The organism is Pseudoalteromonas sp. BZA4, assembly GCF_040104395.1.
GTDB lineage: Bacteria > Pseudomonadota > Gammaproteobacteria > Enterobacterales > Alteromonadaceae > Pseudoalteromonas.
Window position 1 is genome coordinate 1 of the sequence record NZ_JBECOT010000030.1, and the last position, 52,598, is coordinate 52,598.

The 52,598-nt window shown below is 40.6% G+C and carries 36 protein-coding genes, 17 tRNA genes and 2 pseudogenes; 22 read left to right on the forward strand and 33 right to left on the reverse strand.

Features of this window, described 5'->3' with window-relative positions:
• Positions 1 to 172: 172 nt before the first annotated feature.
• Positions 173 to 673 (reverse strand): RDD family protein, encoded by a 501-nt coding sequence (locus ABMY41_RS13040; RefSeq protein WP_349274959.1) that lies wholly within the window; start codon positions 671 to 673, stop codon positions 173 to 175.
• 140 nt (positions 674 to 813) lie between these two features.
• Between ABMY41_RS13040 and ABMY41_RS13045 the strand changes: the two genes are divergently transcribed.
• Entirely contained in the window at positions 814 to 2,466 is a 1,653-nt protein-coding gene (locus tag ABMY41_RS13045; protein WP_349274961.1) for an acyl-CoA dehydrogenase family protein, read from the forward strand.
• A 176-nt stretch (positions 2,467 to 2,642) separates the two neighbouring features.
• A tRNA-Leu gene (locus ABMY41_RS13050) sits at positions 2,643 to 2,727 on the forward strand.
• A gap of 234 nt (positions 2,728 to 2,961) precedes the next feature.
• Here the strand turns inward: ABMY41_RS13050 and ABMY41_RS13055 are convergent.
• The 8 genes from ABMY41_RS13055 to ABMY41_RS13090 form a co-directional block, all read right to left on the reverse strand.
• Positions 2,962 to 4,133 (reverse strand): IS3 family transposase gene (locus ABMY41_RS13055; protein ID WP_349274963.1). Its coding sequence is split into 2 segments (ribosomal slippage): positions 2,962 to 3,860 and positions 3,860 to 4,133, totalling 1,173 coding nucleotides; the frame shifts between segments, so codons are not numbered across the junction.
• Between the two features lie 187 nt (positions 4,134 to 4,320).
• A tRNA-Val gene (locus tag ABMY41_RS13060) sits at positions 4,321 to 4,396 on the reverse strand.
• A gap of 102 nt (positions 4,397 to 4,498) precedes the next feature.
• A tRNA-Val gene (locus tag ABMY41_RS13065) sits at positions 4,499 to 4,574 on the reverse strand.
• Positions 4,575 to 4,626: 52 nt separating this feature from the next.
• Positions 4,627 to 4,702, reverse strand: a tRNA-Val gene (locus ABMY41_RS13070).
• Between the two features lie 43 nt (positions 4,703 to 4,745).
• Positions 4,746 to 4,821 (reverse strand) — tRNA-Val (locus ABMY41_RS13075).
• A 36-nt stretch (positions 4,822 to 4,857) separates the two neighbouring features.
• Positions 4,858 to 4,933 (reverse strand) — tRNA-Val (locus ABMY41_RS13080).
• Positions 4,934 to 5,000: 67 nt separating this feature from the next.
• Positions 5,001 to 5,076 (reverse strand) — tRNA-Val (locus ABMY41_RS13085).
• Between the two features lie 36 nt (positions 5,077 to 5,112).
• Positions 5,113 to 5,188 (reverse strand) — tRNA-Val (locus tag ABMY41_RS13090).
• Between the two features lie 642 nt (positions 5,189 to 5,830).
• Here ABMY41_RS13090 and ABMY41_RS13095 point away from each other — a divergent pair.
• From ABMY41_RS13095 to ABMY41_RS13145, 11 genes and pseudogenes are all read left to right on the forward strand, one after another.
• A tRNA-Ala gene (locus ABMY41_RS13095) sits at positions 5,831 to 5,906 on the forward strand.
• Between the two features lie 39 nt (positions 5,907 to 5,945).
• Positions 5,946 to 6,021: transfer RNA gene (locus tag ABMY41_RS13100), tRNA-Glu, on the forward strand.
• Between the two features lie 130 nt (positions 6,022 to 6,151).
• Positions 6,152 to 6,227 (forward strand) — tRNA-Glu (locus tag ABMY41_RS13105).
• Positions 6,228 to 6,396: 169 nt separating this feature from the next.
• A tRNA-Glu gene (locus ABMY41_RS13110) sits at positions 6,397 to 6,472 on the forward strand.
• Positions 6,473 to 6,639: 167 nt separating this feature from the next.
• Positions 6,640 to 6,715, forward strand: a tRNA-Glu gene (locus tag ABMY41_RS13115).
• Between the two features lie 307 nt (positions 6,716 to 7,022).
• Positions 7,023 to 7,970 carry an HlyD family efflux transporter periplasmic adaptor subunit gene (locus ABMY41_RS13120; protein WP_175083178.1) on the forward strand — a complete coding sequence of 316 codons (948 nt, stop codon included), beginning with the start codon at positions 7,023 to 7,025 and terminating at the stop codon, positions 7,968 to 7,970.
• Positions 7,967 to 8,893: an ABC transporter ATP-binding protein gene (locus ABMY41_RS13125; protein ID WP_175083179.1), complete on the forward strand. Its 927-nt coding sequence runs from the start codon at positions 7,967 to 7,969 to the stop codon at positions 8,891 to 8,893. The genes ABMY41_RS13120 and ABMY41_RS13125 overlap by 4 nt, the downstream gene beginning before the upstream one ends.
• A 5-nt stretch (positions 8,894 to 8,898) precedes the next feature.
• A complete protein-coding gene (locus ABMY41_RS13130) occupies positions 8,899 to 10,044 on the forward strand; it encodes an ABC transporter permease (protein ID WP_349274966.1) in 1,146 nt (381 codons plus the stop codon).
• A 146-nt stretch (positions 10,045 to 10,190) separates the two neighbouring features.
• Complete coding sequence (locus ABMY41_RS13135; protein WP_252948911.1) at positions 10,191 to 11,276, forward strand: extracellular solute-binding protein; 1,086 nt, start codon at positions 10,191 to 10,193, stop codon at positions 11,274 to 11,276.
• The gene (locus ABMY41_RS13140) at positions 11,273 to 13,252 is read left to right on the forward strand and encodes an ATP-binding protein (RefSeq protein ID WP_349274968.1); all 1,980 of its coding nucleotides are present in this window, start codon (positions 11,273 to 11,275) and stop codon (positions 13,250 to 13,252) included. The genes ABMY41_RS13135 and ABMY41_RS13140 overlap by 4 nt, the downstream gene beginning before the upstream one ends.
• A 21-nt stretch (positions 13,253 to 13,273) precedes the next feature.
• Positions 13,274 to 13,510: pseudogene (locus tag ABMY41_RS13145) on the forward strand (response regulator); the annotation flags it as partial.
• Positions 13,511 to 13,520: 10 nt separating this feature from the next.
• Here the strand turns inward: ABMY41_RS13145 and gloA are convergent.
• On the reverse strand, positions 13,521 to 13,919 hold the full coding sequence (gene gloA / locus ABMY41_RS13150; protein ID WP_054553771.1) for a lactoylglutathione lyase: 399 nt from the start codon (positions 13,917 to 13,919) through the stop codon (positions 13,521 to 13,523).
• Positions 13,920 to 14,138: 219 nt separating this feature from the next.
• A complete protein-coding gene (locus ABMY41_RS13155) occupies positions 14,139 to 16,046 on the reverse strand; it encodes an aminotransferase class V-fold PLP-dependent enzyme (protein WP_349274970.1) in 1,908 nt (635 codons plus the stop codon).
• 254 nt (positions 16,047 to 16,300) lie between these two features.
• On the opposite strand from ABMY41_RS13155, the gene ABMY41_RS13160 reads away from it, so the two are divergent.
• Positions 16,301 to 17,839, forward strand: a complete 1,539-nt coding sequence (locus tag ABMY41_RS13160) for a serine carboxypeptidase (RefSeq protein ID WP_349274972.1) — start codon at positions 16,301 to 16,303, stop codon at positions 17,837 to 17,839.
• 117 nt (positions 17,840 to 17,956) lie between these two features.
• Here ABMY41_RS13160 and nth read toward each other — a convergent pair whose 3' ends face one another.
• The 12 genes from nth to ABMY41_RS13220 all read right to left on the reverse strand — a co-directional run bounded on the left by nth (position 17,957) and on the right by ABMY41_RS13220 (position 27,323).
• The gene (nth, locus tag ABMY41_RS13165; RefSeq protein ID WP_054553695.1) at positions 17,957 to 18,589 is read right to left on the reverse strand and encodes an endonuclease III; all 633 of its coding nucleotides are present in this window, start codon (positions 18,587 to 18,589) and stop codon (positions 17,957 to 17,959) included.
• A gap of 38 nt (positions 18,590 to 18,627) precedes the next feature.
• Entirely contained in the window at positions 18,628 to 19,326 is a 699-nt protein-coding gene (locus ABMY41_RS13170; RefSeq protein ID WP_054553694.1) for an electron transport complex subunit E, read from the reverse strand.
• Positions 19,326 to 19,961: an electron transport complex subunit RsxG gene (gene rsxG / locus ABMY41_RS13175; protein ID WP_054563640.1), complete on the reverse strand. Its 636-nt coding sequence runs from the start codon at positions 19,959 to 19,961 to the stop codon at positions 19,326 to 19,328. The genes ABMY41_RS13170 and rsxG overlap by 1 nt, the downstream gene beginning before the upstream one ends.
• Positions 19,961 to 21,016 carry an electron transport complex subunit RsxD gene (rsxD, locus tag ABMY41_RS13180; protein WP_175083183.1) on the reverse strand — a complete coding sequence of 352 codons (1,056 nt, stop codon included), beginning with the start codon at positions 21,014 to 21,016 and terminating at the stop codon, positions 19,961 to 19,963. The genes rsxG and rsxD overlap by 1 nt, the downstream gene beginning before the upstream one ends.
• Positions 21,013 to 23,484 (reverse strand): electron transport complex subunit RsxC, encoded by a 2,472-nt coding sequence (rsxC, locus tag ABMY41_RS13185; protein ID WP_349274974.1) that lies wholly within the window; start codon positions 23,482 to 23,484, stop codon positions 21,013 to 21,015. Before rsxC ends, rsxD begins: the two co-directional genes overlap by 4 nt.
• Positions 23,485 to 23,492: 8 nt before the next feature.
• The gene (gene rsxB / locus ABMY41_RS13190) at positions 23,493 to 24,047 is read right to left on the reverse strand and encodes an electron transport complex subunit RsxB (protein ID WP_054563643.1); all 555 of its coding nucleotides are present in this window, start codon (positions 24,045 to 24,047) and stop codon (positions 23,493 to 23,495) included.
• 1 nt (position 24,048) lies between these two features.
• Positions 24,049 to 24,630 (reverse strand): electron transport complex subunit RsxA, encoded by a 582-nt coding sequence (rsxA, locus tag ABMY41_RS13195; protein WP_054553689.1) that lies wholly within the window; start codon positions 24,628 to 24,630, stop codon positions 24,049 to 24,051.
• 176 nt (positions 24,631 to 24,806) lie between these two features.
• Entirely contained in the window at positions 24,807 to 26,750 is a 1,944-nt protein-coding gene (locus ABMY41_RS13200; protein WP_289098793.1) for a GGDEF domain-containing protein, read from the reverse strand.
• A gap of 195 nt (positions 26,751 to 26,945) precedes the next feature.
• Positions 26,946 to 27,022 (reverse strand) — tRNA-Asn (locus ABMY41_RS13205).
• A gap of 30 nt (positions 27,023 to 27,052) precedes the next feature.
• A tRNA-Asn gene (locus tag ABMY41_RS13210) sits at positions 27,053 to 27,129 on the reverse strand.
• Positions 27,130 to 27,148: 19 nt separating this feature from the next.
• Positions 27,149 to 27,225: transfer RNA gene (locus tag ABMY41_RS13215), tRNA-Asn, on the reverse strand.
• Positions 27,226 to 27,246: 21 nt separating this feature from the next.
• A tRNA-Asn gene (locus tag ABMY41_RS13220) sits at positions 27,247 to 27,323 on the reverse strand.
• 1,062 nt (positions 27,324 to 28,385) lie between these two features.
• Here ABMY41_RS13220 and ABMY41_RS13225 point away from each other — a divergent pair.
• The 4 genes from ABMY41_RS13225 to ABMY41_RS13240 are packed head-to-tail and all read left to right on the forward strand — an operon-like array spanning position 28,386 to position 33,347.
• Positions 28,386 to 29,765: an MATE family efflux transporter gene (locus ABMY41_RS13225; RefSeq protein ID WP_058583763.1), complete on the forward strand. Its 1,380-nt coding sequence runs from the start codon at positions 28,386 to 28,388 to the stop codon at positions 29,763 to 29,765.
• Complete coding sequence (uvrB, locus tag ABMY41_RS13230) at positions 29,762 to 31,756, forward strand: excinuclease ABC subunit UvrB (protein WP_054563646.1); 1,995 nt, start codon at positions 29,762 to 29,764, stop codon at positions 31,754 to 31,756. Before ABMY41_RS13225 ends, uvrB begins: the two co-directional genes overlap by 4 nt.
• A gap of 5 nt (positions 31,757 to 31,761) precedes the next feature.
• Positions 31,762 to 32,691, forward strand: coding sequence for a class I SAM-dependent methyltransferase (locus tag ABMY41_RS13235; RefSeq protein ID WP_349274987.1), 930 nt, complete (start codon positions 31,762 to 31,764; stop codon positions 32,689 to 32,691).
• The gene (locus tag ABMY41_RS13240; RefSeq protein WP_349274977.1) at positions 32,691 to 33,347 is read left to right on the forward strand and encodes a tRNA (adenine(22)-N(1))-methyltransferase TrmK; all 657 of its coding nucleotides are present in this window, start codon (positions 32,691 to 32,693) and stop codon (positions 33,345 to 33,347) included. Before ABMY41_RS13235 ends, ABMY41_RS13240 begins: the two co-directional genes overlap by 1 nt.
• A gap of 15 nt (positions 33,348 to 33,362) precedes the next feature.
• On the opposite strand, the gene ABMY41_RS13245 is transcribed toward ABMY41_RS13240, so the two are convergent.
• The 8 genes from ABMY41_RS13245 to dinG form a co-directional block, all read right to left on the reverse strand.
• Positions 33,363 to 33,605, reverse strand: a complete 243-nt coding sequence (locus ABMY41_RS13245) for a hypothetical protein (RefSeq protein ID WP_058583760.1) — start codon at positions 33,603 to 33,605, stop codon at positions 33,363 to 33,365.
• Positions 33,606 to 33,674: 69 nt separating this feature from the next.
• Positions 33,675 to 34,562: a DMT family transporter gene (locus tag ABMY41_RS13250; RefSeq protein ID WP_349274979.1), complete on the reverse strand. Its 888-nt coding sequence runs from the start codon at positions 34,560 to 34,562 to the stop codon at positions 33,675 to 33,677.
• 72 nt (positions 34,563 to 34,634) lie between these two features.
• On the reverse strand, positions 34,635 to 34,793 hold the full coding sequence (locus ABMY41_RS13255; RefSeq protein ID WP_082874113.1) for a YbaM family protein: 159 nt from the start codon (positions 34,791 to 34,793) through the stop codon (positions 34,635 to 34,637).
• Positions 34,790 to 35,062: a late competence development ComFB family protein gene (locus ABMY41_RS13260; RefSeq protein WP_105175122.1), complete on the reverse strand. Its 273-nt coding sequence runs from the start codon at positions 35,060 to 35,062 to the stop codon at positions 34,790 to 34,792. The genes ABMY41_RS13255 and ABMY41_RS13260 overlap by 4 nt, the downstream gene beginning before the upstream one ends.
• Before the next feature lie 46 nt (positions 35,063 to 35,108).
• A complete protein-coding gene (locus ABMY41_RS13265) occupies positions 35,109 to 36,002 on the reverse strand; it encodes a histone deacetylase (RefSeq protein ID WP_289098351.1) in 894 nt (297 codons plus the stop codon).
• The gene (locus tag ABMY41_RS13270; protein WP_054563653.1) at positions 35,999 to 36,607 is read right to left on the reverse strand and encodes a primosomal replication protein; all 609 of its coding nucleotides are present in this window, start codon (positions 36,605 to 36,607) and stop codon (positions 35,999 to 36,001) included. The genes ABMY41_RS13265 and ABMY41_RS13270 overlap by 4 nt, the downstream gene beginning before the upstream one ends.
• Entirely contained in the window at positions 36,608 to 37,384 is a 777-nt protein-coding gene (locus ABMY41_RS13275) for a TSUP family transporter (RefSeq protein WP_289098346.1), read from the reverse strand.
• Positions 37,384 to 39,459, reverse strand: a complete 2,076-nt coding sequence (gene dinG / locus ABMY41_RS13280) for an ATP-dependent DNA helicase DinG (RefSeq protein ID WP_194442822.1) — start codon at positions 39,457 to 39,459, stop codon at positions 37,384 to 37,386. The genes ABMY41_RS13275 and dinG overlap by 1 nt, the downstream gene beginning before the upstream one ends.
• A 150-nt stretch (positions 39,460 to 39,609) precedes the next feature.
• Here dinG and ABMY41_RS13285 point away from each other — a divergent pair, with 150 nt between their 5' ends.
• The 3 genes from ABMY41_RS13285 to ABMY41_RS13295 all read left to right on the forward strand — a co-directional run bounded on the left by ABMY41_RS13285 (position 39,610) and on the right by ABMY41_RS13295 (position 45,878).
• On the forward strand, positions 39,610 to 41,958 hold the full coding sequence (locus ABMY41_RS13285; protein WP_349274982.1) for a DNA polymerase II: 2,349 nt from the start codon (positions 39,610 to 39,612) through the stop codon (positions 41,956 to 41,958).
• Between the two features lie 258 nt (positions 41,959 to 42,216).
• A complete protein-coding gene (locus ABMY41_RS13290) occupies positions 42,217 to 44,814 on the forward strand; it encodes a TonB-dependent receptor (RefSeq protein WP_289098341.1) in 2,598 nt (865 codons plus the stop codon).
• 140 nt (positions 44,815 to 44,954) lie between these two features.
• Positions 44,955 to 45,878 carry a class I SAM-dependent methyltransferase gene (locus ABMY41_RS13295; RefSeq protein ID WP_289098340.1) on the forward strand — a complete coding sequence of 308 codons (924 nt, stop codon included), beginning with the start codon at positions 44,955 to 44,957 and terminating at the stop codon, positions 45,876 to 45,878.
• Positions 45,879 to 46,388: 510 nt separating this feature from the next.
• Here ABMY41_RS13295 and ABMY41_RS13300 read toward each other — a convergent pair.
• On the reverse strand, positions 46,389 to 48,305 hold the full coding sequence (locus ABMY41_RS13300; protein ID WP_289098338.1) for a S9 family peptidase: 1,917 nt from the start codon (positions 48,303 to 48,305) through the stop codon (positions 46,389 to 46,391).
• Between the two features lie 1,149 nt (positions 48,306 to 49,454).
• Between ABMY41_RS13300 and ABMY41_RS13305 the strand changes: the two genes are divergently transcribed.
• The gene (locus ABMY41_RS13305) at positions 49,455 to 52,274 is read left to right on the forward strand and encodes a TonB-dependent receptor (RefSeq protein ID WP_349274985.1); all 2,820 of its coding nucleotides are present in this window, start codon (positions 49,455 to 49,457) and stop codon (positions 52,272 to 52,274) included.
• Positions 52,275 to 52,436: 162 nt separating this feature from the next.
• Here ABMY41_RS13305 and ABMY41_RS13310 read toward each other — a convergent pair.
• A pseudogene (locus ABMY41_RS13310) lies at positions 52,437 to 52,598 on the reverse strand (IS30 family transposase); the annotation flags it as partial.

Sequence of the window (52,598 nt, forward strand, 5' to 3'; positions counted from 1 at the left end):
GCTGAAACCTTTGTACTGCCAGAGCGGAGAGAAAGACATTATCCAAGGTGTGTGAAAAAGAGACCTAGTCGATACCCAGAGCGGAAACCAAAAAAAATGCTTGCCAGTTCTTAACTGACAAGCATTATGGTTTGAGCCACGCTTTTTTGTGCTTGCTGTATTGCTTAATCACTTAATCAAGTGAGCGATAAATACGTTTATTTTCTTCTTTGGTGAGGGTGATTATTTCTGTTTTTGCGATGTAATCTTGTAAGGCACGCTTATTTTTAAAATCGACCAACACCACTAAGTTACCTAAACCTAATAGTGCAGTAATGGCTCTAAGTGCGCCTTGATGCCAGCTAATTAAATGACCATCGAGAGTTTGCACCTTTAAACGCCATGCGCGCATACCAATTGTTTGGCCGCTCTTAGCCCAAAAATAGCTAAAGAAACTAACACTCACTATCACTAATAACACACTGCGAATGCCATACAGTAATGGCGAGTTTTGAATGAAAGCAGATACATCTTCAGCGTCACCAATACTTAGTAAGTCTAAAGAAATTAGCCCTTGAACAGCTAATAAATACAGTACGGTTGTCAGCATCGCAAAGGCAATGATAACCAAGGTATCGTAGATTAAAGAGGCAAAGCGGCGCCAGAAACCGGCACGTGGAAACTCAGCTGACATAAACAATCTCGTCCAATTAAATTGCGCAGTAGTTTAGCAAAGTCCTTCGCAAACAAGAAATACTTAACGGCCGTTTAGCAAGTCGACAAACAGGTCTGACCTGCTATAGTTGAGAAAATAATAAAAATGAGCACACAGTTATGGCCGTTTCTCAAAGCGAAACTCACCAAGTATTTAATCAACCCAAACCACTTGAAAACTACAACGCCTATGAGGCCGACAGGGTACTTCAATACTGGCAAAATCGTTTTGCTGGGGAATGGGGAACTGCGCATTTAACGGCGTTTGGGGAGCAAGTGGGAGGTGTATTACTGCAAGCTGGGTTCTTAGCAAACAAACACTTACCCGAATTAACAACTCACAGCCGCTTTGGCGAACGCATAGACCAAGTTGATTATCATCCAAGTTACCATCAGCTAATGCAGCATGCTATAGAGCAAGGGCACTGCGCTTTGCCTTGGCAGCAAAAGAAAGCCGGTAGCCATGTTGTAAGAGCGGTAATGGCGGTGCTACACAATCATGCTGATTCGGGCTCTGGTTGCCCATTAACCATGACGTTTGCTAGTGTGCCTGCCATTGCGAGTCAAGAAAATGTAGCGGCTATGTGGCTACCTAAAATACTGGCAAATCATTACGATTCTGACAATAAGCCTTGGACAGAGAAAAAAGGTGTCACCATAGGTATGGCGATGACCGAAAAACAGGGCGGCTCTGATGTTCGGGCTAATACCACTAAAGCAGACGCCATCAATGAAAGTGGTGCAGGGCAATTATATGCTTTAACCGGCCACAAATGGTTTTGCTCAGCGCCTATGAGCGACGCCTTTTTGGTACTCGCTAATACCGATGACAAGCAGTTATCTTGCTTTTTAGTGCCGCGCTGGCTCGAAACTGGCGAGAAAAATGCCATGTATATTCAGCGCTTAAAAAGTAAATTAGGTAATCAATCAAATGCGAGTTCTGAAATTGAATTCAGAGGCGCGCATGGCTGGTTACTCGGCGAGCCGGGACGAGGCATTGCCACTATTATTCAAATGGTTGCTCTAACTCGTTATGACTGCATGTTGGGTTCAAGCTCGCTGATGTTACAAGCAGTAAAAGAGGCAATTTGGCATACCGCTGGGCGTAGTGTGTTTGGTAGAAACTTGCATCAACAGCCACTCATGCTCAATGTATTGGCAGATTTAGCTATCGAAGCAGAGGCTGCACTAGCCATTTCAATGCGTATTGCCAATGCCCTTGATAACCAAAATGATAGCAATGAAGTGGCATTAATACGTAGCTCCACAGCAATCGGTAAATATTGGATCTGTAAGCGTGCAGTGCAGCACACTTATGAGGCTATGGAATGTATTGGTGGCGTGGGTTATGTTCAAGACAACATTACCAGCCGACTTTATAAAGAAGCACCGGTTAACTCTATCTGGGAAGGCTCTGGTAATGTGCAATGCCTTGATCTTTTACGCGTGTTCAGTCGTGAGCCTGAGTCACTTGAGGTGCTTATCAATGAACTTGAAAAAGCGCGCAGTTTGCACCCCGATTTTGCGATAAAGCTCGATGAGCTTAAAGGTATGCTTACAGATACTGCAAACCTTGAAATGCATGCTCGGCGTATAATTGAAAAGCTCGCGCTACTTTGGCAAGCAGCAACACTACTACAATTTGGCGAGCCACTTATTGCCGATGCGTTTGTAAAAAGTCGTTTAAGTAGTGCAGGGTTTAGTCAGTACGGCTGCCTGAGTCATGATATCGATTGTCAGGCGATTGTTTCGCGAATGATGCCAAAACTCTAAAGTTAACAACTTGTTTAATTATTGTGCGGTTGATCAGTGACGCCGCACAAAACGCTTGCTGCCTTACCCATTCTTTGTATAATGCTTGGCATAGAGACAAAAGCAGTTAAAAAAGCTCTTGCTCTAAAGTGGTTTTTCTTTATCTTCTCGTGTTTAGAAGGTTAAAGAAAAATGAAGCCAGTATGATGGAATTGGTAGACATGACGGATTCAAAATCCGTTGCCTTCGGGCGTGGCGGTTCAAGTCCGCCTACTGGTACCACTTTTATGACCCCAGCAGTTTTGCTGGGGTTTTTTTATGCCTGAAAAGTAGTTAGCGGACTTGAGCGCCACGCAGGGCGTGGCACTGGAATAAGTAAAAGTCCGCCTACTGGTACCACTTTTTAACCCTAGCCAATTGGTTAGGGTTTTTTATGCCTGAAAAGCTTTCAGCCATCAGCTGTCAGCTATCAGCTATCAGTTTTTTGATCTGACCCCGATAAAGTAGACACGGGGTTTAATTAACTTGTTCGTATTGCATGGGACTTTTATAGCCTAGGGTGCCATGCCTTCTTACTGAGTTGTAGTATTTTTCAATATAAAAATACGTTTGTGTTGTCATTTCACTACGACTCAGTTCATTTAAATTCTTTATCCACTCCTTTTTATACTGCGCGAAGAAGCTTTCTGAGCATGCGTTATCCCAGCAGTTGCCTTTTCTAGACATACTCACTGTGACACCTCTATTAGTTAACCACTTCACTGTTTCCTTTGCGACATACTGGGCTCCTTGGTCTGAATGAAAGAGCAAATTCGAACCATCAGGTTGGCGTGCTGACCATGCTTTTCTCAGTGTTTTAATAACTAACTCGGCGTTGTTTATCCGGCTTGTTACCCAGCCAACAACCTTACGAGAGTACAAGTCAAGGATGACGCATAAATACTGCCAACCATCTTTACAGCGTACTTGAGTGATATCTGAAACCCACACGGTATTTGCTGTATCAACTTTAAACTGGCGTCGTAGTAAGTTACTCGCTTTGATTGTACCTTCTTTCTTCGCGCGGCTTGTATAGCGCCTCTTACCTGACTTTGAACGATAGCCAACGCTTTGTAATAGCCTCTGCACACGTCCTTTACTACAATCAAAGCCATGCGCTACCGCTGCTTCCCAAAGCTTTCTATAGCCCGGGATACAGTGCTCCTGGTCGCTAATATGCTTTAGAAACTTAAGTAACGAACTGTTCTCTTTCTGGCGTGTGCTAGGTAATTGCTTTAACCATTTATAATACCCAGCTGGCGACACAGATAACCAACTGCACAACTTCTTCACTGTGCGTTTGGCATCTGTGACCTTGTGGATATATTCGAACCTTATTCTTTTAGGCTGTCGAAGTAGACCTTCGCCTTTTTTAAAACGTCATTCTCCAACTGAGCATCTTCGAGTTGCTTCTCAAGTTTGCGAATTTGGCGCTCTAAATCTGTGTATGACTTTTCTGGGCCTTGGTTCTTTAATGGCTTTGCTGTTTTCTTCTTCGAGGTCATGTGACTTCTCCAACTTGATAGCATGTCAGGATGAATACCGTATTTATTAGCGACCATCTTAACTGTATCTGTGGTGTCTAACGACTCTTGAACGACTTTTATTTTAAATTCGAGTGAATGTTTACGATATGGTTTTACTTTCATGATTACTGACTCCAAAAAGGTGTCTACTTTTATGGAGTCAGATCAAGTAGAAGCGGTTGTTATATGTGGTGGGTCGTACTGGACCTGAATCATCGAGCCTATGTTTTGTAAAGGGTGGCGATGCTTTTGAAAACTAGAGATAAAACAAGGAAGCTTTAAAGAAAGTATTTAATGAAGTATTTATATGTGGTGGGTCGTACTGGACTTGAACCAGTGACCCTCGCCTTGTAAGGGCGATGCTCTCCCAACTGAGCTAACGACCCACATATAAATTTTGTTTTAGATTAAATGGTTGGTTTTACTGAACTTAACCACCGAGCCTTTTCGTTGTAAAGAGTTGCGATGCTCTCTGCTTCAAAAAGTAATGGTGGGTCGTACTGGACTTGAACCAGTGACCCTCGCCTTGTAAGGGCGATGCTCTCCCAACTGAGCTAACGACCCATATAATCTTTTTCTTCGCTACCATTTTTAACTTTTTGCTTTAAAAAGTAAATGGTGGGTCGTACTGGACTTGAACCAGTGACCCTCGCCTTGTAAGGGCGATGCTCTCCCAACTGAGCTAACGACCCGCGAAGAATAATCTAAATGAAAACACCATCAAAGTTTGTTTAATGGTGGGTCGTACTGGACTTGAACCAGTGACCCTCGCCTTGTAAGGGCGATGCTCTCCCAACTGAGCTAACGACCCATTTAGATTTTTGTAATATGAAACACCATTTTAAAATGGTGGGTCGTACTGGACTTGAACCAGTGACCCTCGCCTTGTAAGGGCGATGCTCTCCCAACTGAGCTAACGACCCATATTACATACAGCATATCTTCTTAATGGAAGGACCACCAAAACTTTCTTTATAAAGAGAAAGTAAATGGTGGGTCGTACTGGACTTGAACCAGTGACCCTCGCCTTGTAAGGGCGATGCTCTCCCAACTGAGCTAACGACCCATTAAGAATTTAGATATGAACACCATTAGGGAATAATGGTGGGTCGTACTGGACTTGAACCAGTGACCCTCGCCTTGTAAGGGCGATGCTCTCCCAACTGAGCTAACGACCCATATCTAAAACAACTCATTGCTGCGTTGTTGTGGGGCGCTATTATAGATAGAGTTGTAAATGTGTCAACACTTGAATGAGTAAAAATGTGTTAGATGCAGCTTTTATAAACAATGGCATGGCATTTAAGCATTTTTTGGCGAACAAATATGCAATTTATATTCATAAGCTTATATTTAGACTTGGATCTATAGCTTTATGACCTAGGTAAATCATTCCAAATGATATGAATACAGTAAATTTTTAAAACAGTTTTTTCATACCGATAAATTTGTATCAGTTAATTGCATTCTAGTTAGCACTATTAAAACAAAGCAGGGAAGGGGAAAGTCGTTTTATTTAAAGCTTTAAATAACGAATTTTATTTTGCATATAAATGTATACCTTTTTTTAGAGAGTAAACTCAAAAGCAGAGAGTCATTGATAACAAACCAGCGATGCAATTAGCCCAAAATAGCTAATTTGATAGCACTTTGTATAAAATACCTCCGCAACGGATTGATATTTAGTCAGCTTGTTGAAATTTAAATCATTTAAATAAACTTAGATAAAAAACTGTTGACTTTATTTGGGGGGCTGCATAGAATGCGCCCCGCACTCAGCGATACACAACCAACATTAATTGGTGGTGTGTATGCAAGTCGGGGCTATAGCTCAGCTGGGAGAGCGCTTCGCTGGCAGCGAAGAGGTCTGCGGTTCGATCCCGCATAGCTCCACCAGATTTGCATAGTGTTTGTCCTAGGGTTGCAGTTTTCTGCGTCCCCATCGTCTAGAGGCCTAGGACACCGCCCTTTCACGGCGGTAACAGGGGTTCGAATCCCCTTGGGGACGCCACTTACTCTTAGTAAGTGAGCAATTGCCAAGAGAATAAATATGTTGGTCTCGAGTACTTACATGTTATTTTAGTAACCTTAACTCCGATATGAGTCAAACTATCATTTAATGTCCTAGTGACACATTATGTGTCCCCATCGTCTAGAGGCCTAGGACACCGCCCTTTCACGGCGGTAACAGGGGTTCGAATCCCCTTGGGGACGCCACTTATCTAAGTAGGTTATGTGTAGTAGGGCGGTGAACACCGCGCAATCTATGCACGACGTTATCAAGAGTACGAATCTCTTGGGGACGCCACTTACTTTAAGTGTTGTGTTATTAAGAGCTCGTCTGAATCGAGTCTAACTATTCAGTTGTCCTAGTGACACATTATGTGTCCCCATCGTCTAGAGGCCTAGGACACCGCCCTTTCACGGCGGTAACAGGGGTTCGAATCCCCTTGGGGACGCCACTTACTTTAAGTGTTGTGTTGTTAAGAGCTCGTCTGAATCGAGTTTAACTATTCAGTTGTCCTAGTGACACAGAAACTTTCTGTTTAAGCTAAGGCCATTCGCCTCGCAGGCTCGGTCTCATCTTACGCAGAAATAGCATATCAGTGATTTGCAAACCAATTTCTGCGTCCCCATCGTCTAGAGGCCTAGGACACCGCCCTTTCACGGCGGTAACAGGGGTTCGAATCCCCTTGGGGACGCCACTTATTCAAGTTGCTTATGTGTAGTGGGGCGATGAACACCGCGCAATCTATGCACGACGTTATCAAGAGTACAAATCTCTTGGGGACGCCACTTACTTTAAGTAAGTTGATGTGTTGGAAAGACTATCTATATATCATTTCAAATAGAACTAAGATTTTTCAACTTAATATTTCTTATTCTCCATATATCTTTACGATATAGACTCCATAAATTTCTAAAACTTTAATTCCAATTGAACACTTTTACTGATCATTTTATTACTTTATAGTATTTAGCAACTCATCAGCTAACCATAAGGAAATTAAAATGTTAGCTAAACGTGTTGTATTCATTCTAATTTCTTTAGTCATTACTGCTTGCTCAGACTCAAATGAGGGAGTAGCGCTAGGAACGCTTGAGCGTGAGCGTGTGATCCATCCTGCAACGACTAACGAAATACTGATCGATTTACCCGTCTCAGCAGGCCAGTTGGTCGAAAAAGGGCAGGTGATTGCAAAGTTCGATGCTGAACTACAACAAGCGATTGTTGCTAAAGCACAAGCTCAATTAGCTCAAGCCACTGCATTTCTTGAAAAAACCTTGAATGGTGCTCGCCCCGAAGAAGTTGCTGCCGCATCAGCCAAAGTAGCAGCAGCTAATGCTGCATATACGCAAAGCGAAGCTAATTTTCGCCGTGCAAAAACCTTAGTTAAGGATAAACTCGCAAGCCAAGAAACCTTAGATAGTGCTACCGCTGCACGAGATGAGACTTTTGCTAATTTAGAATCAGCAAAGCAGAACTTAAATGAGTTAACAAATGGTTCTCGCGTTGAAGATATTAATAGTGCGAAAGCGCAAGTTCAGGCGGCAGAAGCAGAACTAAAAGTACAGCAAAAATACCTCTCAGATCTGACAATTAAAGCGATGCGTGCTGGCAGGGTCGATAATTTACCTTGGCACGTAGGTGAGCGAGTTACTAAAGGCAGCCCTGTCGTTATTATTCAAGCAAACAGCGCACCTTACGCTCGCGTATATATCCCTGAACCATATCGTGCCAAGCTCAATCAGGGCATGACACTTACGGTTCGTGTCGATGGCATAGATAAAGATATACAGGGTGAACTGACCTGGATTGCCTCAGAGCCTGCGTTCACGCCTTTTTATGCCCTTAATCAGGAAGAGCGTGCGAGATTAATGTATCTTGCTGAGGTAACACTACCGGTAAGTGAAAATAATTTACCGACAGGCGTACCTGCTCAAGTGATTATGCCATGACTGAATCGGTGATCCATGCCAAAGGTTTGGTAAAACAATTTGGCGATTTAAAAGCGATTGATAACCTTGATCTAGACGTGGAGCAAGGGCAAATTTATGGCTTTTTGGGCCCTAATGGCTGTGGTAAAACGACAGCAATCCGTATGCTTACGGGGTTATTGAAGCCAACCTCAGGTGATATCAACGTGCTTGGCTTAAGTCTGCCAAAAGATGCTGAAAAGCTCAGAACGCAACTTGGTTATATGACGCAAAAGTTTTCACTTTATAGTGACTTGACTGTACTTGAAAACCTAAAGTTCATGGCGGCGCTTTACCCTTTTAAAAAGCAGCAAAAACAACAAAGAATTGACGAATTGCTCCATACCTATGGTCTTGATCAAAGAGTTGATCAAATGGCCGGAAGTATGAGTGGAGGCCAACGGCAGCGCTTAGCATTGGCTGCTGCAGTGATTAATAAACCGAAAATTTTATTTCTTGATGAACCAACATCGGCTGTAGATCCACAAAATCGCCGTGACTTTTGGGAAACACTGTTTGATTTAAGTAATGCCGGTACCACGATATTAGTCACCACCCATTACATGGATGAAGCTGAGCGTTGTCATCGTTTAGCCATTTTAGAATCTGGTATTAAACGCGCGGATGGCTCTCCAAAGCAATTAATGACAGACATGCACGCTCATGTTGTTGAAATCGCAGGGGCGCAAACCAGAGAATTAAAAAAACAGCTAGCAACAATCGACCATGTTATCTCAGCCACTCAATTAGGTGCACAGCTGCGAGTATTAGTAAAAAAAGATGTTCAAGACCCCGTTGAGTTCATAAAACAGCAATCATTCTGCCAGGATACATGGCAAGTAAATAGTGTGCGTCCAAGCCTTGAGGACGTGTTTGTCACCTGTACAGGGCTGGGCAGACAATGAGTATTATGACTTCATTAAGCCGCATAAAAGCAATTGTAAGCAAAGAATTATTACAATTACGCCGCGATAGAATGACCTTTGCGATGGTGGTGATGATCCCCCTTATCCAACTGATTCTATTTGGTTACGCTATTAACACCAACGTTAAAGATATTCCTGTTGCAGTGGTCGATCATAGTCAAACTGCGCTCAGTCGCATTTTAGTACAAACAGTATCGGCGACAAATGTGGTTAAAGTGACGGATTATTACGGCAGTATTGAACAGGCAAAAACAGCAATCGCCAGTGCGAAAGTGCGTGCTGTGCTGTTTATACCCCACGATGTGGCAAACCGACTTGCTCAGCACCCAACAGTTGGTTTTGGTTTGCCTGATGGCAGTAATGAGTCGTTAGTTAGGCCAATTGCGCATTGGTTAGTTGACGGCTCAGATACAATGGTAGCGTCGAGCATAAAATCGCTGCGCAATATGCCGCTTGCAGAGCTTCTCGATAAGCCTGCGAATAGAACTTACCCAACCTTTGAGACGACCTTATTTTATAACCCAGAGCAACGCTCTGCAGTGAATATTGTGCCAGGTTTAGCTGCTGTTATTTTAACCATGACGATGATTATGTTTACCTCTGCTGCCATTGTTAAAGAGCAAGAGCGAGGTAATATGGAGCTCTTAATCACCTTACCGTTAAGCTCGCTTGAATTAATGATCGGTAAAGTGGTGCCTTATATCTTCATTGGTTTTATTCAGTTATTTATTATATTAGGTATGGGTAAGCTCTTGTTTCACATTCCTTTTGGTGGCGGTTTAGTCGCATTAGTTATCGCAACTTTTGCTTTTATATGTGCCAGTTTAGTGCTTGGCTTAGTACTTTCGACCATCGCTAAAAACCAGCTTCAAGCAATGCAAATGACAATCTTTATTCTGTTACCCTCTATTTTATTGTCAGGTTTTGTATTTCCCTATGAAGGTATGCCAAAGGCAGCGCAATGGCTTGCTGAGTGCCTGCCCGCAACGCATTACCTAAGGTTAATACGCGCAGTAGTGCTAAAAGATGTCAATTTAATAAGTATGAGCAGTGACTTACTTTGGCTTTTAGCTTTTACTATTTTGGGCTTGGCTGTGGCTGCATTTAGATTTAAGAAAACCCTTGATTAGGCTGGGCAATTTAAGGCATATGTGCTTAACTAAAAAGTAATTTTAATTCATTTTGAGTAGACATTAGCGTGTGGCGAGTATTTTGGCTGGCGGTGATACTAGCGACGTTTGATTGCTATTCAGCAACTATAAACCTAGCCCATACCATGAAGCATGAACATTTTAACCAATTGCTTAGTGAGTTTGCAGAGCAAAGCGGTTTAACTGTTAACTCTGTATTGGTTGACCAAAAGGCGCTAAAGGTAAGGTTGGTACAAAATACTAGTACCAGCACCTCAACAGACGTTGTTATTGTACCCGCTGATCACTTAGGCCTTGATAAATATGCCAACTACAGCACCATTCCAGACTCACTCATAGCTGATACCACAGACAAGCGAACCTTAGAAACTGCAAAGCTCAACAATAAGCTCTTAGGTATACCTATCATTCAAGGGAATCACTTGTTACTTTTTTATAATAAACAGTTTGTTAAACAACCAATAGAAAATTGGCAGGATATATACCAAATTCAACCAACATTACCTGAAAAAGTGAAACTCGTTACGTGGAGTTTTATGGAAATGTATTGGTTTATCCCGTTCTTATCGGCTTTTAATGGCGACCTAATTGTAGATAATCATGTTCAGCTAAATACACCAGCAATGCAATCGGCTCTCAAATTTGTTTGGGGTTTAAATAAACAAAATCTGGTTGATAGGCAGTGCGATTACACTTGCTCAAATAATGCATTTAAAGCACAGCAAGCCGCTTTCACCATTGATGGTGCATGGGCATTAAAAACGTATGAAGAGGCATTGGGTAATAATTTAGGAATACAACAATTACCGAAACTCAATGGTGAGTATATGCAGCCTTACTACTCAACCTTTGTGCTGGCATTTCCAAATGATGGCTTAAATGGCGCAAATAAAGAGAGCTTGATCAAATTTGCTAAATTGGTTCAAGCGGAAAAATTCCAAACACTGGTTTGGCAAAAACTTCAAGATATCCCCGTTAATACTAATGTGTTAAATAATCTAAAAGCACAACAAGGCACTGAGTTATCAACCTTAATTGATGCTATACAATTCACAAAACCTATGCCTTCAACCGCATCTATGATCATCGTGTGGGAAGTATTAAATAAAGGCTTTATTCGTTATGGCAGTGGTGCCTTAACTGCTGAGCAAGCGGGGCTTTTTATGCAAGGGTTGGCAGAGCGTTCGATTGCCAATGAAGGGGATGAATGAGTAGTCCACGCTTTAGTCGAGCCTTATTTATCAGTGTATTACTACTGGTCATTATTCCCCTACTTATCCTTGCAGGTTTGATGATAGGGCGATTCTATTTAAGTTCAATTGACCAAGCAAATACGAGTTTGCAATGGCAAGCTAGAAATAATGCGGCCAGCCTTGAACAACTCTTATTTAAGCTTGAGAAAAATAGCCAATTGCTTAGTAGCACTAAAGCGATTACAGAACTGCCCAATAAAGTGGTGTACTCACAGTTCGCGCTTGTACAACTGCAGGAGTTTGTTGCCCAGAATCCACAGATAAAAGCATCGATTGTAATTGATAATCAAGGCTTTATAGTTGAAGGTTATCCTATTACCTCTTTAAATTTGAATTATAAACTTACTAAAAGCATTCTCGACAGTGCTCAAACATCAATAGAGCAAAACACAATTCAAATTATCGATAACCCCCAAGTCACTGAGTTACTTGCACCTCTACAGGCAAAACAAAATGCTTTACTGGCAATTACATCTAAGTTGTTACATGAGCAAGATTCTCTTAGTGAGCCAATAATCAAAACGGGCGTGTTAGTGTCTTTTGTGCCTTTATCAGAGGCGTTAAAGTGGCTTGCAATACATAATGAACAACCGGTTTATCAAGCAGGTAAGCAGGTACAAATTACTGCACAAGATAACATTTTATATAGCGTGGGCGATGCTGGCGATAACGGCAAATTAATGGGGCAGGCCTCAATCAGTAATGTTTTTTATGCAGGTAAGCCAACCAGTTTACAGTTCCAAATTAATGAAGCAAAAACCACCTACACCAGCGCTGTAAAGCAAACGGCTATATTGGCAGGGTTGTTAATTGTAGGACTCTCTATTATTTCATTTATTTCAGTGCGTTGGTTGACGGCACGTCTCCATAACCCACTAAATCGTATTACTGCTCTTAGCCGAGAATATGCATTAGGTAATTACAAACAAGATACCGACGATTTTCATTATCAAGAGTTTAAAGATATTGCAGATTCCCTCAGCAGCATGGCTGATACCATTGATATACAAATTACTTCATTGCAATTAGAAAAACTTCGCGCTGAGCGCTCTGAGCAAGTTAAAAGCCAATTCTTAGCCAATATGAGCCATGAAATACGTACTCCGATGAATGGTATTGTGGGCTTTTTGCAGCTACTCAATAAAAGCACGCTAACACAAGAGCAAGCAGAGTTTGTAAGGCAAATTAATAACTGTAGTGATGTGTTATTAACCGTGATTAACGATATTCTCGACTTTTCAAAAATAGAGGCCAATAAAATAGAGCTCGAGTCGCGACAATGTGATTTAGTCGCGCTTTGCCATGACCTAATCTTACTATTTAAACCGAGTTGTGATGCCAAAGGGGTTGGCTGCCGACTTGAGGTCTCCTCATTACATTCGCTGAATGTAGAATGTGATGAAATACGTGTTAAACAAGTGCTGATAAACTTGCTCTCTAACGCCGTTAAGTTTACCAATCAAGGAGAGATAATTCTTTCGCTTACTCTGCAAAGCCGAGATGAACACCAGACAGCCGTCGTGATATCGGTAAAAGATACAGGCATTGGTATCGCTGAAGATAAAATAACGGCCCTGTTTAATCCCTTTGTTCAAGCGCAAAGTAGTACTACTCGTGAATATGGAGGGACCGGTCTTGGGCTTGCCATCAGTAAGGGGATGATTGATTTGATGGGAGGTACTATTGGTATCGACAGTGAGCTTGGCAAAGGTACCGAGTTTACCATTAATGTTAATTTTAAATCACTAAACCCACAGGACGCTAGTGCAAAAGAACACCAATCAGATGAAGATACTCAGTTCGATTTTAAAGCCGTCGACAAGCCAATATTAATTGCTGAAGATAACCCGATTAACCAAATTGTAATCACTAAGTATTTAACTCAATTAGGTCTAAATTATGAATTGGCAGAAAACGGACAAATTGCCTGTTAGAAAACCCTAACACAAGATTACGCACTGATTTTAATGGATATCCAAATGCCGGTGATGGATGGATTAACTGCCAGCGAAAACTTACTTGCAAGGCCAGATTTTGATACGCCGATTATTGCGGTTAGTGCTAATGCTATGAAAGACGACATCGAAAATAGCGCAAAAATTGGTATCAGTGACCATATCGCAAAGCCAATTAATTTTGCTGAACTTGAAAAAGCACTCGCAAACTGGCTATCTCAGCAACCGCTGAAATAGCCAGTATGAATCAAAAAGTGTTGTTATCTTTTTTCTGGATTAACTCAATTGCATAACCATCAGGGTCTTTAACAAATGCGATCTCAGTTGTGCCACCTTTTACAGGACCCGGCTCACGACTCACATTACCGCCAGCAGCTTTAATGTCTTCGCAGGCTTTATAAATATCATCAAACTCGATAGCAATATGACCGTATGCATTACCTAAATCATAGCTGTCTGTATCCCAGTTATAAGTAAGCTCAAGCACGGTCGAATCTTTTTCGTCACCATAACCGACAAAAGCAAGGGTGTAGCGGTACTCTTCGTTGTCTGCACGGCGCAGCTCTTTCATACCTAATACCTGCGTATAAAATTCAATTGATTTATCTAAATCAGCAACGCGAAGCATTGTGTGTAATAAGCGCATTATAAGCATCCTCTTTTTTGTCTTTAAATTCGCACAATTTCGATAACGCAGCATGGTACAACGCTGCGCATTAAAATTATTAAAAATGGATTATAAATTATTTCGATTGCATGCACAGTAGCATTGAGACAAAGCGTTTGATATGAAAAGGGTGATGTTATGCAGCAATAAATAGGGATTGCTGCATAACAATGAGGTTTTTGCGGTATAAGTGAAACCTTAGCTTTTCACTTTACCTTTAAGTACATAAATTTCGCCATCAAAGCTCCCTTGAATTGTCAGGCCCTGACCCGCCAACTCTTTAAGATATTCGATATGCTCATTAGTGATATGTTGCCCCGGCACTAAAAGCGGGATTCCAGGAGGATAAGGCGTCACTAACCCGGCACAAATTCGGTTGTTACTTTTGCTAATTGGCACAGATTCACGTTCGCCATAAAATGCATCACTAGGAATACAGGCTAAGTCAATAGCGGGTAGATTCTCTGGTAGGCGTGTGCGTCTCATTGAAGTGGCAAGTTTTACTTTACCGCTATCGAGTTTCTTCAATGCATTGTAAAGACGTATGATTTTTGAGCGTGTGCCACCAAGAGTCAATAAAACTAAAATGGTGCTGTGTGTATATTTTTCTATTTCAAGGCCAATTTCATCTAATAGGAATTTATGAATATCCTTTAATGAATACGGTAACTCACTAATATCGATAAGGGTCTTCAGCGGATCGTGACCCATGTTATCGCCACTAAAATGTGGGAATATGTCCATGAAATCTTGCTTATCGAGCACTTTAATATGTTTCAGTGAAGCCATTTGCTGCTTAAACTCTGCAACATGATTCAGCAGGGCATTCAGTAATTTATAACCTTCCATTTCTAATTGCTTCTGGCATACATCCAGCGAAGCAATGAGCTGATATTTTGGCGAGGTACTGGCGTAAATACTGTAGATCTCACGGAAGAAATCGGCATCGAAATCAGGATCGTTAACATGAATGTAAGACGCCTGAGAGAACGCTGAAACCACTTTATGTGCCGAATGGGTAACATAGTCTGCGCCAGCATTAATAGCTGAGTAGTGGCGTAAACTCGGGTGGAAAAGCGAGTAAGCAAACCACGCTTCGTCGATAAACACTTTAATACCGTGCTGATGTGCAAATTCAACCACTTGTTTTAAATCGCTAAGCAGGCCATCGTAGGTACAGCCAGTTAAAACCAGTAATTTAGCATCGCTATTTTGTTCAATCGCTTGCTTAATGTCAGCCAATGAAGGGGGCGCGAAGATACCATATTTAGGATTTAAAATACTCGATAAGTAAATAGGTAAACTAGCCGATTGCAAAATGCCGTAATGTACTGATTTATGGCAGTTTCGATCAATGATCACCTTATCGCCTTTACGCAGCAAAGTTTGCAAAATAATCTTATTTGAAGTGGATGACCCATTGGTAACAAAGTAGGTATGTTTTACTTCAAATGTCGCCGCAGCTGATTCTTGAGAGCGGCCTATGGTGTTGGTGCTGTCAGACAGTGAGCCAAGCGAGTCGACAGAAACCGACAGGTCGCCAACAAATACGTTACGGCCATAAAACTGATAAAAGTCTTTAATATACGGAGAATTTCTAAAGCTAGCACCGCCACTGTGACCAGGTGTGTGCCATGAATCGTTCGATTCACCCACATAACGACGGTAGGCGGTCCAAAATGGCGTTTCTGAACGATCATCAAAGTCATTGATCATATAGCCCAAGATTGCTTCAGGGTCTGAAATGACCTCATCTTTGAAAAAGAAAGATTCAATTTCTTCTGACTCGTTAACTATCTCCAAGCCTTTCGTATCGTCACCAATAACATAAACAGGCAGCTCAAGGCGTATGCCTTTTAATTGCTCGATAAAACGGCTATAGGTGCGCTCGCCATTATTCAGTACATCCCAACTAAGTACCACAGCTTGAATATCGCCATCTTCCTCTACATATTTCAACGCCTGCTTGAGCTCAATGCACTCAATAATGTCGATATCAACATCACTGCGCTCAAAATTGGGGATTGTTTTTGCTAGGTTCGTTGAAAGCTCTTTTAAGGTGGCAGGATCTTGCTCAATTAATAAGATACGAAGTAAAGGCAACATAGCAACTCATATAAAAAAATTTCACATTACTCAACAGCATAACGAAAGGACGGAAGCTTGTGAAATTAATACTTTGATATTTTTGTACCGAGACAGGATAAGCTTTTTACATGTTAATCGCAGATAGTTGAAATTACATGTGCTTGCTGTAAAAGTAATCGTTTAAGTACACGGTTAATTGGGCAATAAGTGATAAAGCCACTGAAGCCAGATACAGATAAAAATAAAGATAAACATGCGAGGGAGAATAAAACATGGCGTATGTTGCCAATTTCAAAACTGTAGCCATCTCTACATTGTTTGCGTTTTGTACAAACGCGGTTAATGCAGATGAAGTCTCAAATTCAAACAACAGTAAACAGTCGATACCCGAAGCCGCTAAATTTGTGACCCAGCATAAAGGTACTTTTAATGACAAAAGGCTGAAATACAAAGCTGTAGCCGGTGAAACTTATTTATTAAACAAAAACGAAGAGCCAACTGCTGCTATCTTTTCGTTTGATTATATAGCTGCAAGCGATAACAAAAACAGACCAGTCACATTTATCTGGAATGGTGGCCCAGGCTCATCGTCTAATTGGTTACATATGGGTGCCTATGGTCCTAAACGAGTTGTTGTACCAAGCGATGCTTCACATCCAGGGATGGCTCCTTACGAATTAAAAGATGCGCCTGAGACGATACTTGATGTGACTGATATGGTGTTTGTGGACCCTGTTGGCACAGGTTACTCGCGCGCTTTAGGTGACACTGATAGCAAAGCCTTTTGGGGCTTAAATCAAGATGCAGCCTCTATCGCTGATTTTATTGCCCAGTGGCTAACAAAAGAAAATCGCTGGAATGCGCCAATATTTTTATTGGGGGAGAGCTATGGGACAACACGAGCTGCTGCGGTTTCTAAAGTGCTTATGGATAAACACCTGATTAATGTAAATGGCATTATTTTTGTGTCACAAGCTTTAGACTATCAAGGTTCAAGCCCTTATGTTGATGACAACATTATTTCTTATATCACTTACATACCCACACTTGCTGCAACCGCTTGGTATCATAAAAAAGTAGACACATCTGGAGATTTTGGAGCGTTTATTGATGCGAGCCGACAATTTGCAGTTGATGAATTACTACCAGCCTTATTTAAGGGGAATGCCCTTAGTAAAGCTGACCGAAAGCAAATTGTTGACGGCCTGCACCGTTATACAGGGCTAAGCAAACAATATATTGAGCAGGTTGATTTACGCATTAATGCCTTTAGATTCGCTAAAGAGTTATTGCGTGATGAGGGCGTCGCAGTAGGCTTTCTTGATGGACGTTATAAGCTTGATGAACGAGACGATTTAACAGCAGCTCCTAAGCAAGATGCGTCAAAAGTGATAGGGCCAGCATATAAAGCGGCACTGATGAAATACATGCGCACAGATTTAAACGTACAGTGGAAAAGAAAATATCTAAACCCAGGCGATCCTGAGTTATCAGATAACTGGCGCTGGCGCACAGCGCCTGATGGACAAGGCTGGGAGCCAAGATACGTCAATACAGCGCCAGATTTATCTTATGTGCTTCGCAGCAATCCACAAATGAAAGTAATGGTCGCCTCTGGTTATTACGATATTGTCACGCCATTTTTTGATGCTGAATACACCTTAAATAGACACGGTATATACGCTGATAAAATTGACTATCACTATTATCACGGCGGTCACATGATGTATGTTCACGAACCAGCAAGAGTGGCGCTGTTAAGAGATACGCGAGAATTTATTAAAAAGCAGGTGAGCCAAAACCAGCGATAATGGCTAGACTATATGTGCCAAACTCTGTGTTTGGCACATTTAGAAAATGAGATTATGGTGTGATAGAGGAAGGTGAAGAGCATCACCTTTAGATTGTTTGCTTAGAGAGGACTTTAACTATTCCGTTTTTTCTTTAAACTCACATAAGTCTTCGATAATACAACTGCCGCACTTAGGTTTACGAGCAGTACATACATAGCGACCGTGCAGGATTAACCAGTGGTGTACATCGACCTTAAATTCTTTAGGTACCACTTTTTCTAATTTTTGTTCTACAGCAACTACATCTTTACCCATAGCAAACTTAGTGCGGTTAGATACGCGGAAAATATGCGTATCAACAGCAATAGTCGGCCAGCCAAAGGCACAGTTTAAAACAACATTTGCAGTCTTTCTGCCAACCCCCGGTAATGCTTCGAGCGCTTCACGATTCTCTGGTACTTCTGAGTTATGTTTATTGACCAGAATCTCACACATTTTATAGACATTATTGGCTTTAGAATTAAACAAACCAATGGTCTTGATGTAATCGCGAAGGCCTTCAAGGCCTAAATCAAGAATCGCTTGAGGCGTGTTAGCAACAGGGAATAGCTTACGGGTTGCTTTATTAACACCCACATCTGTAGCTTGTGCTGATAAGGTAACCGCAACTAATAATTCAAACGGGCTTGAGTATTCAAGCTCTGTTTCTGGGTGCGGGTTTTGCTCACGTAAACGAGATAAGATCTCATAGCGCTTTTCTTTATTCATGGTGGCGTAAAGCACGCAGTGACGGTGCGTGCTCTCCTTTAAGTTAAACTTGTCACTCGGGCTCTAGGGCCTTTTTCTGCTTCTGGAGTAACAACTTGCTTAGATTTTATTTGTGTATCAATGACATTTTTTGCAGCAATCAATAAACCAAGCCCTAAAAAGGCACCCGGTGGTAAAATTGCCAATAAAAATTGGTTATCAAAACTAAATACTTCAATTCGAAGTGCAGCAGCCCATGGCCCTAATAATAAATCGGCGCCATCAAATAGCGTACCTTGACCAATAAGCTCTCGCATTGCCCCTAGCACCACTAAAACTAACATAAAGCCAAGCCCCATCATCAGGCCGTCAAAGGCTGAAAGTGGCACGGTATTTTTAGAAGCGAATGCTTCTGCGCGACCGATAATGGCACAGTTGGTAACAATCAGTGGAATAAAAATCCCCAGTGATTGATAAAGGCCAAATGTATAGGCATTCATCATTAGCTGCACGATGGTTACAAAGCCTGCGATGATCATCACAAAAACAGGAATACGAATATCTTTAGGTACCCAGTTACGCACAATCGATACGGTGACGTTAGAACCAACCAGAACCAATAAAGTTGCTAAACCTAGGCCTAATGCATTGGTAATCGTAGAGGTAACGGCAAGTAGCGGGCACAAGCCTAATAACTGCACAAGGGCAGGGTTATTGGCCCACATGCCATCTTTAAATAAAGTTTTAACTTGGCTCATTACTTGGCTCCTTGACAGATGTTTGGCGCAGCAAACAAGTTATCAAATTCAGCTTGGGCAAACAGCACAGCTTGTTTTACTGAGCCGACAACGGCACGCGGTGTAATGGTTGCGCCAGTAAACTGATCAAATTGGCCACCATCTTTTTTAACAGCCCAGCGGCTATCATCTTCACCCAGTACATTTTGGCCTTTGAAAAGGGTGATCCAGTCTGATTTTTTGACCTCAACTTTATCGCCAAGGCCCGGTGTTTCTTCGTGTTTAGTGACACGAACACCCGCTATTTCACCATTGGCAAAAACCGCAGTTAATAAGTTGATATCGCCACTATAACCACTTGGTGTTACATGGCGCATCACTAGAGCATACGGCTTATTATCTTTGTAAGCGCGATAAATAACTTGCTCTGGGCGTGGGCCAAGGCGCTCATCGGTGATTACAACACAATCTTTGTATAGTTGATTGTCATAATGATGGGCATCAAGTACTTGTTGAAGTTGCTCTGCAAGTTGTTGCTTTTCTTGCTCTTCAATACGCTCAGCAGTTAGGCTATGAGTCAGGGCCACAGTGCCTGTGGTAATGAGCGCAAATGCTGTAAGAATAGCGCCGTTTTTAGTCATTGAGGAAAGGATCATTATTTCACCCCATGGCCGTAAGTACGTGGTTTCGTGTAGTAATCAATTAAAGGTACCGCCATATTTAACAGCAATACACTAAATGCCACAGCATCAGGGTAACCACCGAAAGTACGAATTAAGTAAACAAGTAGACCAATTAACGCACCGTAAATTAAACGGCCTCTATTCGTTGTTGATGCAGAAACTGGATCGGTAGCAATAAAGAATGCCCCTAACATGGTTGCACCACTGAATAAATGAAATACCACGCCTGGCTCTGTGCCAGGAGCTGCAATATAACCAATACCACTGCATACGGCCAATGAGGCTAAAAAGCTAACAGGGATATGCCAATTAATGATTTTAGCTTTTAATAAATAAAGCCCCCCGATTAAAAAACCGAGGTTAACCCAGCCCCAACCAAGACCAAACCAGTCATTAAAAAGAGGCTTACTCATGCTCTCAGCCACCGTTAGGTGATGGGCGACATCTGTTTTAACGGTATCAAGTGGCGTTGCCATGGTTGTGCCATCAATCGCGACACGTAATTGATCAACACTAAAACCAGCGCTGGTAAAGCCATTGAAAATAACAGACAGCTGCTGTGAGAAGCTTATCGGAGATGCAAGTAAATCACTAACAGGTAACCAGCTTGTCATTTGCACCGGAAACGATACAAGTAGTAATACATAAGCTGCCATAGCAGGGTTAAATAAATTAAAGCCAAGGCCGCCATAAAGCTGCTTTACAATAACAATTGCAAACAAACAGCCAATTACGATAATCCACCAAGGCGCTAAAGGCGGAATACTCAACGCCAGTAATACGCCTGTTAACCACGCACTACCATCACTGAGTGTTGGCCAAACTTTGCGTTTACGAAGCATCAATACAGCGGCTTCACAGGCGCTAACTGTAATTAGCGCGAGAACAAGCTGAATTAAAACAGCGCTACCAAAAAAGAAAACTTGCGCGATTAAGCCTGGAATACACGCAGCAATCACTGTCATCATTAATCGGCTTAATGATTTATGGCTATGATTATGCGGCGAACTCGCCATGGTTAGTTTCATGACTTATCGTTTCCTTCTTGTTGTAACTTTTTCGCTTTAGCTCTTGCAATGGCACGAGCGACCGCTGCTTTTTTCTTATCTTCGCTAGACTCAGGTTCATCAACCTGCGGTTTTGAATCATCCGTATCGCTTGAATCATCAAGTTGTTCTGATGGTTCGTCACTCTGTGCTTGCTCTTTAGCGGCTTTTTTCGCTTTGGCTCGAGCTATGGCAGCTGCAACAGCGGCTTTTTTCTTATCTTCGCTAGATTCAGGAGCATCAGACTGCGGCTTGGCATCAGCCTCATCATTTGAATCATTTATTTGCTCTGAAGAATCGTCACTCTGTGCTTGCTCTTTAGCGGCTTTTTTCGCTTTGGCGCGAGCGATAGCGGCAGCAACGGCGGCTTTTTTCTTATCTTCGTTAGATTCAGGAGCGTCAGCTTGTGGCTGGGCATCTGCCTCAGCACTTGAATCATTAGTTTGCTGTGAAGAGTCATCACTCTGCGCTTGCTCTTTAGCTGCTTTTTTGGCTTTAGCACGGGCGATAGCAGCTGCAACAGCAGCTTTTTTGTCATCAACTGGCGCGCTATCTTCTTCAGCTTCAGTTTGATTCTCAGCAGCTTGCGCTGCTTTTTTCGCTTTAGCACGAGCGATAGCAGCTGCAACTGCAGCTTTTTTGTCATCTTTTGGCGCAGCGTCAGTTTCAGCAGAAGCGTTTTCTTCTGTAGCTTGTGCGGCTTTTTTCGCTTTAGCGCGGGCAATAGCGGCAGCAACAGCAGACTTTTTATCGTCTTTATCGACGCCTTCTTCACCTTGCTCTAGTGCTTTTTGCTCTTTGTATTTACGTGCTTGTTCTTTACGCGCTGCACGCTCTTTAGCTACTTCAGAGTTATCAGGCTCAAGCTCAGCACCTTGCTTTTTCGCTTTCGCACGGGCAATAGCTGCAGCGACAGCCGACTTACTGTCTTTATCATCAGATTTAGATTTAACACGCGCGAGTGCATCGGCCACTTTTTGTTTTTCGCCATCTGACTTAGCAGCCGGCTTACGTTTATGGCGGTTTTGACGCTCTTCTTGTTCGCGCTCTAAGCGCTCTTTACGTGCTTCAAAACGCTCTTTTGCTCGCTCTGCTTTGATTTGCTCTGCTTGCTGCTCTTTGATTTCAGCTTTAGCAACACGATAGTACTGCACCAAGGGGATTTCGCTTGGGCAAACATAAGCACAGGCGCCACATTCAATACAATCGAATAAATTGTGCTCGTTGAGTTTGTCGTATTCTTTAGACTTAGCAAACCATTGTAATTGCTGAGGTAACAAAGAAGCAGGGCAGGCGTCAGCACAGGCACTACAACGAATACAGGCTTTTTCATCACCCGGCTCAGCAAGCTCTTGGTGATCTGGCGCTAAAATACAGTTAGTCGTTTTAACCACACCAATACGCACGGTTGGTAAAGTAAAGCCCATCATTGGACCGCCCATAACCACACGTTGCTGTGGAACCGGAGAAAAGCCTTGGCAGTCTAATAAATGTTTAATTTCAGTGCCTAGTAAAGCCCACACATTACCTTGTTTATGAATGGTGTTACCGGTTACCGTTACTACACGCTCTATAAGAGGTTTACCTTCATGTACGGCTTGATTTACCGCAAACAAAGTACCGACATTTTGCACCAACATACCAATATCGGCAGGAATACTACCACTTGGGACTTCTTTGCCCGTTAGCAGTTTAATTAGCTGTTTTTCACCGCCAGAGGGGTAAACCGTTGGTACAGTTTGTACTATTATTCTGTCGTTATGTTGTGCTGCTTGTTCCATGGCAGCAATAGCATCGGGCTTATTATCTTCAATACCAATAATTGTCAGCTGTGGACTTAACAGCTGCTGCATTAATTCAATACCGGCAATTATGCCATCGGCATGTTCGCGCATTAGCATGTCATCAGCAGTGATATAAGGTTCACACTCGACGGCATTAACAATTAAAAACTCAATGGCTTTACGGGTATCAGCTTTTACATAGGTTGGGAAACCTGCGCCGCCCATACCTGCAATACCACTTTGATGAATAATATCGACAAGCTCATCATGGGAAAGTGCTTTGGCATCAGTTACAGGGTTAAGCTCGCACCAGTTATCTTCACCATCAGGTTCAATAATAACGCTAAGTTCAGGCAACGCCGACGGGTGAGCAGAGGGTATTGGGCAAATATCGCTGATCAAGCCTGATGTTGGCGCGTGCACAGGCACTGACCAATTACCGCTTGGTTTAGTTAATGCTTGGCCTTTTAGAACCTGCTGGCCTTTTTCAACAATAAGTTTACCGTTAGCACCAATATGTTGTTTTAGAGAAACAACGAGCTTGTCTGGTAGTGGCAGTCTTGCAATGGCTTGTGTTGTTGATTGCAGTTTTTGACCCGGTGGGTGAATGCCCCCAGGTATAGACCACACTTTGCCTTGTTTAATTTGATCTATTAACTTTTCCATCTGTGCTCCTAATCTACCTGAGTCACAGGGATTGCGTTTAATTGCCATTTCCAGGTTTGTTTAGTTTCTTTTACAGGCAGCATATCAATACAGTCTACAGGGCATGGTTCAACACATAAGTCACAACCGGTACATTCATCAATTAATACAGTGTGCATTTGGCGGGTTGCGCCAACGATGGCATCAACAGGGCAGGCTTGAATACATTTGGTACAGCCAATACATTCATCTTCACGAATATAGGCAACAGTTTTAACAGGATCTGCTTGCTCACCGCCAGCCAGCGGTTTTGCTTCTACACCCATTAAATCAGCGAGTTTTTTTACCGTGGCTTCGCCGCCTGGCGGGCACTTATTTATTTCGTCACCATTGGCAATTGCTTCTGCATAGGGACGACAGCCAGGGTAGCCACATTGGCCACACTGTGTTTGCGGTAAAATGGTATCAATTTGGTCAACAATAGGGTTGCTCTCAACGCGAAAACGAACGGCGGCAAAACCTAAAATTAAACCAAATATTAGCGCTAATGAACCTAACGCTATCAAAGCATAAAACAAGGTCATATTAAAACTTCACTAATCCTGTAAAACCCATAAAGGCCATCGACATAAGGCCTGCGGTGATCATCGCAATTGAAGCACCCTTAAAAGGAGCAGGGACATCAGCCGCAGCTAAACGCTCACGTAATGCGGCAAACAGTATTAACACCATAGAGAAGCCCACTGCGGCACCAAAGCCGTACACAGCCGATTGTAAGAATGAATGGTCTTCTTTGATATTAAGTAGGGCAACACCTAATACAGCACAGTTAGTGGTGATAAGTGGTAAGAAAATCCCTAATAAGCGATAAAGTGTCGGGCTGGTTTTTCTCACCACCATTTCGGTAAATTGCACGACAACAGCGATAACCAAAATAAAACTCATGGTACGCAAAAATTCGATATCCAGCGGGATCAAAATATAATGATTCACCAGATAACTGGTCACGGAGGCAAGTGTAAGTACAAAGGTTGTGGCTAAAGACATACCAATCGCGGTATCTAACTTACCCGATACACCCATAAACGGGCATAAACCTAAAAATTGAACTAAAACGAAGTTGTTGACTAGCACAGTGCCAATCAATAACAAGACATACTCTGTCATGCGTGCCTCACGAGAATAAAAACGGCTCTATTATCCTTTTTTATGGGGGCCGACACAACACATGAGGGACGAATAGCTAAAATTAACAAAGCTGTTTGCGATTAAAGTGTTAAAGCAAAGTTAATAGCTGGAATAGGCCCAAAAACAGTAAGGTTTTTTGGGCCTAAAAGAGGGGCTTATATATCTTTTGGCTTTTCGATGTAATAGCCTTGCACACCATCTAAACAAAGTGTTTCGATGATATGTTTTTCTTCTTGGCTTTCTACGCCTTCAGCAAATACACTCACACCAATGCGGTGAGCTAAATCCACCATTAAGCGCATGAAGTATTGATTGTTTTTATCTTCTTCGAGGCCGCGAGTATAGCTTGCATCCATTTTGATAAAGTCAGGTTTTAAGTCTCTAAAGAATTTAAATGAGGTTAACCCCACACCAAAGCGTTCTACAGTAATACGTGCACCTACTCGGTGTACCATATCGATAAAGCGTTTACTTGCTTTTATGTTTTGTTGTAAACCAAATTCACTGACTTCAAACACTAACTTCGATGCGATGTTACTGTCTTTCAGTAGGCGGCGCTCAAGCCAGATCACAAACTGATCATTGTGAGCACTTGATGCCGTAACATTAATACCAAAGAATTTTTCTGAGAAATTACGGGTTTTAATTTTTTCTAAAGTGGTGTCGATAATTAAGCGATCAATCTCCATTGCCATATCAAGCTTCTCTGCCATAGCAAGGAAAGAGGCGGTAGGCAGCATTTGGTTTTCTGCTGTTTTAAAACGAACTTGGATCTCTGCATAGGCCTTAACACTTTTACCTATTGGCATGATGTTTTGCATAACCAAATGCACACGTTTTGTTTCGATCACTTCATTAATTACTTTGCGCCAGTTTTGATTACCAAAACCTGCGCTAGCATTATTAACTAAGTCAGTTTCGCGCTGCACATGCCATGCATTTGCTTGTTTTGATTGCGCCATACTCATAGCATTATCAACAATTGATAATAACTCACCAAGCGGCTTACCTTTTTCGTAACCGACAATACCTGTGTTGGCAACTGAGCTTAATTCTTGATTTTGTTGATACTGTGTAAAACGAGACTGTAAATTATCACCAAAGCGTTCTGCTTCTTTAAGAGGAGTATTAGGCAGTACCACCGCAAAGTCAGAGCTGTTTAATCGAAAAACCTGGCTACCTGTATATGTGCCACTGATATGCTTAATAATATCAGCTACACCTTTAACGTATTCATCACCTTTTTGGTAGCCTCTAGTTTGGTTAATGGCTTGCAGTTCACTACAACGAACCATCGCAAGCGAGCCAAAGGTGCTCTTTTCTGCGTTTTCAATGTGCTTTTCGTAGTACTCAACAAACATATTTCGATTGCCAAGGTTTGTGACTACATCTTTATACGCTTCTTTTTTAATGCTTAGGGCATTATTTTGAATATCATCATGCTTAGTTTGTAAGAAATGTGATAGGCGATTGAATGATGGAATTAAATCTTTGCTCAGCCTTTTTAAGCGGGAAGCATCCATCGCTTGCTCTAGACCATCATCAATTTGGTTTTGATTAATATAAATATCTACGATATCTGCAACGGTAGTACTAATTTTACGATTAAGGCGGCTGAACATACTCTTCATATAAATAATAGGAAGTAGGGCGATGAGGCCTGAGATCAAAATAACGACGAATAAAGATTGTTGTAAAAGTTCGGCTAAGTCATAAGCATTGATCGTAAATTCAACTTTTATATCGGATGCTTGATTAACAGCAAATTGAGGACGGATTGAATTTAAACTGTTATTTACAATTTCAGCAAACAAGGGCAGGGGACGGTTTGATTCAACCATGGTAACCACCTCACCAGACTTATTGCGTAAAACAAACTTTGAAAAAGTATTGCCATCGGCAAGGGTTTGTTTAATTTTATCAGGTGAAAGCTCTTCTATTGTTTGTAAATTAATGTATGTGTTAACGACGCGTTGAGCTTTATGCTGAGCATCACTGACGGCACTATCAAAACTAAGTGCAATAAAATAACCACCTAATAAAGCAAACAGCAGCCAAGATATCAGTTGTATAAATATAAGTTTTTTAAAGCCAGCCATGTTTATTTTCTTTTAAAAGCCTGAAAGGAAGGAATCAATTCCATGATTGATCGCTTTTATTAAAGTTATTGTAATCTATCGTAAGCAATAGAAATAACTTTAGAAATAACTTTAATGTAGGGTAGATTATAAGTGCTTTAAAGTCTAATACAATCGAAGAATAGTAGTAGATAAACTTGATTGTTTTCTGTGAGTTGGCTCCCCCTCCCCGACTCGAACGGGGGACCTGCGGATTAACAGTCCGTCGCTCTAACCAACTGAGCTAAGGGGGAACTAAAATAGAATAGTGTGGTGCTATGATTTGGCTCCCCCTCCCCGACTCGAACGGGGGACCTGCGGATTAACAGTCCGTCGCTCTAACCAACTGAGCTAAGGGGGAACAATCATATTCATAAACTTGGCTCCCCCTCCCCGACTCGAACGGGGGACCTGCGGATTAACAGTCCGTCGCTCTAACCAACTGAGCTAAGGGGGAATCGTTTATCATTGAAAAACTTGGCTCCCCCTCCCCGACTCGAACGGGGGACCTGCGGATTAACAGTCCGTCGCTCTAACCAACTGAGCTAAGGGGGAAGCGTCATGCCTTTCAACGGGGCGAAATATTAATGACAGCATTGCAAAGTGTCAACATAAAAACTTCATAAATTCAAAAAAGAAGCTTATTCGATGTTTTTATGTTCGATCTGAGCAAAATGTAGCTGAAAAGCTCAACATTTTTTGCTTAGCAGCGGGGGATCTATGTCGAATGCATCACTTTTTTGCATGCTTTTTGAGCTGAGTCATTTTTTAAAAATATAAAAAAGGTTTCTTTGCTAAGTCATTCTTTACCAAATCGAGGAAATCACTATTTATGTAATGTTTTTTTCGGATGGCAAAAAATAGATCTAATTCTTTTCGTGGCAGTTCCCACTCCTGATATTTTTTAGTGTATTTCCTTAATGGGGTAAAGGTAGGGTTCCCCGATTTTTGATAGAAAATTCTAAAATTAGTTGGCTTCAATTATACACAAGGTAATTTTAGTTCTTTTTATCAGATGTTTAGCTTGTAATCTTTCCTTGTATTTTAATTGTCATACTTAAGTTCACGTTGCTGTAGAACATTTTTTGCGCCTTCTTTTCACTAAACTTATAAAAGGGTTAAAACAAGATGCTTTGCTATTTATAGTATTGTGCGTTTCAGGCTAGCCTTAAAAGCCTTTATATTTGCGGCTTCTAGAGAGTTATCCACGGTTTCTGTGGATAACTCTGTTTATTAAACTTTAAGAACAGCTATAGTGCTAGGATTTTCGAGGGCTACAGCAATTTCAAGTATTTAATTCACTTTTTTTAATTCATTTTAAATCAATGTGTTAGTGTTTTTATCTGAAGCCTTGCTGAATTGATGAGTAAATTTATTCGTGACGATGAAATGGTGCTATTTATTGTGTAAAAAAACAGCGAATACTGCCTTTTAATTGTAACAAAGCTATTAAACTTGTTTTTATATTGTTTTTTATGAGGGTTAGTCGTTATTTTTATGTCAAAGCGTCAAAAGTAATAGTTTTGTGTATGAATTTTGATTCTATTAATAAAGCATAGCTTGCAGGAGAAGGATGCTTTAAACTTACAGGTTCAGAAAAAGAGGCAAAGTATTCCCATGAGCGTGAAACCGCAGAGCAAAACTAAACCTGATCTTTTAAACTCACCCATTCTGCCAACCTTGAAAAAAATGACCATTCCTATGATCTTTGGCATGATCACCCTAATGATGTTTAATTTGGTTGATACCTTCTTCATTAGTTTGTTAGGTACAGAGCCTCTCGCCGCTGTCAGTTTTACCTTTCCTGTTACTTTTACTGTTATTAGCCTTGCAATTGGTTTAGGGATAGGTACCTCTGCGGTGATAGCTAAAGCACTTGGTAGTGATAAGTTAGATGAAGCACGTTTTGATGCCAGCATGTCGTTGTTGGTATCGGTGGTGATGGTGTTTAGCTTATCTGTAGTAGGTTATTTATTAATAGATCCGATCTTTAAGTTATTGGGTGCTGGCGAATTAGTCTTACCGCTTATTCATGAGTATATGAGTGTGTGGTTCTTAGGCAGCGTATTTCTAATTACCCCTATGGTTGGCAACTCAGTGCTTAGAGCCAGTGGCGATACCAAAACACCGAGCATTGTTATGGGTGGAGCAGGGCTGATTAATGCCATCTTAGACCCTATACTTATTTTTGGTTTTGGACCTGTTCCGGCATTAGGTATTCAAGGCGCAGCTATTGCTAGTGTTATTGCATGGTCAGTTGCTGTCGTTATCATTTTATACATCCTTGCGGTAAAAAATGGTCTATTGAGTTTGCATGCTGGTGTACAAACGCCGCTTAGCTCGATTCGTAAAATTCTTAAAATTGGTTTACCTGCGGCTGGCGCAAATATGCTGACACCTATTGCCATGGCGGTCATGACAGCATTAGTGGCTAAACATGGTCCTGAAGCGGTAGCGGCGTTTGGTGTAGGCAGTCGCATTGAATCTATTGCAAGCCTTGTGGTGCTTGCTTTGTCGATGACCTTGCCGCCATTTGTGAGTCAAAACTTTGGGGCAGGTAAGTTTGAGCGTGTTAAAGAAGCCTACACAAAAACCTTGAAATTCGTGATGATTTGGCAGTTCGCTATTTATATTTTACTGCTGTTAACCTCTGGCTTTATCGCTGATGTATTTGGTAAAGAGCAAGCGGTAATGGATGTGATTAAGTTATTCATTTATATCTTGCCGTTGAGTTATGGCCTGCAAGGGGTGATTATTTTATCTAACTCTTCATTTAATGCTCTGCATAAACCAATGAATGCACTGATTTTAAGTGTAGTACGCCTGTTTGTTTTTTATGTACCTTTTGCTTATATAGGCAGCGAAATTGCAGGCTTAACCGGTTTATTTATTGGTGCGGCGATTGGTAACTTATTCACTGCAATGGTTGCCTATAAATGGTTTATCAAAGAAGTTGATGGGTTAAGTGAGTCATATATGAAGGAGTGTCATTCATGAGCGACCATTTCCAACTAGTTTCTAAGTTTCAGCCAAGTGGTGACCAACCAACGGCAATAGCACAATTAAAAGATGGCCTAGAGGCTGGGCTTGCGCATCAAACATTATTAGGGGCTACGGGAACGGGTAAAACCTTCACCATGGCCAATATTATTAATGATTTGAATCGTCCAACTATCATCATGGCACACAACAAAACACTCGCTGCACAGCTTTATGGCGAAATGAAAGAGTTCTTCCCTCATAATGCGGTTGAGTATTTTGTATCTTATTACGATTATTACCAGCCAGAAGCCTACGTTGTTGCCAGCGATACCTTTATTGAAAAAGACGCCTCCATCAATGAGCATATTGAACAAATGCGTTTAAGTGCCACCAAAGCGCTGCTTGAGCGACGCGATACCATTATTGTGGCTTCGGTGTCTGCTATTTATGGTTTGGGCGACCCTGACTCATACATGAAGATGATGCTCTTGCTGAAAGTGGGTGAAACCGTCGATCAGCGCGATATGCTGCGTCGTCTTGCTGAGCTGCAATATACACGCAACGATATTGAATTTAGCCGCGGTACATACCGTGTACGTGGCGAAGTGGTCGATATATTTCCAGCTGAATCGGATACTTACGCTGTTCGTGTGGAAATGTTTGACGATGAAATTGAACGTTTAAGTATTTTTGACCCGCTTACAGGGGCTGTTGAAAAGCACATTGTGCGCGCAACTATTTACCCGAAAACTCACTATGTAACTCCCCGTGAAAAAATTCTTGATGCCATTGATAAAATTAAAGGTGAGCTTAAAGACCGCCGAGCTCAGCTACTTAGTGCCAACAAACTTGTGGAAGAGCAGCGTATTGCTCAGCGCACCCAGTACGATATTGAAATGATGACCGAGCTTGGTTATTGCTCAGGCATTGAAAACTACTCGCGATATTTATCTGGCAGAACACCAGGCGATCCACCTCCGACATTATTAGATTACCTACCTGATGATGCATTGATGATTATTGATGAATCACACGTTACTGTGTCGCAAATTGGTGCTATGTATAAAGGCGATAGAAGCCGTAAGGAAAATCTTGTTGAGTATGGCTTTCGCTTGCCATCGGCATTAGATAACCGCCCATTACGCTTTGAAGAATTTGAAGCCATTGCGCCGCAAACTATTTATGTGTCGGCAACACCTGGTGACTTTGAGCTTGAGCGCTCATCAGGGGAGGTTGCTGAGCAGGTCATTCGTCCAACCGGGCTTATAGACCCTGAAATTGAAGTGCGCCCTGTGGGCACCCAGGTTGATGACTTACTTTCTGAGATCTATAAACGAGTTGAAGTGAACGAGCGGGTACTTGTTACTACTTTAACTAAGCGCATGGCAGAAGATTTAACCGACTATCTCAACGACCATGATGTAAAAGTTCGCTACTTGCACTCAGACATCGACACCGTTGAACGAGTCGAAATTATCCGTGATTTACGTGCCGGTGTGTTTGATGTGTTAGTGGGCATTAACTTATTGCGAGAAGGTCTCGACATGCCAGAGGTTTCACTTGTTGCGATACTTGATGCTGATAAAGAAGGCTTCTTACGTTCGACTCGCTCACTTATTCAAACCATTGGTCGTGCTGCGCGTCACTTAAATGGTAAAGCGATTCTGTATGGCGACCGCATAACTAACTCGATGCGACAAGCCATTGATGAAACAGACCGTCGCCGTGAAAAACAACAAGCTTATAACCTTGAGCATGGTATAGAGCCGCAAGCACTGGTTAAAAGTATCACCGATATTATGGATGTGGGTGAAGAGGCAAGTCCGAAAGATAACCTTAAGTTGGTGCGTAAAGAGTCTAAACAAGTGCTCAGCGCGAAAGATATTGCTAGCCAAATCAAAACCCTTGAAGCGAAAATGCATGCTTATGCTAGCGATCTTGAGTTTGAAAAAGCGGCGTCTGTGCGTGATGAAATTCACGAATTACAACAACAGTTAATTAACTAAAGATGATGACAAACGATTTTTCTGCCATTTTAAGTGCCTTAGCAGAGGCTCCACTTGCTGCTAATGAATTATGTCGTGTATTCCATGGCCGTGGTCACTCAGTCGCTGAGCTGAGCCACATAAACTTAGACTTTTATCCGCCAGCACTTTTTTTAGTTTCATATGAAGAAATAGATGAACAAGTGCTTGCGCAATTAACTGATACCCTGTGGCAATGGGCGCAACAGAATGCGCCAGAGCTTGTAAGTGCATTGGTTTTCCAACAACGTAGTGGCATTAACACTCGTAATGCCCTGATGTTTGGTGAATTACCCCAAGAGCACCATGTCAGTGAAAATGGTATTAAGTTTAAAGTCGATTTATTGAGTCGCCAAAATACTGGGATTTTCCCTGATATGCGCCGTGGCCGAGAGTTTGTTCAAGCCAATAGTAAAAATGCAAAAGTGCTCAACCTATTTTCATATACATGTGGCTTCTCTGTTGCAGCAATGCAGGGTGGGGCAGACCAAGTTATAAATATGGACATGAATAAAGGTGTGCTGCGCACGGGTAAACAAAATCATCAGCTAAATGGTTTTGCTCAAGGGGTTAGTTATTTACCGCACGATATTTTAAAATCATTCGGTAAACTAAAAAAATCAGCGCCCTATGAATTAATCATTGTTGATCCACCGAGCTTTCAAAAGGGCAGCTTTATATTGACCAAGGATTATCAAAAAATCTTGCGTCGTTTACCTGAGCTGTTAAATGAAAACACCCAATTATTACTGTGTGCCAATAGCCCTGAGCTTTCAGAGCAGGCGTTTAAAGATCTCATTAGCGATCATACACAAGGAGCAATTAGTTTTGTTGAGCGATTAGCTCCTACCGATGGTTTTATTGAAGTAGACAGTGATCGCAGCTTAAAAGCGTTAGTTTATAAAACAGCAAACTAATGGCACTGAGTAAACGACTATCAGCCATCATTGATGTGGTAGATTCAGGTTATGACGAAATCTGGGATTGTTGCTGTGATCACGGTTTGTTAGGCATTGAGCTGCTACAGCAAGATAAAGCACCGCTTATACATTTTGTTGATATTGTGCCTGAGTTAATGCAGGCACTAGGTGATAAACTCGAACGTTTTGCTAAAAGAGAGCAACGCGGCCGTTGGCAGGTACATTGCCAAGATGTAGCAATGATTTCACCAGATCCTAAAAAACGCCATCTTGTTATTATTGCTGGAGTGGGTGGTGAGTTGTTAGTGCAGTTCTTAGCGAAGATTGTAAGCCAACAGCCAAATACGCATATCGACTTTATTGTTTGCCCAGTGCATCACAGTTATCAAGTTCGTAGCTATTTACAAACACTGCCATTGGGGCTCGTCTCTGAGCAGTTGGTGTGTGAAAACAAACGATTTTATGAAGTTATTGCCATGAGTGCGTCATCCTCGCAACAGATCACTCGAGTTGGGCACTCAATGTGGCAGCTAACAAATAAAGAGCACCAAACATATTTAAAGCAGTTATGTGCTCATTACCAACGCATGTTAAATCAAGACGCCGATTATTATCAGCCTGTGCTTGAACAATACAGTGCATTATTGTCTTAATTAGAGTTAACTTAATTAAAGTTTATTAATCTCTTGTTTTACGTTGTAGCTAGAGTCAGTGACAATGGCTTCGAGGGTTTGTACACGCTCTCTTAGCTCTTGCAACTCTTTTGTTACTTCGGCTACATGTTCGTTTGCTTCTTTTGAATTTTTTAAAGTTCGTGATTTAAACTCAAGGTGTTTTTTATACATATCATAAATTACCCCAGAGCCGACTGATATCAGCACGATTAACACCACCATGGTAGTACCTGACATACACTTCTCCTTCCTTTTTTAGTATCTAACAGAATATAGATTGTATTTAAAAATGCAATTTGCATTCTGTTACAAGGTGTTTCGTTTTAGAAATGGCTTGATGCGAATAAAGCCAGTGACCAGCATGGTACCTGCGATAACACACAGTGCGCCAACCAAGGTATTGGGACCAATTTGCTCATCTAAAATTAAATTTCCCCACACTATGCCAAAAAGTGGAATCAAAAAAGTAACAGTCAACGCGGAGGTTGGGCCAATGTCATCAATCAAGCGAAAGAACAAGATATATGCCACTGCAGTACACAGCACTCCGAGTGCCACCACACCAAGCATAACCTCGTTACTTGGCATTTCTCTGGCGGGAATAACAAAAATAAGCGGCAGTACCATGATACTCGCCGCCCACATACTGCCATGGGCATTATCAAAAGCAGATAACTTAGGTGCATGTTTAGTGTAATGGGATGCGATGGCGTAGCTGAGTGAAGCACACAATGCCGCAACAATTGCTGTGATAGATTGGCTGTCGATAGTGAGGCTATTTTGCCCCACTAAAATGGCTACGCCCGTTAAGCCTAATAGCAAGCCAAGCAGCATACTTTTAGTGGGTTTGGTTTTACTCCAAATAATACCGACTATGGCGCCCCAAATTGGCGTTGTTGAGTTTAATATGGATAAGGTAGATGCATTAATTGTTTGTGCTGAAAAGGCAAACAATAAAAAGGGAATGGCGGAATTAAGCGCGCCAATAATGAAAAAATGCTTTTTGTGGGTCGTGAAAGCCAGTTTCTTGCGTAAGTACAGCGCAAAAATAAACAGTGTTATTGCTGCAAAGCCGACTCTTAACTCAATTAATACTGCAGGGCCTAAGCTATTCGCTGCCATGCGCATAAATAAGAAGGAAGCGCCCCAAATAGCAGCAAGGATGAATAAGCGTAATAAACTTGGCAATGACATGGTTTTACATTCTTAAATTATAAAACCTGAGCATAACAAATTTATGCCCCAATACTCGCCATTTTCGGACTATTAATCAGTTGATTGTGGGAGTTTCTTTTCGAAATCAGACTTTACGATTTCTAAAGCTGCTAATACATCTTCGGCAGGTACGTCGTTTTGTTCTAAGAGCATAATGAGATCTACAGCAATCTTGATGTAGTTAGGCGCGCTATCTAACTCATTACTCATTTTTGCAGTTCCTTTTTCTTAGCAACTTGGCTGATCGCTACATCGATGGCCGTTTGCACTTGTTGCTCCATTTTAATACGCTCTGTTTGAGGTAAATAAAATTCCATATCGACATCGTAACGGATGTAACGGGCAGGCAGTTGGTTTAATACGGTGCAGCATAAATCTGCCATAATATCATCACTATAGGTTGATTCTAAGTTGCGTTTAGTGATGTCTTCGACAACTAATTTTTCATAGTAGTTGTGAATGTCGTCATGCATTTTCATACAAAATAAGCCTAATTAAACAGTCACTTTTAGTGTATACCAAGCTTTAAAATAAATCGACAGCAGCCCTAAAAAGCTGACCGTGAACATCAACCAAACGGCTTACATTTCGTTGATAGCCACCGCCCATGGCTGCAAACACTGGGATTTCTGCTTGCTTTGCTTGGTTTAATACAAAATAGTCACGTTGATACACGCCTTCTAAACTAACTTGAAAGTGCCCTAACTCGTCATCTGTTGCGATGTCTGCGCCGGCGTTATACAAAATGATATCTGGCTGGTGGAGTCTAGTTGTTAGGGCTAAAGCTTGTTTGACGGTCTCTAGGTATTCAGCATCTGAAGTGCCATGCTCTAAGGCAAAATCGTAGTTTGATTGCTGCTTAATGCGGGGGAAGTTTTGCTGACAATGAATTGAGCAGCTAATTATTTGAGGATGTAGTTGCGTAACTTCAGCTGTGCCATCGCCTTGGTGAACGTCACAGTCAAAGATTAATACGGTGTCGGCCTGCTCAGTATCAATCAAGTGTGCAGCAGCTATCGCTAAGTCATTAAAAATACAAAAGCCACTACCATATCCTGAAAAAGCATGATGATAACCACCACTTAGGTTAAAAGCAGCACCCTGTTGTAATGCAAACTCAGCGCCTTGAATACTCGCCCCAACAGAGTAAAGTGTTCGTTCAACCAATTGGGTAGACCAAGGAAAGCCCATTTTTTTAATGGCTTTGCTATCAAGACTACCAGCTAAAAATGCGTCGACATACGCGGGGTTATGGCACAGAGTAAGCTGAGCTTTAGTGGCTTGTTGTGGGGTAATGAAATACTGTTCATCAATGAAGTTGCTGACAAGCTGTTTTAACAAGCGATATTTATCAATGGGAAAGCGGTGACGCTCAGGTAAAGCTAACGCTGAATAACTTGGATGGTAGTAAAACATTATCTCAGCTGCTGTTTCTCGACCTGTTGAATTTTGTCTTCAGTGGCAGAAATTGCCTTACGACAACGGCCAAGTCTTGCGTGTAATGCGAGTATTTCTTTGTTAATTTCGGCTGCTTGCTGTGTATTTGCAGCTTCAAGTTTTAGTTTTCGCTCTTCGATCATCAATACTAAGCGGCGTTCAAACTCATGGTTTTGCTTTAGTTCGTCATAAAGTTCATGGGATGACTGCATGATTTTTTTAACTGCTTGTTTATAAACCTGTGGTTTAGCTTTTGGCTTAAAACTGTACTTATTTTCTTTAGCCCATACAGGGGTTGATTTGATCACATTAAATACCGCCTCTACCTGAAGGGTAATGCGCTCAAGTGCATATTGGTAAGCATGGCGATGCTCAGCAGGCGGCAAGCTGTTAAGCTCATCTTCGATTTCGCTTACGTAGTCCGCTAGCTTCATACTTTTTGTGCTAAACACGGCTTTATCAAACAAACTTGGTTGGGCTTGCATATAGCGATTTTTAGCAAATAAATTACCCTTATCAAATTGTGTGGCTAATTGTTTGAGCCTTTCAATTTGTGAACGTAGTTTATCAAAAGCAGTCGATTGCATTTATAAATAAGCCTCATAGATTAACTTTAATGCTAACACTATAACCACAGTGTTAAATACTGGGCGGATCATTTTACTACCAAACTTTATTGCTGAATGTGCTCCTAACCATGCTCCAAGCATCAAGAAAAAGCCCATTGTGATACCAAGTAAAAAGTTCACATGGCCAAGCGCCACGAATGTGATCAAAGAAATAAAGTTTGAAACAAAGTTCATTGAGCGGGCAAGGCCACAGTTAAGCAACAAACTCATTTTATATAATAGGCTATTTGAGGCTGTCCAAAATGTGCCAGTGCCGGGGCCTGCTAAACCATCAAAAAAACCAAGGCCTAATCCTTGTAGCCATTGTTTAAATTTAGTTTTGCTATCAAGCTTTGGTAACTCGTTATGCTCAGTTGTACTCAAACTGCCAAATAAGCTGTAACAAGCGACTAAAATAATCACCACCGGTAGTAATTTATTTAAAAATTCAATACTTAAGTAATCAACCGCTAAAGTGCCTACGAGTGCCCCAATAGCTGTCGCTAAAATAGATGCAGCCCAAAACCGTGGGTTGAACAACTTTTTACGAAAATAAGTCACGCTGGCCGTCAATGAGCCAAAACTCGCTGCAAGTTTATTGGTACCTAAGGTGAGATGGGGCGGTAAGCCTGCAGTTAATAGCGCTGGCACAGTTAACATCCCGCCACCGCCTGCAATTGCATCAATAAAGCCCGCTGCCAGTGCGACTGCGCATAATAGTGCCCAGGTTGCTGGGTCTAAAGCTAATTCAAACATTAATAATCAATTTGTCTTTTAAAAGGTGGCAAGGTATCGAGCATGGCTTTGCCATATCGCTTGGTCACTAAACGGCGATCAAGGATAGTAATGCGACCCTGATCATTTTCTTTGCGCAGTAGTCTACCACAGCTTTGTACTAATTTCTTTGCCGCATCAGGTACGGTTATCGAAAGAAACGGGTTGCCACCTTTACTTTGCACAAACTCAGCCTGCGCTTCTTCTATTGGTGAGGTAGGCACCGCAAATGGAATTTTTGTAATTACCAGGTTTTCTAAGTATTTACCTGGTAAATCAAGACCCTCAGATAAACTTTGAGTACCAAATAAATAGCTAGCACGGCCTAAATCTACATTAGCTTTATGCTTTTTAAGCAGTGCTTCACGAGACATTTCACCTTGCACTAAGACCTCAATTCCTTTGCTACGCAGCGCTTTAACAACATGATCCATCTGCCAATAAGAGGCAAACAACACTAAATTTGCTTTTTTATCATCAAGGAACTTAGGTAATTGCTCAGCCAAGTGGTCGCTAAACGCTTTATCGGTCGGCTCAATATGGCTGGCAGGGATATGTAGCGTCGCTTGTTTTGGGTAATCAAACGGAGAAGGGACTTTTATGTATTTTACGCCTTCTTCTTTGGCAAGACCGCATTCATAGGCAAAGTGATCAAATGAACCCAATGCAGTTAAGGTGGCTGAACAAAGTACGGCACCCGCACATTGATTCCATAGTTTATCTTTTAGGTAATAGCCAACTTCAATAGGGCAATCACTGAGTAAATGGTCGTGATGGTTCTTATATTCTAAGCGTTTGATCCAGCGCGCATGGGGAATTCCTTCGCCTTTTGTCGCGTAGCTAAACCACAGCTTGTTTAATAACTCTAAACGGTTAATGTACTGACCACTTTCTGCCAAGATTGGATCAGCCACATAAGGTTTTATATCACCATCACTTACGTCTTGCACTAAGGTGTCATGCATCTTGTTGAGTGCTCTTAGGGCATCAAGGGTGGCATCGCTAATATCTTTTGCTTTGGCATGTAAAGAAGCAGGGATTTCACCATGTTCAAAACGATAGGTGTCATCACTGTTATAATTAAAGTCTGCGTTATCAAGAATATCACGCACCACTTTTAAGTTTTTACCAGCATCATTGATACTGTCACTGAGCTTAAAATTTTGCCCAATCGCTTTTTGACCTACGAGCACATTAGCCATTTTACCAGCAAATTTTACCAGTTTGTCTAGCCAGTCTATGGTGCCTTTAATGGTTGCTGCAGCAGAAGAAAAATCGCGGGTGATGTGCGCTAAATGGTGCGCTTCATCGATTACATAAATTGTATCGTCAGGCTCAGGTAGAATTTTACCGCCACCCAAATCAAGATCAGCCAGTAATAAAGAATGGTTGATCACTAGCACATCCATTTGCATAAGACGCTGACGTGCCATATGAAAAGGGCAGAGCTGATGAGCGCGCATTTGTCGTTGGCATGAATGCTTATCACAGGCAATTAAATTCCACACTTTATCAGGAATAGTATCAGCCCAGCTATCGCGGTCACCTTGCCATTGTTTTTTTGAATAAGCATCATAAAGTTGCTTTAAGCATTTAGTTTCCATATCAGAAAGCGGCGATGACAGGGTCGGCATAAACTCCATTTGCGTTTGACTGTCGCCATTAACGGCGGCACTGAGTTTTTGTGCACAGATATAACGCTGTCGACCTTTCACTAAATCAAACTTGATGTCTAGGCCAGAGTGCTCTTTAAAAAAAGGCAGCTCCTTACTAATTAACTGCTCTTGTAGGGCAACGGTTGCCGTAGAAATCACTAATTTCTTTTTCTTGGCCATCGCTAAGGGCAATGCCCCTAAACAATACGCTAACGATTTTCCGGTCCCGGTGCCTGCTTCAATAACACAAATTCGTTGGCTCTTGTGATATTCGCCAGCCAGCGTTTTTGCTATCTCGGCAACTAAATAGTTTTGACTACTTCGAGGGCGATAATCGGTGAGGTTATCAGCAACATGCTTATGAATTTGCCGAATTGTTTTTTTTAAAGAGTCAGAAAGCATGCCCAGAAAACCTAAAGTATGTATATAATTACAGTAATGAATTTTAGAGATTTAACTGGGCAACTACAAGCGACTTGTTACTTTAATTAGCTAATCAACTTAGCTTTGCTTGACTAACATGCCTAAATTATAATAAAAAGGTTTATTTACATGCAGTTAGCCTCCGGCTTTATTCTTTCCACGCAATGCTATGATAGCGCTAAGGGCATTTCGATTGTGGTGTGGATTTTATCTAAGCAAGGACCTGTAAAACTCATAAGTACACCACAAAAAGCAGTGTTCTTTATTAATGAATCTCAAATAGACGCTGCGAATAGAGTGTTTTCAGAGCATGGTATTTTTTGTGAAATTAAACCTGTGGCACTGAAGAGCTTTATGCAACAAGAAGTAGTTTCTTGTTACTTTTCATCATTAAAGCACTATTACAATGCAGCGAAACGACTCAAAGCGCAGCATATAAAAGTCTATGAGGATGATATTCGTCCTGTTGATAGATTTTTGATGGAACGTTTCATTAAAGGGTCAGTTTGGGCTCAAGGAAGGCCAATAAAAAGCCATCCATATCCTGTTTTAACAGATGCTAAGTTCAAAAAAAATAACGATTTTACGCCGCATTTTTCAAGTTTGTCGCTCGATATAGAATGTAATGGTGAAGGAGTGCTATTTTCAATAGGTCTAGTAGGGGCACACATAGATACAGTGTTGATGGTAGGCCAGCCACAAGATACCAGTGAACTTGAATTTAACCTTCATTGGTGTGTGGATGAAATTGATTTACTCAATCAGCTTTGTATACACATTGAAACTGTCGACCCTGATGTGATCATTGGTTGGAATGTGATTGAATTTGACTTTAGTGTTTTACATGCCCGTGCTGAAGCACTTGGTGTCGAATTACCGCTTGGCCGCAATAAAGAAAAGATGCAGCTGCGGCAAGGTAATTTTACCCGTATTACAATACCTGGCCGAGTAGTTGTAGATGGTATTGATACCCTAAAAAACGCCACCTATCACTACGATAGTTTTAGCCTTGCCAATGTAGCGAGTATTGAACTTGGTGAAGAGAAGCTAATCAGCACTGATAATCGCCTTGAAGAAATAATTCGCCAGTTTAATGAAGACAAACTGTCTCTTGCTAATTACAACAGACAAGATTGCATGTTAGTGCTACGGATTTTTGAAAAACTTAAGTTACTCGATTTTGCTGTTGTGAGAAGCCAACTCACCGGACTTGAATTAGAACGAATGGGTGGCTCAGTTGCGGCCTTTACAAATTTATATTTACCGTTATTGCATAGAAGTGGCTATGTAGCCCCTAATTTGGGCGATCATGGGTTAAGTTTTGACAGCCCTGGTGGTTATGTTATGTCATCGCAGCCAGGTCTATATAAGAATATCCTGGTGCTTGATTATAAGAGCCTCTATCCATCAATAATGCGCACATTTTGTATAGACCCCCTTGGCCTTATTGAAGGTTTAAAAAAGCCAGATGACGCAATAGAAGGTTTTAACCAAGCACAATTTTCACGTACTGAGCACCATCTGCCAGAGCTTATTCGTGAACTGTCAGCGACAAGACAAATAGCCAAAGATAAAAACCAGCCTATGCTCTCGCAGGCAATTAAAATCATCATGAATAGTTTATATGGTGTACTTGGCTCTAAAGGGTGTCGCTTTTATGACCCTAGATTGTCGAGCTCAATTACTTTGCGTGGCCATGAAATAATGCAAACAACCAAGCAATGGATAGAAGAGTGGGGCTACAACGTCATTTATGGTGATACAGATTCGACCTTTGTTAAGCTTGATGATGATCTAAACTCACTAAGCTGTAATGAAATTGGTACAAAACTGGCAAGTAAAATTAACAAGCGCTGGCAGCACCTTTTGCTACAAGACTATAAAATAGACAGTTTTTTAGAAATTGAGTACGAAACCCACTATAGCCCATTTTTTATGCCCACAATTAGAGGCAAAACAATGGGTTCGAAAAAGCGTTATGTAGGAAAAGTCGAGAAAAATGGCGCTTCAAAATTAGTTTTTAAGGGTATGGAAACCGTAAGAAGTGATTGGACAGAACTTGCACACGAGTTTCAGACAGAATTATTTGAAATATTATTTTCTGAAATTTACAGAGAAGAATTTATTCTTCAAGCTTTTGATAGGTATGTAAAAAAGCTTTATGCGGGTGAATTTGATTCTAAGCTAACCTATCGCAAGCGACTGGGTCAGCATCTTACTGATTACCAAAAAAACATCCCCCCTCATGTAAAAGCAGCGAAACAGTATTTAGCTGACAATCCCCACCTAATGTTTCAACGTGGTCAAATAATTGAATATGTTTACACCGCTAATGGCGCTGAGTACTACACAGGTAAACATAACTATGATTATGGCATTTATGTTAATAAACAGCTGATTCCTATTGGAGAAATGATAGTACCAGATTTTGGTTTAAAAATAGTCTCTTTGGGGGGATGTCAGATATCGCTTTTTTAAAAAAGTTAACATTTTCGTGATTCTTTAATCTTGTAATTGAATTTTCAACCAAGTTTAAAGTTTTGTGTTGTACGTTTTTTGTTCATAAAGTGGGTAAAAGTAAACTTTTTGCGCTCTCATTAAAAAATTGTAAATAAAGGGCTGGATATTTTGGTTTATTTGTTTATTATTTGTTTGTCGCAGTCCTGATGCGACAAACAAATAATAAACAAGCTTATGCTAAATATAACCACAATATAGTGGTCCAGGGAGAATCAAATGTTAAATAATAAAGTTTCAAAAGCAGTTCGCTTAGCGATTGCTTTTGGTGCAGCATCTACTGCCGCATTTTCAGTTAATTCATTTGCAGCTGAAGATGAAGAAGGTGTAGAAAAAGTAGAAAGAATTGAAGTAACAGGTTCACGTATCAAACGTGTTGATATGGCAACTGATTTACCAATCACTGTAATTGACCGTGAGGCAATTGAATTAAGTGGTGAATCATCTGTTGCAGATCTTCTTCGCAATACAACATTCAATAGTCTGGGTTCTTTCCGTCCTCAGTCTGGTAGTTCTGCACAAGGCGCAACAACTGTTAGCTTACGTGGTCTAGGTTCTGATAGAACTTTGGTTCTAGTTGATGGTCGCCGTTTGCCTAAGTCGACTTTAACAGGCTCTAGCCAAGATCTTAACTTCATCCCAATGGCTGCTGTTGAGCGTGTTGAAATTTTGTCAGACGGTGCTTCAGCACTTTATGGTTCAGATGCAATCGGTGGTGTAATCAACGTTATTACTCGTAAAGACTACAACGGTGCAGAAGTTACTATCGGTTCAGGTCGTATTGAACATGAAGGTGGTGACCGTGAAAATGGTTCTGTTGTATTCGGTGCATCTTCTGATAACGCATCTGTTTTAGCCGGTGCTTCATGGAATGGTCGTGATATTGTATACGCACGTGATTTCCCATGGTATTCACCAGGTGGTTCAGTTTATTCAAACAACTTCACAACAATGGCACAAGATGAAGATGGCAACTACATGCCAGGTGCTAGTAACTTTGATTTCTTCTCTCCAGAAGCTACTTGTGAAGGCGTTGGTAATGAAAACTTTTACCGTATTGGTGCACGTTGTGGCTTTAACTTCGCAGCAGTTTCAGCTGATGAAGCTTCAATTAAAAACCGTTCAGCTTTCGTTAAAGCGCGTTACGATATCAACGATGATTGGAGTATTTTCTCTAACATCAACGTAGCTCAAACTAAGTCATTTGGTCGTTATGCTCCAGGCCTTGATACAACAGCCTATGACTCAGATTTCATTAGTGCAGACAGCCCTAATAACCCAACTAACCCAGATAGCCCTATTTACGATGAATCTCTAGGTCTTGATCAACAACCTCTTGACTTCTGGCATCGTTTTGCAGCGCTAGGTAACCGTGATAACCACCTTTCAACCGAACTTAAAGATATTACTTTTGGTACTAATGGTATGATTGGTAATGTTTCAGTTGAAGCTGGTGCTCGTAAAACAATTAATGAAAGTCATAACGTAGGTAGTGGTTATATTCTTCGTAGTATCGCACGTCAATACATCAATGACGGCACTTATATGCTAAGCGACCCATTCGGTGCTCCTGCAGAAGTTCGTAACGCGATGACGGTAACAACTTCACGTACTGGTAAGTTCAACCAAGAAGAAGTATTCGCTAATGCTGCATTTGATATTATGGAAACTGATGCAGGTGCAATCCAAGGTTTCGTTGGTTTTGAGTATCGTTCAGAAGATTATGCTGATAACTACGATTCACTTTCTGAAGCTGGACAAGTAGGTGGTTCATCAGGTAGTTCTGCAGGTGGTGCTAGATCTGTTCGTGGTCTGTTCTTTGAAGCACTTGTTCCTGTAACTGAGCAATTTGAATTAAACTTTGCAGGTCGTTATGATGATTACTCTGACTATGGTTCAGATTTCTCACCAAAAGTGTCTGCTCGTTATAACCCAATTGATTCACTAGTATTACGTGCTTCATGGGGTAAAGGTTTCCGTGCACCATCACTTCCTGATTTGACTCAACAGCCAGCTGAATCTGCGGATTCTGTTTCTGATGACTTAACTTGTGCGGCAATTGGTGAAGAAGCAGGTTGTTCATCGCAAATCAATGCAACTGTAATTTCAAACCCTGATTTACAGTCAGAGCAATCAGAGCAAATGTCTCTAGGTGTTGTTTATCAAGCTACAGATAATATCGACTTCGAATTAGATTACTACGACATTGAAATCACGAACCGTATTCGTGCATTTAGCTCTCAATACATTATTGATGCGACATTACGTGGTGACTCACTACCACCTTCATTCACAGTTACACGTGCGCCTAATGGTGGTGTGACTAATGTAGTTCGTGGTTTTGGTAACGATGGTACTTTAGAAACATCTGGTATTGATTTCAAAGCTCGTTCAAGTTTTGACTTTGGTGATGCAGGTCGTTTAACTACAAACTTAAACTTCTCGCACATCATCGATTACTCAACAGATGGTGGTCGTAACTTCGTTAAGGATCCTGGTGTTCCTCAGCAACGTATGACAATTTCAAACGTGTATTCGTTATCTGATTTTGACTTTACTTGGAACTTAAACTTAATCGATAGCCAATGTGAAGATATCGATGATGATGGCAAATGTGTTGGTCATATTCCTACATGGGTAACACATGACCTTCAAGTAGCTTATAACACTCCTTGGAATTCAAAAATCAGCTTCGGTGCGCAAAATGCGTTCGGTAAAGAGCCACCTCTTTTTGCATATGATGGTCGTGATTACAACTTCAACCTATACTCAGGTTTTGGTCGAATCATGTACTTTAACTTCAAGCAATCTTTCTAATATTGCTTAAGTATTGAAAAAGAGCGACATATGTCGCTCTTTTTGTTTTAAGAAAATCATCTTTATAATCTAATAACTAAACTATTAATAATAATCTTCAATACAAACCTGTCACTTAAATCTAACACTTCGGAATATATATGCATTGGGATCAATATTGGAATTCAACAGAAGGCTTTTCGAGCTTTGCTGAGCTAAAGACGCAGTTTGGTTACCCACAAGAGGTACTTGAACTTTGGGAAAATACCCTTTTAAATGTTGAAGATAAAGAACTAAAGATACTCGACTTAGCTACAGGGAAGGGGGTTTTGGCCATTTGGCTGAAAATGATAGCTGTTAAAAAACATTATAATATTGATGTTTTTGCATGTGATGCCGCGAACCTGGATGTAACTAGTATTCGGTCTAATGATCAATTAATTATGAATATGATTAAGCAAGTAGAATTTTCATTTTCTACAAAGCTTGAGAATCTTCCCTATAAAACTGACTATTTTGATTTAGCCGTGAGTCAGTTTGGTTTTGAGTACTCATCGTGGGATTTATCACTAAAGGAACTTTGCCGAGTATTGAAGAAAGGTGGCCGAGCCGTACTTGTAGTTCATAGTAAAGACTCGCCTGTGACATGCAATTCAAGAGCTGGAATATATGTTATGAAAGTTCTTATCAAAATGAAATTGTTTGAACAGTTGGAGGATTTGGTTAGAATCAAAATTTCAAAAGACTCTCATGAGTTTAATGTTAGAAATAAGGAGCTTATTGCAAATTTAAATAGACTTCCGCTCGGAAATGAACATTTAGAATGGTTTCAAGATATTATTAATAATATTTCAAAAATAATGAGAAATATTAACTCGAACTCATTATTAGCGATAGAAAAATTAAAAATAAATGTTAATTATCAATTACACCGCTTGGAGGAGCAGGTCAGTGCATCATTAACAAAAAATGAAATTTATAAGGCCTTTGATAATCAAAATAATAAACTGAAATTAGAAAATGTTTCATCTTTAATCGTTGAGGAGGAACATTTTGCTTGGGTTGTCTCTTGCGAAGCCTACTAAAGAGAAAGCGCAACTTAGATAATAGAAGTAAGTGTATGAAAAAAGCTTTAATACTGTTACCTTGATATTATGCTTTTGGTCTTGAGTCTTAATTAAGGCCAATCAGCAATAATGCTTAATCATTTTGAAGGGTTTAACCTACCGCTACCTGTGTTAAAAAATTCTAATATAGTACAACTAAATAACGAGTTTTTTACCTTGTTATCAATAAGGTTTTATTGCCTCAAAATAGAACGCTTAATTAAAAGAATTTGTATAAGAATTTTAATAAGAGTCTATTAATTGCTTTCAATCTTTATGGCTAAAGAATATGAAAAATTAAAGTTAGCCTTCGTCTACTTTATTGTTTTAATAATGATTGCATTATAAATTGGTGTGATGTATTGACTAAGGTAAGACTCTTGATTTTCCTATGAGATAACTGAGTTGTCTTATTAACTTCACAATGTAAATAAGGCAACTCGGGTTATCCCTAGATTATATATTTATTGATTACTGAGTTAACTTAAACTAATTTTTTAAGTTCTCACCTAAAAAGTGGGTCATCTTTTTATAAAAATCTGTTCGATTTTTTGGTTTGTGATAGCCATGACCTTCATCTCTAACCATCGATTCGTAAGGGTAGTTTATCTTATCCAACTCACCTGTAAGTGCTTCGTATTGTTCCATTGGTACTCGGATATCATCTGAGCCATGAGCGATAAATAGCTTGGCTTTAATTTTATCTACATTATAAGCTGGAGAGCGAGCTTTTAAATCATTTTGATCAGTTCCATGAATTGTTTCTAGAAACTTTACGCCTGAGTCACTTTTTGGAGTATCACCACTATTGAACATTTCAGGCAGTGAATAAACGCCGACATAGCCTATGGCGCATTTGTACAAGTTAGGCTCTCTAACAACGCCCATTAAGGCTGCATATCCACCATAACTGCCACCATATATACAAATCCTGTCTTCATTTATAATTTTTTCACTAATTGCCCACTTAGTTGCATCTGTGACATCATCTTGCATTGTAGTGCCCCAGTTTTTATAGCCACTTTTTTGAAATTCAGTTCCATATCCCCCAGATCCTCTGTAGTTAACTTGTAAAACAGCATAACCTAAACTCGCTAGGTATTGGGCTTCAGCATTGAAATCCCAATAGTCTCTTACGCCATGGGGACCGCCATGTAGCATGACAACGGCTGGAAATGGCTGTTTGCTATTATTAGGTATTGTTAAATAACCATTTAAAGTCACGCCGTCTCTAGCACTTATTCTAAAAGGTTCTACTGTTGCTAATAGTTTTTTGTCTATACTACCATTCATAGAGGATATAAATTTTGCTTTTTTTGATTTTGAATCATAAAGGTAAAACTCAGTAGGTGATTTATCAGCTGATATTGCAAATACAGAAAGCCCTTTCTCTTTAGAATGACTTGTAAATCTGAGTCTGTAATTACGAAATGAGTCACTCAGTTTTTTTAATAATTTACTATCTTTGCTATCTGAAAAGTAATAAAAATTAGGATAGTCCGGATCATATGTCACACCGATAACTTCACCTGATAAGCCATATATAGGTGTTGAGATATCGACATCTTCATTTGCTATTATTTTTTTTAACTCATCAGTTTCTAAGTTAAATGAAAACACTGCAGAATTCTTAGTTGTCGAATCATTAATGAAATATGCTATGTTACCTGATTTATTCATTCCTAAGATTGATAGATTATCTCCCTTTTGAAATTTGAGGATATCTAGATTGAAACTTTCCCAGTTCGAGTTAGGCTTTTTTTTATAGAAGAGACTTAATTCACCTTCACCCATTTTATGGTCTTCTTCTTCAGTGTAGCTGAACGCAATTCTAGGGTTACCTGTTATATCAGCAATCATACCGAAAACATCTTCTTTTGGTTGATCTGCTTGATAACTTGAGCGACCATTGTAAATATTAACCTTATGAACTTTAACAGCAAAATCATCGGCGAAATGCTGCTTTGTAACTAATATATGCTCTTTATCATCAGGCAGTATACTGACGATACTATATAAGGATGTTTGTGAGGCTAATAGTTCTCGTCTGTTTGAACCATCATAATTTGATGCAACATAATATGGTCTTCCTCCTTTAGTATCTAAATATCCGACAGTCTTTCTAACAGCCATAATAAAGCGTTCGTCATTAACCCAAGTTACATTAAATATTTTCTGGTACTCGCCAAAAGCAAAACTTGATAAAACTTTATTAGTTTTTCTTTCTAGGATTACCAGCTTTAGCTCTGTTTCTTCCTGATAGGTTATTGAATAATAATCCCCAGATGGAGATATCTTGACCTGTTGATAGTCTTTATTGTTGAAAAAATCTTCAATTGAATTCGTCGCAAAAGTGACTGAACTAAAAAATGCGATCAGAATTGGTAGAATTTTTATAATTTTCATATAATTCCTTTATCTATTTTATTTATCTGTTACCAATTTGGTACACTAAATAATATCAGAGCATGAAGTTTTTTACATGTAATTTCTCCGGTTGAAGAATTTTTTTTCAATAGTTCATGATATTAAAAAATTTAGGCTTGTGTTGGTAAAATAAAGCCTTAATAGACAATGGCTTATCATCAAGAGTGCCTGACTTATAAGTCAATAAGTTTGTTTTGATTAATGTTATTATAATCTTAAAAGCTAATATCTTTAAGGGTGTATGTTTTTAATGATGCAGCTGGCTCGATTTTTAGATATGTAAGGGTACGTTGTTAAAAAGGTTAATCACCGGTAAGTGATGTTAAGGTTTGAGTGTTTATTAAAATGTAATTTATTCTTAAGTTTATGTTAAATATGGTTTTTTAAGCTTTGAATGTTTGAGCTAATAAAAGGCGAGCAGGTTTTGTCATGTGGAAGACTTATGAAATACTTTTAAATTTAGTTGTTTTTACTTGGTTAGGAGGTGAAAATATTAATTAAAAGGCTTTTAAATAATTAGATTATAATAAAGTGATTGAGTAACTTATTCACTCTAACTTAGCAAAATATAAGACTTCCCCTTTTCAGCCTCACAAAGGTAAGCAGTACGTTCTAACGCAACTAAGGCTCAGCATTTACTAAGCAGCTAAATTATACATCTTGTAGTGTCGAACGCCGACCAAAATTTAAAGTCAGACCTTAAAGTTTTAAATTTATGGGTAAAAGTAACTATTTTTATATTGTTGAAGGTGGTCTGTGAAAATAACAAGGAGGTGAAAATTAAATGAAATTTATTTTTATACAAAAATGATGAAATACCCCATGAAAAAAATGAAATAATAAATTATTAAGGAAGCGTTAAGGCTTTTTCTATATGGCTTTAAGCTAGTTTAAGTTTTTTATTGTTTCGATTTTTTAAATTAATGTTAAGTGCCTGTAATACAATCCTCCCTAAAATGTCCATGTTTTTGAAACTAGTTATTAACATTCAGAACCAGTGGTTAAAAACCTGTTGACCAAATATCATTTCTAATATTAACCTGTAGTGCCTTTTATGGGTACCAGTGCCCATTAAGGGTATATATAACTTTATAGAGTCATAACATGGATATGACCAGGGAGATTCAAATGTTAAATAATAAAGTTTCAAAAGCAGTTCGCCTAGCGATTGCTTTTGGTGCAACATCAACTCTATTCTCAGCTTCTACATTAGCTGCAGATGAAGGAGCAGAAAAAGTAGAGCGTATCGAAGTAACGGGGTCTCGCATCCGTTCTACTGACCTTGAAACCGCGCAGCCAATTCAAACAATAAGCCGTGAAGATATAGCTAATCAGGGGTTCACTTCAGTTATTGACCTGATTGAAAATATGTCGGCAGCTGGCTCGCCTCCAATTAGCCGTTCAGAGCCTCTAGTGTCAGGCGAGAATGTAGGTGGTAACTACGTCAACCTTCGTAATTTAGGAGCTAGTCGTACATTAGTTCTCATTAACGGTAAACGTTTAGGTATCACTACTTCTGGTTATCAAGATATCTCTGCTATTCCAATGGGAATGGTTGAGCGTATTGATGTATTAAAAGATGGCGCGTCTGCAATGTATGGTTCAGATGCAATGGCAGGTGTTGTTAATATTATTACTCGTAAGAATTACGAGGGCCTTGAATTCACTGTATATGGTGGTGGCTACGATGACGGTGATGGCGAGAAGAAAAACATTAGTATGGTTACAGGTTTTTCTGGTGAAAAGGGATCTATTACTTTAGGCGCTGAGTGGCGTGATGAAAGTGATGTATGGGCAAGAGATCGCTCATTCTCAGAAGTATCATACCCAGGATATGATATTCCAAATAACCGCACCTTAGTGGGCCAATATGGTCGCTTTTATTACAACGATCAATGGTGGGTTGCTAAGCGTCCTGGAAATGCTTCATCATTTGATGATTTCGAGCCTCAAACTTATGAGAATGGTTCAAGTAATTCAATTGACCAAATGCATTTAGAAACACCGTTAAGTGCGCGTTCTCTCTATGTAAGCTCTAATTACGATATTACTGATAGTGTTAGCTTTACAAGTGACATTGGTTACAGTGAGCGTGAAGCTCTGCGTCAGGTAGCTGGTTATCCTTATCAATCTGCTTCAGATGGCTTTGTGCTTAGTGGAGACAGCTACTTTAATCCGGTAGGTGAAGATGTTTCATTTACTCGCCGTGGCTGGGAAGTGCCGAGAACAACTGAAAGTAATCAAGATACTTTACGCTTTACAGCTGCACTAGAGGGGTCATTTGAACTAGCGAATCGTTATTTTGACTGGGATGTTGGTGGTGTCTATAGCAAGAGTACAACTGTTCAAGTTGATAATGGTAACTTCTACAAGCCAGCAATTGAAGCGGCAACGGGTCCTTCGTTCTTAAACGCATCAGGAGAAGTCCAGTGCGGTACAGAAGATAATCCAATTTCTTCAGCTGAGTGTGTGGCATGGAACCCTTTAGCTGGATTTGGAGCAGGAGCTGTAGAAAATTCTTTGGCTGATCCAGATGTGCAAGACTTCTTGTATCCAACACTTCATTACCGCGGTGAAACACAAACCACAATGTACTTTGCAAACATCAGTGGTTTACTTGCTGAACTTCCTGCCGGTGCTTTAACCTTTGCACTAGGAAGTGAGCATCGAAAAGAAACAGGCCAGTATAACCCAGATGCACTTGCTCAATTAGGCCAAAGCACAACACTTGCATCTGGTGCAACTGGCGGTGGTTACGACGTAACTGAGGCTTATGCTGAATTAAATGTACCAATCTTATCAGATGTTGTTGGTGCTAAAGCATTGAACGTTAGTCTTGCGACTCGCTACTCTGATTACAGTACTTTTGGAGATACAACAAATAGTAAAGTAGGTATTGAATGGCGACCTAACGATGATTTATTAGTTCGTGGTACATGGGCTGAAGGTTTCCGTGCACCTACTATTAGTAATTTATATGGTGGTGGCTCACAAACATTTACTACAGGCTTTATTGATCCGTGTGACTCTGTTTATGGTACAGCTGCTGGTTCAGCACGTTGTTTACAAGATGTACCTGCTGATTATCGTCAGTTACAACAAGGCTTCGTGCCTACAACGGGGCCTGCAGCTCAGACACCTGTGCCGTTTAATAGTGGTTCAAACCCTCTTTTGCAACCAGAAGAGTCAACAAGTAAAACAGTCGGTTTTGTTTACAACCCAAGCTATGTTGAAAACCTAGACATAATACTAGATTGGTGGAGCATTAAAATCACAGACACTGTTGTATCTGATTCACCGAATGAAATCTTAAAAGACTGCTATATCGGGGGAGATGAATCTCGCTGTGCAATGTTCTCACGTGATCCAAATAATTCTATTGTTAATGATTTAACCTATGGTACTCGAAACGCAGGTTTCACAGAAACATCAGGTATTGACCTTTCATTAGCTTATGCATTTGAAACTGGCTTTGGTGATTTCCGTGCAACATTAGATAGCACATACTTGTTGAAGTATGATTCTAAGTCGACAAATGATCCAACAACTAAAGTTGAATCGGATGTAGGCCATGCAGATACATTCAGAACTCGAGCTAACTTTGGTTTGAACTGGACATATGGAGATTTCAGTGCAAATTGGGCAATGCGTTATTTCTCATCAATGCGTGAAGATTGTTACTTTGAAGATCGTTGTAGTGATCCTAACTTTGAACGTGATTGGACGAATGGTGTAGTAGTACCTAAAAATAAAGTTGGCTCTACTACTTTCAATGATCTGCAATTGACGTATAGCACACCGTGGGAATCAAAACTATCTGTTGGTGCAAACAATATTTTTGATAAGCGCGGTCCTATTATGTATTCAGGCCCAAGTTCAACATATTCTTATTATGGCGGTTTCGATATTGGTCGTCAGCTGTACTTCCGCTACTCACAAAGCTTCTAATTAAGTTAATATTATTAAGCCCATTACAGTGTAGTGGGCTTTTTGTTGTAATTACAGTTTCTTGTACTGGTTGTTAGAGTGCCTGTTATATCAGTTATATTTAAATAAACTTAGACTATTTATTAAGCGCGAATTCAACCCCGAAGTGCACCACTCGCTAAATTAGGCCGCATTGCGTAATTCGTTAAACACAACGGCAGGCTGTTTGTAACCTAGGCACTTTCTAGGTCTGGCGTTTAGCGCACGTTCTATATCGGCCACCTGCTTATCCGTTACCGTTCTTAAATCCGTGCCTTTGCGTATGTACTGGCGCAGTAAACCGTT

What these genes read in the sequence shown, in the direction of transcription:
- ABMY41_RS13040 (WP_349274959.1), bottom strand. Translation starts at nt 673, where the DNA reads ATGTCAGCTGAGTTTCCACGTGCCGGTTTCTGGCGCCGCTTTGCCTCT.
- ABMY41_RS13045 (WP_349274961.1), top strand. Translation starts at nt 814, where the DNA reads ATGGCCGTTTCTCAAAGCGAAACTCACCAAGTATTTAATCAACCCAAA.
- ABMY41_RS13120 (WP_175083178.1), top strand. Translation starts at nt 7,023, where the DNA reads ATGTTAGCTAAACGTGTTGTATTCATTCTAATTTCTTTAGTCATTACT.
- ABMY41_RS13125 (WP_175083179.1), top strand. Translation starts at nt 7,967, where the DNA reads ATGACTGAATCGGTGATCCATGCCAAAGGTTTGGTAAAACAATTTGGC.
- ABMY41_RS13130 (WP_349274966.1), top strand. Translation starts at nt 8,899, where the DNA reads ATGACTTCATTAAGCCGCATAAAAGCAATTGTAAGCAAAGAATTATTA.
- ABMY41_RS13135 (WP_252948911.1), top strand. Translation starts at nt 10,191, where the DNA reads ATGAAGCATGAACATTTTAACCAATTGCTTAGTGAGTTTGCAGAGCAA.
- ABMY41_RS13140 (WP_349274968.1), top strand. Translation starts at nt 11,273, where the DNA reads ATGAGTAGTCCACGCTTTAGTCGAGCCTTATTTATCAGTGTATTACTA.
- gloA (WP_054553771.1), bottom strand. Translation starts at nt 13,919, where the DNA reads ATGCGCTTATTACACACAATGCTTCGCGTTGCTGATTTAGATAAATCA.
- ABMY41_RS13155 (WP_349274970.1), bottom strand. Translation starts at nt 16,046, where the DNA reads ATGTTGCCTTTACTTCGTATCTTATTAATTGAGCAAGATCCTGCCACC.
- ABMY41_RS13160 (WP_349274972.1), top strand. Translation starts at nt 16,301, where the DNA reads ATGGCGTATGTTGCCAATTTCAAAACTGTAGCCATCTCTACATTGTTT.
- nth (WP_054553695.1), bottom strand. Translation starts at nt 18,589, where the DNA reads ATGAATAAAGAAAAGCGCTATGAGATCTTATCTCGTTTACGTGAGCAA.
- ABMY41_RS13170 (WP_054553694.1), bottom strand. Translation starts at nt 19,326, where the DNA reads ATGAGCCAAGTTAAAACTTTATTTAAAGATGGCATGTGGGCCAATAAC.
- rsxG (WP_054563640.1), bottom strand. Translation starts at nt 19,961, where the DNA reads ATGATCCTTTCCTCAATGACTAAAAACGGCGCTATTCTTACAGCATTT.
- rsxD (WP_175083183.1), bottom strand. Translation starts at nt 21,016, where the DNA reads ATGAAACTAACCATGGCGAGTTCGCCGCATAATCATAGCCATAAATCA.
- rsxC (WP_349274974.1), bottom strand. Translation starts at nt 23,484, where the DNA reads ATGGAAAAGTTAATAGATCAAATTAAACAAGGCAAAGTGTGGTCTATA.
- rsxB (WP_054563643.1), bottom strand. Translation starts at nt 24,047, where the DNA reads ATGACCTTGTTTTATGCTTTGATAGCGTTAGGTTCATTAGCGCTAATA.
- rsxA (WP_054553689.1), bottom strand. Translation starts at nt 24,630, where the DNA reads ATGACAGAGTATGTCTTGTTATTGATTGGCACTGTGCTAGTCAACAAC.
- ABMY41_RS13200 (WP_289098793.1), bottom strand. Translation starts at nt 26,750, where the DNA reads ATGGCTGGCTTTAAAAAACTTATATTTATACAACTGATATCTTGGCTG.
- ABMY41_RS13225 (WP_058583763.1), top strand. Translation starts at nt 28,386, where the DNA reads ATGAGCGTGAAACCGCAGAGCAAAACTAAACCTGATCTTTTAAACTCA.
- uvrB (WP_054563646.1), top strand. Translation starts at nt 29,762, where the DNA reads ATGAGCGACCATTTCCAACTAGTTTCTAAGTTTCAGCCAAGTGGTGAC.
- ABMY41_RS13235 (WP_349274987.1), top strand. Translation starts at nt 31,762, where the DNA reads ATGACAAACGATTTTTCTGCCATTTTAAGTGCCTTAGCAGAGGCTCCA.
- ABMY41_RS13240 (WP_349274977.1), top strand. Translation starts at nt 32,691, where the DNA reads ATGGCACTGAGTAAACGACTATCAGCCATCATTGATGTGGTAGATTCA.
- ABMY41_RS13245 (WP_058583760.1), bottom strand. Translation starts at nt 33,605, where the DNA reads ATGTCAGGTACTACCATGGTGGTGTTAATCGTGCTGATATCAGTCGGC.
- ABMY41_RS13250 (WP_349274979.1), bottom strand. Translation starts at nt 34,562, where the DNA reads ATGTCATTGCCAAGTTTATTACGCTTATTCATCCTTGCTGCTATTTGG.
- ABMY41_RS13255 (WP_082874113.1), bottom strand. Translation starts at nt 34,793, where the DNA reads ATGAGTAATGAGTTAGATAGCGCGCCTAACTACATCAAGATTGCTGTA.
- ABMY41_RS13260 (WP_105175122.1), bottom strand. Translation starts at nt 35,062, where the DNA reads ATGAAAATGCATGACGACATTCACAACTACTATGAAAAATTAGTTGTC.
- ABMY41_RS13270 (WP_054563653.1), bottom strand. Translation starts at nt 36,607, where the DNA reads ATGCAATCGACTGCTTTTGATAAACTACGTTCACAAATTGAAAGGCTC.
- ABMY41_RS13275 (WP_289098346.1), bottom strand. Translation starts at nt 37,384, where the DNA reads ATGTTTGAATTAGCTTTAGACCCAGCAACCTGGGCACTATTATGCGCA.
- dinG (WP_194442822.1), bottom strand. Translation starts at nt 39,459, where the DNA reads ATGCTTTCTGACTCTTTAAAAAAAACAATTCGGCAAATTCATAAGCAT.
- ABMY41_RS13285 (WP_349274982.1), top strand. Translation starts at nt 39,610, where the DNA reads ATGCAGTTAGCCTCCGGCTTTATTCTTTCCACGCAATGCTATGATAGC.
- ABMY41_RS13290 (WP_289098341.1), top strand. Translation starts at nt 42,217, where the DNA reads ATGTTAAATAATAAAGTTTCAAAAGCAGTTCGCTTAGCGATTGCTTTT.
- ABMY41_RS13295 (WP_289098340.1), top strand. Translation starts at nt 44,955, where the DNA reads ATGCATTGGGATCAATATTGGAATTCAACAGAAGGCTTTTCGAGCTTT.
- ABMY41_RS13300 (WP_289098338.1), bottom strand. Translation starts at nt 48,305, where the DNA reads ATGAAAATTATAAAAATTCTACCAATTCTGATCGCATTTTTTAGTTCA.
- ABMY41_RS13305 (WP_349274985.1), top strand. Translation starts at nt 49,455, where the DNA reads ATGTTAAATAATAAAGTTTCAAAAGCAGTTCGCCTAGCGATTGCTTTT.